Genomic DNA, 55,345 nt, shown 5'->3' with positions numbered 1-55,345 from the left:
TGGTCTTCGTGATCGCGGCCTTCGTCTTCCTCGCCGACGTGCGCCCGGCACTGCGCGGACTGCGCCGCCGCTGAGACGCGGCCGACACCCAAGGTGATCTGGTCCACCTTCTCGTCCTGAGCGCCTAGGCTGGGCGCTTACGGGGACGGGGATGTCCCATGCCTACAAACTTCAGGGTGGACATGACGATGACGGGTGAGTCCGAGCAGCGACCGTGGGGCGCGTGGTACGTGCTCGACGAGGGCGACGGCTTCAAGGTGAAGCGGATCGACGTCCAGCCGCACCAGCGGCTGTCCTACCAGACCCACGAGCACCGCGCCGAGCACTGGTTCATCGTGAGCGGCAAGGCCACCTGCGTGATCGACGGCGAGACCGTCATCGCCGGGCCGGGGCAGACCGTCGACGTGGCGATCGGCCAGGCGCACCGGATCACCAACGAGGAGGACGAGCTCCTCCAGATCGTCGAGATCCAGATGGGCCGCTACACCGGCGAGGACGACATCGTCCGTCTCGAGGACGACTACGGGCGTTCCCCGGAGTAGTCACACCACGCTACGTCGAAGCCCCCGTCCGGCACTGCCGGGCGGGGGCTTCGACGTTCAGGCCGGGCCGAGGTGCCGATCTTCGCTGGCCGGTTGACCGGCCTCAGCTGCATCGGTCGGACCGGCTAGGTGGACTCGGGTCACGCACCTACTCGCCGCGCCACTCGCGGATCTCGGCGACGAACCGCTCGTTGCTGAAGTGGCGAGCACGGACTCCGAGGTCTGAGTAGTCATCCGCCATCACCTTTTCGGCGTACTGGCGGACCTCAGTTGCATCGGAGAAGTCGACAGCGGCGCCACCATCCAACTTCTCCACGCTCTCCTTTGCGCCGCCTATGCGGTTCACCAGCGATGGAGTGCCGAGGGCAGCTGCTTCGACGGGCATGATCCCGAAGTCCTCGATTGGGGGGAACACGAAGAGGCTGGCGCTCTCCATGAGCGCGCGGAGCAGCTCGTCGGACGGCCTATGCACGAAGTGGATTGGAACGGATGCCTTCGATGCGACGTCCTCCAGGAATGCCTGGTCCTCGCCGCTGCCAGCAAGTACGACAGGGAGACCGAGGAGTTCGCCTACGCGGACGGCAAGGTCGAGTCGTTTGTACCGCACGAACCGTGACGCGCCGAGCACGAACCGATCGGGGAGGGCGGCCAACGTGCGTGTCTCTTCCCCTGTTACCTGCTCCGCCCATGGGCCGCTGCCTTGAATAGCGCTCACGTCTGCCGGCGGGTGGATCACTCGGGCTTCGCGACCCCACGCGGCCATGATGCGCTCGGCCACGAACTGCGAGTTCGCGGCGATCTCGGCCGTCTGGCTCGTCAGGCGGCGGTCCATTGAGCGCAGGGCTGCTCGTGCCGGTAGGAGCAGGGGCGAGTCCTTGCGGGCATCGAGCGAGGGTTCCCAGACGTACCGCGCGGGCGTGTGGACGTAGATGTGCGCCTTCGCGGGCGCCGTGGGGTTCGACGCGATCTGATGCGCGAAGGCGTGGGAGCTGACCAAGAGCGAGTCGTACTGGCTGAGATCCATGCGGCGCCACACGAGCGGCATGAACGGGAGAGCGAGGAACTTTCTTTGGCGCAGCGCTGGGCGCTTTGCCAACCAAGACTGCTGTACCCGACTGTCGGGGAACCGGGAGGGCTCGTCTTTCCAGAGGGCGGCGATGGGCTGATCTGGATACGCCGAGGCCATGACCTCGAGGACGTTCTCAGAACCACCATGTGTCGAGATCCACTCGTGCACCAGTAGGCCGGGCAAGATAATTCCTTCTGCAGTGTCGGACGAGGTGAGTCGAATTAGTAGGCGCCGCGGCTGCTGAAGACCGCGCTAACGGTGCGCGCCAGGATCGAGAGGTCCTGCACCATCGACCAGTTGTCGACGTAGTAGAGGTCGAGGCGGATGGCCTCCTCGGCGGTGAGGTCGTTGCGGCCCGAGACCTGCCACAGGCCCGTCATGCCGGGACGCACGTGCAGGCGCCGGCTCATCGCGTTGTCGTAGAGCGCGACCTCGCGGGCGACCTGCGGGCGCGGGCCGACCAGGCTCATGTCGCCCTTGAAGACGTTGAAGAGCTGGGGGAGCTCGTCGACCGAGAGACGGCGCATCCACTTGCCCGGCTTGGTGATCCGGGGGTCGTCCTTCATCTTGAAGAGAAGCGCGCTCTGCCCGACCTCTTGCTGGAGCTTCGCCACCATCGCCTCGGCGTTGACCACCATGGTGCGGAACTTGAAGCAGCCGAACTCGCTGCCGTCGCGGCCGATGCGGGTCTGGCGGAACAGCACGGGGCCCTTGTCGAAGAGCTTGATCTGCAGGGCGGCGATGGCGAAGATCGGGCTCAGCATCGCGATCAGGCACGCCGAGCCGATGACGTCGAAGGTGCGCTTCGCCCAGCGGGACGCGTCGCTCCAGGCCGGGGGGTCGATGTGCATGAGCGGCAGGCCTCCCACCGGGCGGACGTTGACCCGCTCGCTGGAGATGTCGGTGACGTGGGGCGCGACGACGACCTGCACATCGTGGTGCTCAAGGTCCCAGACCACCTGACGCATCTGGTTGGCGGAGCCGAGCGCCCCGCCGGCGAAGAAGATGACGTCGGCGCCGGACTCGAGCACCATCGACGTCGCCTCGTCGGAGTTGCCGAGCACGGGGACACCGAGTTCGGTCTCCTCGGACAGGTCGTAGGCCGGCGTCAGGCAGCCGACCACCTGGTAGCCGAGCCACGGCTCGCGGCGCAACACGTTGGCCACCTCGTCGACGTGGGACGGCGAGCCGGCGATCAGCACCCGGTGGCGCAGCGCGCCGCGGCGCCGGGCGCCGTGCAGCGCGCGCCGCAGCGCGAACCGGCCCAGGAGGAGGGCGGGGACGCCGAGGGCGAAGGCGAGCAGGAAGAACCCGCGGCTCAGGTCGAAGCGGGCCAGGTAGCAGCCGACCCCGAGGAGACCTCCGGTCGCGAGGGTGGCGTTGAGGACCCGCTTGTATTCGTCGGTCCCGGCGCCGAAGAGCGGCTTCTCGTAGCCGCCGGAGAGGGCGATCACCGCCACCCAGCCGATGACCATCACCGGGCCGACCACGGCCAGGCTCCCGGACACGTCGGCCGCGGTGTCGAAGATCCCCAGCCGCTCGCGGCCGAGAGCGGCCAGCGTGGTGACCGCCGCCACGATCACCAAGTCGATGGCCAGCGCGGTGGCCGGCAGGTAACGGAGCGCCCGGCTGGGCGAGGCGCTCACGACACGCGTCTTCTGCTGCTCGGACAAAACCGTCACTTAATGCTCCCGCTGGCGTTCCTCGAACGCCGTATCCCCGTTGGTGCCCCCGTCAGGCAAGTCCTCGGCCATTGTCACCGCTTTCACACGGGTACGCACAAATATCTCGTCAAGTGGGTGATGGATCACCTCAAGGTGGGAGATGTGCATGCCGATAGCGCCGACGTGGGCGCCGAGCGCTCAGCTGCCCTCCCAGGTGTCAAGGTCGGCGGCGACCAAGCGGGTGACGACGTCGTGGAACGTCGCGGTGGGGCACCAGCCGAGGGCCGCGCGGATCCGGGAGGAGTCGCCGACGAGGTCGGCGGCGTCGGTGGGGCGCACGAGCGCCTGGTCGACCTCGACGAACCGCTCCCAGTCGTCGATCCCGACGTGCGCGAACGCCACGGCCACCAGGTCGCGCACCGAGTGGCTCTCCCCCGTCGCCACGACGTAGTCGTCGGCGTGCCCGGCGCGCGCGCTGCGCACCATGGCGTCGACGTAGTCGGGGGCCCACCCCCAGTCGCGGCGGGCGGCCAGGTTGCCGAGCCGGAGCACGTCGGCGCGGCCCTGCGCGATCGCGGCGACGGTCGAGGTGATCTTGCGGGTCACGAACTGCACCGGGCGGCGCGGCGACTCATGGTTGTAGAGCACCAGGCCGGAGGCGTGCAGCCCGCGCTCGCGGTAGACCCCCACCAGGTGGTGGGCGTAGGCCTTGGCGGCGCCGTACGGGTTGACCGGGCGGATCGGCGTCGACTCGTCCTGGGGGGAACGGCACGGCGCGCCGAAGATCTCCGCGCTCGAGGCCTGGACGAACCGCACCGGGCGCCCGCTCGCCTCCTGGGCCAGCCACGCCGACTCCAGCAGCCCGGCGACCGCGAGTCCGTTCACCCGGGCCACCAGGTCCGGCTCGCTCCAGGATCGCGCCACCGAGCTGATCGCGGCGAGGTTGTAGAGCTCGTCGGGCACCAGGTCCCGCACCAGGGCGCGGGTGCGCGCGGTGTCGGCCACGTCGCAGGCGTGCAGGGTGACGCCGGGCCGCTCCGGGAGGGGTTCGTCGGGGTGCACCAGCGCGTGCACCTCCAGTCCCTCCGCGACCAAACGCTCGGCGAGGTAGCTGCCGTCCTGGCCGCCGACGCCGGTGATCAGCGCCCGCATCGCGGTCCGACCTGTCACTTCCACCCCTCGCGCGCGGCGGCGAGGTCGGCCTCCACCATCAGGGCGACCAGCTCGGGGAACGTGACGCTCGGCTTCCAGCCCAGCACCTCGTGGGCCTTGGCCGCGTCGCCGACCAGCGTGTCGACCTCGGCGGGGCGCATGAACCGCGGGTCCTGGCGCACGTAGGGCGTCCAGTCGGCGATACCGACGTGGGCGAAGGCGAGGTCGAGGAAGTCGCGGATCGAGTGGGTCTCCCCGGTCGCGATCACGTAGTCGTCGGCGACCTCCTGCTGGAGCATCAGCCACATCGCCTCGACGTAGTCGCCGGCGTAGCCCCAGTCGCGCTCGGCGTCGAGGTTGCCCATCACCAGCTCGTCCTGCATGCCGAGCTTGATCCGGGCCACCGCGCGGCTGATCTTGCGGGTGACGAACTCGGGGCCGCGGCGCGGGGACTCGTGGTTGAACAGGATCCCCGAGCTGGCGTGCATGCCGTAGGACTCGCGGTAGTTGATGGTCATGTAGTGCCCGAACACCTTGCTCACGCCGTACGGCGAGCGGGGCCACAGCAGGGTGCGCTCGTGCTGCGGGGTCTCCTGGACCTTGCCGAACATCTCCGAGCTCGAGGCCTGGTAGAAGCGGATGTGCGCCGGGTCGTCCCCGGTGTGCAGCCGCACCGCCTCGAGCATGTTGAGCACGCCCTTGGCGGTCACGTCGGTGGTCAGCTGCGCGTTCTCCCACGAGTAGGCCACGAACGACACCGCGCCGAGGTTGTAGACCTCGTCGGGCGCGGAGTCGCGCAGCGCGCGCAGCAGGCTCGAGGTGTCGGTGAGGTCGCCGTGGTGCAGGCGCACGTCCGGCAGCAGGCTCTCCACCAGCTCGCGCTTCGGGTTGTTCTGGCCGCGGATGACACCGTGGACGTCGTACCCCTTCGCGAGCAGCAGCTCGGCGAGGTAGAGGCCGTCCTGGCCGGTGATCCCGGTGATGAGCGCGGTGGGCATGGGCGGATCATGCCAGTTGGCGCGGACCTGCTCGGACGCTGTGCTCAGGCGGCGTGGAAGCGGCTGCGGCACTGGCACGCCCAGCCGTGGTCGGTCGGCTCCCCGCACGGCACCCGGGGCGGGCGGGCCCCCGGCAGCAGCCCGCGCAGTCGGTCGCCCGCCCCCAGCCGGTGTCGTACGTCGTGCCCGCAGCGTGTGCAGCGGTCTTGTCCCCCCATGTGGCCCTCCCGTGGCTCGCGCACAGGATGTGCCAGCCGGGACGGGCGTCGAGGGTTCTTGTCGAACCGACGCGGGATCTACCTCAATTGGGGTAGGCGTCGCCCGCCGCCTGGCGGGCCTCCCAGGCGCTGGCGACCATCGCCCGCAGGTCGTGGCGCATCACCCAGTCGAGGTCGCGCGCGGCGAGCTCGCCGGTCGCGACGATCCGGGCCGGGTCGCCGGGGCGGCGCGGCTGCACCTCGGGGGTGAAGTCGATGCCGGTGACGTCGCGGATCGCGTCCATGATCTCGCGCACCGACGCCCCGTGGCCGCTGCCCAGGTTGTAGACCCGCTCGACGGGCTCGCCGGCAGCGAGGCGGCGCGCGGCCGCGACGTGGGAGGTCGCCAGGTCCTGCACGTGCACGTAGTCGCGCACGCAGGTGCCGTCGGGGGTCGCGTAGTCGTCGCCGAAGATCTTCGGCGTGCGGCCGTGGAACAGCGCCTCGAAGACCAGCGGGAACAGGTTGTGGGGGCTGGTGTCGAAGAGCTCCGGGGAGCCCGAGCCGACCACGTTGAAGTAGCGCAGCGAGGTGTGGCGCAGTCCGTAGGCCCGCTCGGCGTCGCGCAGGATCCACTCGCCGATCAGCTTGGACTCGCCGTACGGCGACTCCGGGGCGGTCGGGGTCTGCTCGGTCACCAGGTCGACGTCGGGGGTGCCGAACGTCGCGGCGGAGGAGGAGAACACCATCTGCTCGACCCCGGCGGCCTCCATCGCCTGGAGCAGGTGCACCGTGCCGGTGACGTTCTGCTCGTAGGTGTGCAGCGGGCGGGTGACCGAGACACCGGCGTACTTGAAGCCGGCCAGGTGCACGACGCCCTCGACCTTGTGCTCGCGCAGGAAGGCGGTCACCGCCTCGGTGTCGAGGATCGAGGCGCGCAGGAACGGCACGTCGTCGGGGACGAACGAGGCCACCCCCGAGGACAGGTCGTCCACGACCACCGGCGCGATGCCGGCCTCGCGGAAGGCGCGCACGACGTGCGAGCCGATGTAGCCCGCACCCCCAGTGACCAGCCAGCTCATGTGTGTTCGTCCTCTCGATCGCGGACCGGTCACGATAGCGGCCGGATCGGGCGCCGCCCCGTCCGCCACCCCGCCCGCCACGTCGCTACCCTCGCCGGGTGAGCTGGTCCGCGCGCAACACCCACCGTTGGGACGAGTGGACGCTCCCCGCGCTGCTCGCCGCCAAGGGCGAGCAGCGGGTCAGCCTGGTCGTGCCGGCGCGCAACGAGGAGAAGACGGTGGGCGAGGTCGTCGCCCGGGTGCGCGACGCGCTGGTCGCCCCGCTCGGCGACACCGGCGCGCTCGTCGACGAGATCGTGGTCATCGACTCCGACTCCACCGACCACACCTTCGCCGTGGCCGCCGACGCCGGCGCGGCCGTGCACCGGGCCGCGGAGATCCGTCCCGACCTCGGCACCCGGCCCGGCAAGGGCGAGGCGATGTGGAAGTCGCTGTTCGTCACCACCGGCGACGTCCTCGTGTTCATGGACGCCGACCTGCTCGACTGGGACACCCACTTCGTGCCCGGCCTGCTCGGCCCGCTGCTCACCCGTCCGGAGGTGCAGCTGGTCAAGGGCTTCTACGCCCGCCCCGGCCTCGACGAGGCGACCGGCGCGTCCACGCCGTACGCCGGGGGCCGGGTGACCGAGCTCGTCGCCCGCCCGCTGATCGCGCTGCTGTTCCCGCCACTGGCCGGGCTGGTGCAGCCGCTGGCGGGGGAGTGGGCGGTGCGCCGCGACCACTTCGCCTCGCTGTCGGTGCCGACCGGCTATGCCGTCGAGCTGGCCGCGCTCATCGACACCTGGCGTACCCACGACCTCGACGCGATCGCCCAGGTCGACCTCGGCACCCGCTCGCACTCCCACCAGGGTCTGCACGACCTCGGTGCGATGGCCACCCAGATCCTCACCGCCGGCTGGGCCCGCTCCTCGCACAGCCACCACGCGGCGACGATCCCGCTCACCCAGTTCCTGCCCGGGGCGGTGCCGGCCGTGCGCGAGGTGCCGGTGACCGAGCGACCGCCCGCCGCCCCGCTGCTGGAGGCCCCGTGACCCTGCGACTACGACGCCACGACTTCACCGACGACGCCACCTTGATGATGGCGATCGTCAACCGCACCCCCGACTCCTTCTACGACCGCGGCGCCACCTGGGCCGAGGACAAGGCGTTCGAGCGGGTCGCGACGGTCGTCGCCCAAGGTGCCGAGATCGTCGACATCGGCGGCATCAAGGCCGCCCCCGGCGTGGAGATCGACGCCGCCGAGGAGCGCTCGCGCGTCGTCGACTTCGTGGCCCGGGTGCGCGAGGCCTACCCGTCGCTGGTCATCTCGGTGGACACCTGGCGCGCCTCGGTCGGCGACGCCGTCTGTGCCGCCGGCGCCGACGTGCTCAACGACGCCTGGGGTGGCGCGGACCCCGAGCTGGTCGACGTGGCCGCCCAGCACGGCGCGGCGATCATCTGCACCCACACCGGCGGCGCCCGCCCCCGCACCCGCCCGTTCCGGGTGGAGTACGACGACGTGGTGCGCGCCGCGATCGACGACACCTGCGCCTACGCCGAGCGCGCGCTGGCCGCCGGGGTGGCGCGGGAGTCGATCGTGATCGACCCCGCCCACGACTTCGGCAAGAACACCCGCCACTCCCTCGAGCTCACCCACCGGCTCGGCGAGATGGTCGCGACCGGCTGGCCGGTGCTGGTCTCGCTGTCCAACAAGGACTTCGTCGGCGAGACCCTCGACCTGCCGGTCGGCGAGCGGCTGGTCGGCACCCTCGCCGCGACCGCCGTCTGCGCCCTCGCCGGCGCCCGGATCTACCGCGTCCACGAGGTCGTGGAGACCCGGCAGACCGTCGACATGGTCTCCTCGATCGCCGGGCGCCGCCCGCCGGCGCGCGCCATCCGGGGGCTGGCATGACCACCCGGATCGTGCTGGTGCCCGGCACCCTCGCGCTGCTGCCCGAGCACGCCTCGCTCATCGACCCGGTGCCCGAGCTGCGCGCCGCCTGCCTGGCCGCGGTGGCCTGGCTGGGCGTGCCCGACGAGGTGCTGGCCGACGACCAGGGCCGGCGGGTCGCCGACGCGCTCCTCGCCGCCGCCGGGGTCACCGAGCGGGCCCCGGACGCCGACCGGACGGTGCTGGTCGTCGGCAACGGCAGCGCCACCCGCAGCGAGAAGGCCCCCGGCCACCTCGACGAGCGCGCGCTCGCCTTCGACGTGGCCCTCGGGGCCGCGCTGCTCCGCGGGGACCTGGGCGGACTGGACCTCTCCCTGGCCGACGAGCTCTGGGCGCGCCTGGGCGGGATCCCTGCGCTCGCCGGACTGCTCGAGCCGGGCGCCGAGGTCAGCGTCGACCACGACGCCGCGCCGTACGGCGTGCAGTGGTGGGTGATGAGGTGGACGTGCGGGTCCTGATCGGCGACCCGGACGCGTCGCTGGAGGAGCACTACGCCCCGCCGCGGCTGCCCTGGCTGCGCGCCAACATGGTGAGCAGCCTCGACGGCGCGGCCACCGGCGCCGACGGGCGCAGCGGCAGCATCAACAACGCCGCCGACAAGCTGGTCTTCGACCTGCTGCGCGACACCTGCGACGCGGTGCTGGTCGGCGCCGGCACCGCCCGCGCCGAGGGGTACGGCCCTGCCGCGGCACCGGTCGTGGTGGTCAGCCGCAGCGGCTCGGTGCCGCCGACCCTGCGCACAGCCGGGCCGGGGCGGGTGCTGCTGGCCACCGGCGCAGGGGCTCCCGGGCTGGACCAGGCGACGGCCCTGCTGGGGGCCGAGCAGGTGCTCGTCTGCGGGGACGACGAGGTGGATCTGGCCGCGGTGGTCGACGTCCTCCACGCCCGCGGGCTGCGCCACCTGCTCTGCGAGGGCGGCCCGCGCCTGCTGACGGACCTGCTGGCCGCAGGCCTGGTCGACGAGCTGGCCGCGACGTACGTCCCGCTGCTGGTGGGCGGGGCCGGCCCCCGGATCACCCAGGGCGCGCACGTGGGGCTGAGCGCGGTGCCGCGGCTGCTGCTCGAGCAGGACGGCACGCTGCTCGGGCGCTGGTGGCTGCGAGGCCCCGGCGACGACGCCCCGGCACCACGCCTCAAAAGTTAATCCCGGGTAACTAAGTGTTCCCCGGTATTAACGCTTGGTGTGATCTGCGTCAAATCGCGGGACGGATGTGCATCACATCCAAAAGGTGTGCTTAGGTCTGTAGTACGGACCTATTAGGCACACGCCCTCCAGTGCCATGAAAACCGGGGAGAACACATGAAGAAGCTCATCGCAGGCCTGTTCGCGGCCATCCTGACCACCGCCGGCCTGGTTGCGGTTTCCTCCGCTCCGGCTCAGGCCGCCAACTGCAAGCCTGGCACCTACGACTGCGTCAAGGTGAAGGTCCAGGCGAAGAAGCCGAAGGGGCCTGTCCGGGTCAACAAGCCGGTCAAGGTGAAGGTGCCGGTCAGCACCGTTGGCAACATCCAGGCCAAGGGCACGCTCAAGGTCACGATCACCGGACCCAAGGGCTTCAAGAAGACCATCACCGTCAAGGTCACCAAGTCCAAGGACTTCAACGTCAACCTTGGCAAGCTCAAGCGCGCCGGCACGTACACGGTGCGCGTGAGCTTCAAGGGTGCCAAGGGCTTCAGCAACGCCCAGGGCAAGACCAAGATCAACGTCAAGGCCAAGAAGAAGAACAAGAAGTAGTCCTCAGACTTCTCAGCAGGACCCCGCGGCGACGCCGCGGGGTCCTGCTGCATTTCGGGACCGGTGCGGAGGGGGCGCGAATGATGCATAGGGTGGCGGCCATGCGTTCTCGTCGGGCCTGGCTGTGGCCCCTGCTGACCGTGTTCCTGCTCATCGGGGCCTGGGGGGCGTGGAGCGCGTGGCAGGCCTGGCAGGTCTACGGCGACCTCGACGTCGCGGTCGAGAAGGTCGACGAGATCGAGGTGGCCGTCGAGGCCGGTGACTCCGCGCGCCTGGAGTCCGCCCTCGACGACCTGCGCGCGGCGGGCGACTCCGCGCGCGACCGCACCGACGGCTTCGGCTGGACGGCGCTGACCTGGCTCCCGGTCGTCGGCGACGACGCCAGCGGCGTCCGCGCCGTCGCGGAGGTCGTGAGCGACCTCGGCGCCGACGGGGTCGAGCCGATGGTCAGGGCCTCCGACGGCCTCGACCAGCTGGCCCCGCGCGACGCCCGCGTCGACGTGGCGGCGCTCCTCGAGCTGCGTGACCCGGTCAAGCGGGCCTCCGCGGCCCTGTCCGCCGCATCGGCGCGGCTCGCGGAGGAGGACCCCTCGGGCTACGTCGACCGGTTCAAGGTCAAGTACCGCGAGCTCGCGGCGGTCGTCCGCGACGCCGACCACGCGCTGTCCTCGGTCGACACCGCGCTCGAGGTGCTGCCGACGATGCTGGGTGCCGACGGTCCCCGCAACCACCTGCTGGTCTTCCAGAACAACGCCGAGATCCGCGCGACTGGCGGACTTCCCGGCGCGGTCACCCTGGCCACCGCCCGGGACGGCAGCATCGAGCTGGTCCGCCAGGTGGCGGCGAACTCGTTCCGCCAGCTGGACCGGCCGGTGCTGCCGCTGACGCCGGCCGAGCAGCAGCTCTACGGCCCGCTGCTCGGCACCTTCATGCTCAACGCGACCTCGACCCCCGACTTCCCGCGCGCCGCGGAGCTGATCAAGGCCCGCTGGGAGCGCGAGCAGCCCGAGACGATCGACAGCATCGTGTCCCTCGACCCGGTCGCGCTGTCCTACGTGCTCGAGGCGACCGGCCCGGTCACCGTGCGCGACGTCGAGCTCACGGCCGACAATGTGGTCGACGAGCTGCTGCACGAGGTCTACCTGCGCTACGAGGACCCCGCCGAGCAGGACGAGTTCTTCCGCGAGGTCGCGCGCACGACGTTCGACCTGATCTCCTCGGGCCGCGGCGACGTCCGCGCGCTGATGAGCGGCCTGGCCCGGGGCGCCGACGAGGGGCGGATCTACGTCCACTCCTTCGCCGAGGACGAGCAGCAGGCGCTGGCGGGCAGTGACGTGGCCGGGGAGTTCGTCACCGATGCCGCCGCCGACCCGCAGGTCACGGTCACCCTCAACGACCTGACGATGAGCAAGATGTCCTACTTCCTCGACTACGACGTGAGCGTCACCGCCACCCACTGCGGCGGCGGGCGCCAGGCCTACACCGGGCACATGCGGGTCTCCTCGAGCGCGCCGGACGACGCGGCGTCGCTGCCGGCGTACATCACCGGAGCGGGGTCGTCGCCCGCCGACCCCGGCACGCAGTTCCTGATGGTCCGGCTCTACTCGCCGGCCGGCGGCGAGGTCTCCGGCGTCAAGCTCGACGCGATGTCGATCGACGACGCGGCGATCGACCAGGACGGGCGCAGGATCGCCGAGCTCCAGCTGGCCCTCGAGCCCGGCCAGGAGAGCAACATCCGCTGGACGATGAAGTCGGGCGCCGACCAGACCGGGGACACCGAGATCCAGGTGACCCCGGGCGTGCAGTCCGGCGCGAAGTCGTCGGTGGCGCGCAGCGCCTGCTGAGTCGCGGCGAACCTCGGGGTTTGCGGCGCCGCTGAGCGGTCATAGTGAGGCTCCCACCGAAACCACGTCCGGGGTCGGTAGCCGTGGGAGGTACTGCGATGACCGACGACGCCACGATGATCGAGGTGGAGACCGACGAGGCCTCCGACTCCTGGGGGTTCGTCGGGGTGGTGCGCCTGGGGGGCATCGAGGCGTACCGGACCGTCCGCCGCTATCCCTCGCCGAGCGTCGCGCGCGCCGCCGTCATGCAGCTGCTCGTGGGCAGCCTGGGCATCCTGCTCGCCGGTCAGGAGTGGCGGGCTGCGGCCGACGAGTTCGGTCATCCGCCGCTGCGCGTCGAGCTCGGGTTCGGGCTCGGCCTGGACCGGCAGCCGCGCGGGGACGAGCCGTCAGCGGGCGACGTGGTCGGTGTCGTCCACGACCCGTGAGCCCGCGCGCAGCCACCAGGCGGCGTTGTGGCGGACCAACTCGGGGTGGGTCTCGTCGGCGACGATGTCGCGCAGGCGGGGGTCGCCGGCCAGCCCCAGGCCCTGAAGGGCGGCGTTGGCGCCGGCGAGGTCGCCGCGCAGCGCACGCTCGGTGTGGGGCTCCGGGAGCTTCTCCCCGGCCGCGCCCAGCAGGATCATCCCGACCTCGCGGTGCTGGGGGTTCTCGTGGTCGACCCAGCCACGCGCCGCGCGCGGGATCGACCCGAGGCGGGAGCCCGAGAGTCGGGCGCGGGCCCGCAGCACGACGCCCGGGTCGTGGTGGTGGGTGGCGATCTCGGCGATCTGCTCGTGCAGCGGCACCGTGATCGTCGGCAGCCCCGAGAGCAGCGCGAAGGTCGCATACGCGCGCACGTCGTACGGGCCGAACGCCGCGTCGAACAGCAGCCGGGCGAGCATCGGCTGATAGGCGATCCCGACCTCGCGGCAGACCCGTCGGGCACGCTCGACGCACTCCTGCCAGACCCCGCTCTCGGGCTCCGAGGCCGAGCGCAGCGTCTCGATCCCGAGCGGCGCCGGCGGATGCGGGGGCTGCCAGTCGCCCAGCCGCCGGCGGTCCTCCGGCGGGATCAGCCGCATCAGGTGGGAGAGGCACTCCCAGTGCGGGGTGCCCGGCTCGGTGCTCTCGTACGCCGCGGCGATGAGGTCCACCAGTGGCACCCAGAAGTCCGGGTCGGGGCTGATCAGCGCCATCTTCTCCAGCGCGATCGTCGCGCTGACGAAGAGCTGCATGCGCGGCACGTGCAGCTGCTGGGCCAGCCAGAGGGCGGCCTCGGGGCTCGCATCCTCGGCGAGCACGCTCAGGACGCCGGTGACCATCTGGGCGTGCGGGTCGCTGACGATCTCCTGCACCGCCTCGAGGACCACCGGCCCGTAGCCGCTGCGGCGCAGCAGCGCGAGCGCCTCGTGCCGGATCGGGTAGGCGCGCCCCTGGGACCGGCCCAGCTCGCGCGCCAGCCGGCCGACCAGGGGCACCGCGAGGCGGTGGGGGAGGCCCAGCGCGAACGGCTGCGACATCGCGCGGGCCCAGGTCAGCCACTCGCTGCCGTCGGGCTCCCCGTCGAGCACCAGGTCGGTGAGCGCGGAGAGCCCCGCGGCGGTGTCGACGACCTGTCCGGGGTCCCGGTCGACCGGTCCGTTGCCGAAGTGGCGGCACATGACGTCGGTCGGTGCGCGCAGCGCCCCGGCGGGCAGCCCGAGCGCCCGCTCATAGGCGTCGACGACCACGCCGCGCCGGGCCTGGCCGGTCTCGATGCGGTGCAGCGCGGTCACGTTGGTCTCCACGACCGCCGCCATGTCCTCGAGCCGGTCGAAGCGGCCCTCGCCGGCGACCAGGCGCGCCATCCGCAGCATCCAGCCGATCCGCATCCCGGTGTCGATCGTGGGCCCGAGGAGCGGCGTCTTGTCCACGAGGACGGTGAGCGGCGCGGCCATGCGGAGCGGTCGATTCCCCCTGAGTTGTGGCGACATACGTCGCACGATGTCGCCGGCGGTGGTCCGCGCGTCCCGAATGGCCGAGATTTTACGTAGCACGCGCCGCCTGGTTCCTTTCATCCCCCCAAAGGGTGGCTCCTGGGCAGTCCGTCGCGGTCGGCCGACGGGCGCCGGAGCCGGGCGGAGTCGGCCCGGTACGCTCGCCGACGTGAGCGACGAGCTGCTGATCGAGCGGGGCGACGGCGTCGTCACCGTCACCTTCCACCGGCCCGAGCGCCGCAACGCCTTCACCCGGGCGATGTACGCCGAGCTGCGCGAGCTGTGCGCGCAGCTGCAGGACGCCGACGACGTACGCGCGCTGGTGCTGCGCGGCGCCGGCGGCAAGGCGTTCGCGGCCGGCAACGAGATCAGCGACTTCCTCGACACCGACGCGGTGGCCTACGAGAACTGGATCCGCGAGCTCCTCGAGGCCCTGCACGCGCTCCCGCAGGTCACGATCGCGGCCGTGGACGGCGTCTGCGTGGGCGGCGGGCTCGCGGTCGCCACCCACTGCGACCTGCGGATCGCGACCCCGGCGTCCCGCTTCGGCTACCCGATCGCCCGCACCTTGGGCAACGCGCTGTCCGCCTCGGTGGTCTACCGCTGTGCTGCGGTCTTCGGGGAGTCCCTGACCCGCGAGATGCTGCTGACCTCGCGGCTGCTCGCCGCCGACCGTGCGTACGCCGTGGGCGCGCTGCTCGCGGTGACCGACGACCTCGACGCCGAGGTGGACACGGTCCTCGACGGGCTCCGGGCCGCCTCCGGGGTGACCCTGCGCGCCACCAAGGCCCAGCTGCTCGCCCGCGCCCGGGTCGCCGAGGCGTCCCCGCGCGAGGACGACGTGCTGCTGCGCGAGGTCTACACCGGGCCGGACTTCGCCGAGGGCGTGCGCGCGTTCCTCGCCAAGGAGAAGCCGGCCTTCCGATGAGCGACGCCTCCCGCGCCCGCGCCCTGCTGGCCACCCTCGAGCGTGGCTGGGACCACCTGCGCGACCGGCGCCGCGGCGAGGAGACCCCCGCGCACTTCCGGATCGTGGCCTACATCGGCCACGGCAGCGCCGGCCGGGTGATCCTGCGCGGGCGGGTGCTCGACAACCCCGCCCCGGCCGAGACCATCGAGGGCGAGGCGGTGTGGGCCGCCGTACGCCGCACCGCCGCGGGGTTCCTCACCCGCGAGCTGCCCGGCGTGCCGCTGCGGCTGCGGATCGGCGCCGCGGAGACCGCCACCGCGACCGACCGCGACGGCTACTTCGAGGCCGAGCTCGAGGCCAGTGACCTGGTCGCCCCCTGGACCGACGCGCGGGTGTCGCTCGCCGCGCCGTACCGCGGCATCGAGGCGGCGGGCGCCGTCATGCAGGTGCGGGTGGCCGGGCCGCAGGTGCGCCTCGGGATCATCTCCGACGTCGACGACACGATCCTGCAGACCGGGGTGCAGCGCACCTGGTCGATGGTGCGCCAGACCCTCACCGGCTCCGCGCTGACCCGCACGCCGTTCGCGGGCGCCGCCGAGCTCTACCGGGCGCTGGAGGGACCGGGCAACCCGTTCTTCTACGTCTCCTCGAGCCCGTGGAACCTCCACGACTTCCTGCTCGACTTCCTCGACCACCGCGGCTTCCCGGCCGGGCCGCTGCTGCTGCGCGACCTCGTCGGCGACGGGCGCATCGGCTCGCGCGGGCACAAGCTGGCCCGGATCGAGGAGGTGCTGCGCCTGCACCCGCGGCTGCGCTTCGTGCTCGTGGGCGACTCCGGTGAGCACGACCCGGAGATCTACGCCGAGGTGGTGCGCCGCCACCCCGGGCGGATCGCGGCCGTCTACATCCGAGAGGTGCGCATGGACCCCGAGGACGGGCGTGTCGAGCAGGTGACCGACGGCTGGGCGCACGACGTGCCGTTCGTGGTCGCCGCCGACTCCGCGGCGGTCGCCCACCACGCCGCCGGGCTCGGGCTGCTCGACGCCTCCGAGGTGCGCGCGGTCGAGGCCGCGGTGCGCGGCGGCGGCTGAGGACTCCGGCTCGACTACGGGCGCGCCAGCGAGGCGTGCGCGGCGATCAGCGAGGGGCCGTACCAGGTGAGCAGCCGGCCGCTGACCAGCTCGGTCGGCAGCGCCAGCGCCTCGGGGCCGTCCTCGGCGGTGAAGAGGTAGGGCTCGTCGGGCAGCAGCACCACGTCGGCCCCGCAGGCGTCGAGCTCGCCCGGCTCGACGCGCGGGTAGCGGTCGGGGTGCCCCTCGAAGACGTTGGCCAGGCCCAGGCGGCGGGCCAGGTCGCCGGTGAAGGTGCGCGAGCCGACCACCATCCACGGGTCGCGCCAGATCGCGATCGCCACGCGGCGGGACACCTCCGGCGGCGGACCGGCCCACAGATCGCGGGCCTCCTCGAGCCAGTCCGGGCGCGGCCAGCCGAGCACGTCGTCGAAGAGCTCGTCGTACGCCGTGAACGCCGCGGGCACGCTCTCGATCTCGCTGACCCAGACGTCGACGCCGGCGTCGCGCAGCCGGCGTACGTCGAGCTCGCGGTTCTCCTCCTTGTTGGCCACCACCACGTCGGGGGCCAGCGCGAGGATCGCGGCGAGGTCGGGGTTCTTGGTGCCGCGGACCCGGGCGACGTCGAGGTCGGCGGGGTGGGTGCACCAGTCGGTCGCCCCCACCAACGACTCGGGCCGCGTCGCCGCCAGTGCCTCGGTGATCGAGGGCACCAGCGAGACGACGCGGCCCGCAGTCACGTCCGGCTCGTGTCCGGGTGGTGTCAGCGCAGGCCGATGACGCCGGAGAGCTCCGGCTTCCAGGACAGGGCGTCGGTCTCGGCGATGCGGGCGTCGATCTTCTCGGCGACCTCGGCCGGCCACGGGGCGGTCTTGCGGGTGGCCATGTCGATGCGCAGGAAGACCTCCTCCTGCTGGTAGGCGACGCGCTGGTTGGTCTCGTCGACCAGGTAGATCACCGCGTGCACGGCGCGCTCGGAGCGGCCCAGCAGGCGCACGCGCACGGTGATGTTGTCGCCGGTGTGCAGCTCGGTGAAGTAGGTCAGGTGGTGCTCGGCGGAGAACACCGCCAGCTGGGTGTGGCGCCAGTCGGTCGCCACGCCGACCTCGACGAGCGACTCGTCGAGGCCCTCGCTCGCGATCCCGATGTAGTGGCGGATGTTGAGGTGGCCGTTGATGTCCTCGAAGGCCACGGGGATCCGCTGGGCGGCATAGGCGGTCAGGCTGGTGATCTCGTCATAGGACGGCACAGTGGTCACGAGGGGTCAGGGTACCGACGTGTCTGCCGGGGGAGTGGGGAGGGTCCCGATCCGGGCCCCCGTCGAGTAGTCCGACACACAGGGGTCGTGAATCGGGCGATCGACGACCCCTGTGTGTCGGACTATCGGCCCGGGGCCCCGGCGTACGACCCGGGAGCCCCGGCTCACACGTTGCGCCGGTACTGCCCGCCCACCTCGAAGAACGCCTCGGTCACCTGGCCCAGGGTGCACACCCGGGCGGCGTCCATGAGTACGGCGAACACGTTGTCGCCGGTGACGGCGGCCTCCTTGAGGCGGGCCAGCGCGGCGTCGGCCTCCTCGCGGTGTGCGGCCTGGAACTCCTGCACCCGGCGCAGCTGGGACTCCTTCTCCGCGGAGGTCGCGCGGGCCAGCTCGACATGCACCGGGGTGCCGCCGTCGGCGTCGGGCTTGCGGAAGGTGTTGACGCCGATGATCGGCAGCGAGCCGTCGTGCTTGCGGTGCTCGTAGAGCATCGACTCGTCCTGGATCCGACCGCGCTGGTAGCCGGTCTCCATCGCGCCGAGTACGCCGCCGCGCTCGTTGATCCGGTCGAACTCCGCGAGCACCGCGGCCTCCACCAGGTCGGTGAGCTCGTCGATGATGAAGGAGCCCTGGAGCGGGTTCTCGTTCATCGCCAGGCCCCACTCGCGGTTGATGATCATCTGGATCGCCAGTGCGCGGCGTACCGAGTCCTCGGTGGGGGTGGTGACCGCCTCGTCGTAGGCGTTGGTGTGCAGGCTGTTGGCGTTGTCGTAGATCGCGATCAGCGCCTGGAGCGTGGTGCGGATGTCGTTGAAGTCCATCTCCTGGGCGTGCAGGGAGCGCCCGGACGTCTGCACGTGGTACTTCAGCTTCTGCGAGCGCTCGCCGGCGCCGTACCTCTCCTTCATCGCGACCGCCCAGATGCGGCGCGCGACCCGGCCGATCACGGAGTACTCCGGGTCCATGCCGTTGGAGAAGAAGAAGGAGAGGTTGGGCGCGAAGTCGTCGATGTCCATGCCACGCGCGAGGTAGGCCTCGACGTAGGTGAAGCCGTTGGCGAGGGTGAAGGCGAGCTGGCTGATGGGGTTCGCCCCGGCCTCGGCGATGTGGTAGCCGGAGATCGACACCGAGTAGAAGTTGCGGACCTCCTGCTCGATGAACCACTCCTGGATGTCGGCCATCATCCGCAGCGAGAACTCGGTGGAGAACAGGCAGGTGTTCTGGCCCTGGTCCTCCTTGAGGATGTCGGCCTGCACGGTGCCGCGGACGGTCTGCAGCGCGGTCGCCGCATCGATGCCGGCCTCGGCGGCCTGGTCGAGGACGGTGTTGAGGAAGAACGCCAGCACCGTCGGCGCCGGGCCGTTGATGGTCATGGAGACGCTGGTGGTCGGCGCGAGCAGGTCGAAGCCGGCGTAGAGGTCCTTCATGTCCTGCAGCGTGGCCACCGAGACCCCGGAGGTGCCGACCTTGCCGTAGATGTCGGGGCGCTCGTCGGGGTCGCGGCCGTAGAGCGTCACCGAGTCGAACGCCGTGGACAGCCGAGTCGCGGGCTGGCCCTCGGAGAGGATCTTGAAGCGCCGGTTGGTGCGCGCCGGGTCGCCCTCGCCGGCGAACATCCGGGCCGGGTCCTCGTTGTCGCGCTTGAACGGGAAGACGCCGGCGGTGAACGGGAAGAACCCGGGCAGGTTCTCCCGGCGCCAGAACCGCACCAGCTCGCCGTGGTCGCGGTACGCCGGCAGCGCGACGCGCGGGATCTTGTTGCCGCTCAGCGACTCCTTGGTCAGTCGGGTGGTGAGCTCCTTGTCGCGGACCCTCACCACCTGCTCGTCGCCGGAGTACGCCGCCACGACGTCCGGCCACGCGGCGATCTGGTCGGCCACCTCGTGCGGGAGCTGCTTGCGGGCGTCGTCCAACAGGGCGGGTACGCCGCCCTGGGCGTCGTCGGCCAGCTCGGCGGCCACCAGCTCGAGGCGTTGGAGGCGGCTGGCCGCCGCGGCGTACTCCTCGGTGCGGGCGTGGTAGTCGCGCACGGTCTCGGTGATCTCGGCGAGGTAGCGCACCCGCTCGGGCGGCACCACCTGGCGGATGCCGGAGGAGTGGCGCACGTCGACGCGCGGCAGGGTGCCCTCGGTGACCGCGAGGCCGGCGGCGGCGAGCAGCTCGCGCAGGTGCTGGTAGAGCGCGGTGACGCCGTCGTCGTTGAAGGTGGCCGCGCTGGTGCCGAAGACCGGCATCTGGTCCGGGGACTTGTCGAAGGCCTCGCGGTTGCGCATCACCTGGCGGGCCACGTCGCGCAGCGCGTCGTGGGCGCCGCGGCGCTCGAACTTGTTGATCGCCACGACGTTGGCGAAGTCGAGCATGTCGATCTTCTCCAGCTGCGAGGCGGCGCCGAACTCGGGCGTCATGACATACATCGCCAGGTCCACGAACGGCACGATCGCGGCGTCGCCCTGGCCGATGCCGGGGGTCTCCACGATGACCAGGTCGAAGCCGGCCGCCTTCATCACGTCGATGACGTCGGGCAGGTGCTCGGGCACCTCGTGGGCGCCGCGGGTGGCGAGGCTGCGGAAGAAGATCCGGTCCCCATCCAGGGAGTTCGCGCGGATCCGGTCGCCGAGCAGCGCGCCGCCGCCCCTGCGCCGGGTCGGGTCGACGGCGATCACCGCGATCCGCAGCTTGTCCTCCTGGTCGACGCGGAAGCGGCGCACGATCTCGTCGGTGAGGCTGGACTTGCCCGAGCCGCCGGTGCCGGTGATGCCGACGACGGGTACGACGCGGGCCCGGGCGGCCGCGCGGATCTGCTCGAGGTCGGCCTCGGGGAGCCGGCCGAGCTCGGCGCCGGTGATCGCCCGGGCGATCGCGAACCGGTCGCCGGTCTGCACCTCGGCCGCGGTGACCGGGCGGGTCTCCCACAGATCGATGTCGCAGTCGGCGACGACCGAGCCGATCATCCCGACCAGGCCCATCCGCTGGCCGTCCTCGGGGGAGAAGATGGTGACCCCGGACTCGCGCAGCCGCGCGATCTCGTCGGCCACGATCACCCCGCCGCCCCCGCCGACGACTCGGACGTGCTCGGCGCCGCGCTCGCGCAGGGACTGCACGAGGTATTCGAAGTACTCCACGTGGCCGCCCTGGTACGACGACACCGCGACCCCCTGGGCGTCCTCCTCCAGGGCGGCGTCCACGACCTCCTGCACCGACCGGTTGTGGCCCAGGTGGATCACCTCGCAGCCCTGGCTCTGCAGGATCCGCCGCATGATGTTGATCGAGGCGTCGTGGCCGTCGAACAGGGCGCTCGCCGTGACGAGGCGGACCGGGTTGCGCGGCGGCTGGTGCTGTTCGGCCATCAGGGGATCCTCGCTCGGGGTTTGTTGGACGTCCTAGGAATCGATGCTAGGACATCCAACCAAGTGGGGGGAAGGGGTGCGCTCGGCCCCGATCCCGGTGGCTGGGATGTGACGTGGGACGCGGGGGACTACCCGCCGACCTCGTCGCCCAGCTCCGCGCGCAGCGCGCCGAGCAGGTCGGTGAGGCGGGCGACGTCGGGGCCGGGGAGGCCGGGCGCCTCGAAGACGTCGGCGTTGAGGCCGGCGGTGGCCCGCTCGACCACCTCGCGCCCGGCGTCGGTGATGGAGGCGAGGACCACGCGGCGGTCGCCCTCGCGGCGCAGGCGCTCGACGTACCCCTGCTTGACCAGCCGTTCCACCGCGCTGGTGACGCTGGTGGGGTGCACCTGGAGCAGCGAGCCGAGGCGGGTCATCGGCATCGCGCCGTGCTGCACGAACGACAGCAGCCGCAACACCTCATAGCGCGCGAAGGTCAGGCCCAGCGGGCGCAGCACGCCCTCGATGCGCTCCATCAGCAGCTGCTGGACCCGTACCACCGAGGTCACCATCGCCATCCCGTCGGCGGCGGCCTCCCAGCCGTGGCGGCGCCACTGCGCGTGGGCCTCGCGGATGGGATCGCGCTCGGGGGTCACGGCGACAGGCTACGGCCTCGAAGTTGGACGTCCTAGGATCCGGGCCATGAGCCAAGAGAAGATCGTCCTCGTCGACGGCGCCCGCACCCCGGTGGGCAGCTTCGGCGGGGTGTTCAAGGACGTCCCTGCCCACGAGCTCGGCGCCACCGCGGCCCGGGCCGCGCTCGAGCGGTCGGGGGTGGCCCCCGAGGACGTGCGCGAGGTGGTCATGGGCTGCATCGGCCAGGTCGGCCCGGACGCCTACAACGCGCGCCGCGTCGCCGTCGCCGCCGGCCTGCCGACCAACGTCCCGGCGTACACCGTCAACCGGCTGTGCGGCTCCGGCCTCCAGGCGATCTGGTCGGCCGCGATGGAGATGCGCTGGAACGACCTCGACATCACCCTCGCCGGCGGCGACGAGTCGATGACGCGGATGCCGTTCTACGACTTCGGCGCGCGCAACGGCTACCGCCTCGGCGACCGCTCGCTGGTCGACGGCACCGTGATGATGCTGACCGACCCGTTCCACGGCATCCACATGGGCGTGACCGCGGAGAACGTCGCGAGCAAGTACGGCGTCTCGCGGCTCGAGCAGGACGAGTTCGCGCTGGAGTCCCAGCGCCGCGCGGCCACCGCCGAGGCGAAGGCGGCCTTCGCCGAGGAGATCGCGCCGGTCGAGGTCGGCGGGCGTCGCCCGTTCACGGTCTCCGAGGACCAGCACCCCAAGCCCGACACCACCCTGGAGACGCTGGCCGGGCTGCGCGCGGCGTTCACCAAGGACGGCACCGTCACCGCCGGCAACGCCTCCGGCATCAACGACGGCGGCGCGGCGGTCGTGCTCGCCACCGAGACCGCGGCCCGCGAGCGCGGCCTGACCCCGCTGGTCTCCCTGGAGGCGGTCACCACCGCCGCGATGGAGCCCGAGCTCATGGGCTACGCGCCCGTGCTGGCGCTGCAGGCGCTGTTCGAGAAGACCGGGCTCAGCCCCGCCGACATCGACACCATCGAGCTCAACGAGGCCTTCGCCTCCCAGGCGGTCGCGGTGATCCGCGACGCCAAGCTCGACCCCGCCAAGGTCAACCCGTACGGCGGCGCGATCGCGCTCGGCCACCCCGTCGGCGCGACCGGCGCGATCCTGTCGGTGCGCGTGGCCAAGGACCTGGTGCGCCGCGACCTCGAGACCGGCATCGTCACCATGTGCATCGGTGGCGGCCAGGCGCTCGCCGCGCTGTTCCGGAGGATCTGATGGGCACCGTCAGCTACGCCGTCGCCGACGGGGTCGCCGAGATCCGGCTGGACCGGCCCGAGGCCTCCAACGCCGTCGACCTGCCCACCGCGCACGCGCTGGCCTCGGCGGTCGCGCGGGCGGGTGCCGACCCGGAGGTGGGCGCGGTGCTGGTCACCGGGGCCGGCAAGCGGTTCTGCGCCGGCGGCGACGTGGCCACGATGGTGGCCGCCTCCGACCGCGCGGCGTACCTCCTCGAGCTGGCCGACGCCCTCGACGGGGCGCTGCAGGCGCTGGCCGCGCTGGACAAGCCGGTCATCGGGGCGGTGCAGGGCGCGGTCGCCGGTGCCGGGATCGGCGTGATGCTGAGCTGCGACGTGGTCGTGGCCGAGGCGGCGACCAAGGTCGTCTTCGCCTACCCGGGCGTCGGGCTCACCCCCGACTGCGGGGTCTCCTGGCTGCTGCCCCGCGCGGTCGGCCAGCAGCGCGCCCTCGAGCTCGCGCTCACCGGCCGGGTGCTGTCGGGCACCGAGGCGCGCGAGTGGGGGATGGTGACCGAGGTCGTGGAGGCCGACGCCGCCGCCCGCGCCCGCGAGCTCGCCGTCGGCATCGCCGCCGGCCCCGCCCACGCCCTCGGCCAGGCCCGCCGGCTGATCCGCGGCTCCTGGGCCCAGACCCGCGCCGAGACCGGCGCCGAGGAGTCCCGCACCATCGCGGCCGCGGTCACCACGCCGTACGCCGAGGGTGCGCTGGCGGGGTTCGGCAAGAAGTAGGGCTGCCCGGGGCGGGCGCCGCGGCTCCCGCCCCGAGCCGATAGTCCGCCACATGAGGGTCGTCGAACGCGGTTTTCACGACCCTCATGTGGCGGACTATCCGGATCGCCGCCGGACTCGATGGAACATCCCCGGCCCGTCGGAGGTTGAGGACCACCATGCGCGGTGACGACTCCCGCCGGGTGGCGTTGCTGCTCGGCCTCCTCTTCGGCCTGGCCGGCATGGGGTCGTCCTCCGCGTCGGTGGCGGTACCGCTGCTCGGCCCGGACCTCGGGGTCGGCACCGGCGTGGCCACCTGGACGATCACCGTCTATGCGCTGACCCTCGCGGTGACGACCGCGGTCTACGGACGGGTCTCGGACCTGGTCGGGGTGCGGATCCCGCTGCTCGTCGGTATCGGTCTGATGACCGCCGGCGCGCTGCTGGCCGCCGCCGCGCCCAGCTTCGAGCTGCTGGTGGTCGCCCGCGCCTTCCAGGGCGCCGGTGCCGCGGCGATCCCGACGCTCGGCGTGGCCGCGGTGAGCGCGCGGTACGACGGCCCGATCCGCGGCCTCGCGCTCGGCCGGCTGGCCGGGATGGCCGGCGCGGTCAGCTGCCTCGGCCCGCTCGCCGGCGGCCTGGTCGAGCACGCCTTCGGCTGGCGCGCGGTGATGGCGCTGCCGGTGCTGGGCGTGCTGGTGCTGCCGTTCCTGTGGCGCGCGCTGGCCGGCGGCGGCAGCGGGGCCAGCCTCGACATCCTCGGCGCGGTGCTGGTCGCCGGCACCGCCTCCGGGCTGGTGCTGATGGTGCAGTCGCCCTCCACCGGCTGGCTGATCGCGGTGGTCGGCCTGGTCCTGCTGGCGCTCGGCGCCCCCGCGGTCGCGCTGCAGGTGCGGCGCCGACCGCACGGGTTCCTGCCGCTCTCGGTGGTGCGCAACGGCTCCGTCGTACGCAGCGCGCTGGCGGCGGCCGCCGTACCCGCCGCGTGGTTCGCGCAGCTGGTCGGCGTCCCCGCGCTGCTGATCGCGGAGGGCTGGACGGCCTGGCAGGTCGGGCTGCTGCTGGTGCCGAGCGCGCTGATCTCGCTGATGGCGCCCAAGCTGGTCGGGCCGGTGCTCAACCGGATCGGCCCGCCGCGCGCGCTGGCGATCGCCGGGGTCGGGGCGAGCGCCGCGCTGGTGCTCGGCGCGCTCGGCGCCGGCGGCGCGTCCGGGGTGCTGCTCGGGCTCTCGATCGCGGCGGTGACGGTGGCGTTCAGCTTCGGCCAGCCGGCGTTGATGGCGGCGGTCGGCGCCGCGGTGGACCCGGCGGTGCGTGGCGTCGCGCTCGGCGTGGCCACCCTGTTCTTCCTGGTCGGCGGCTCGGTCGGCTCCGCGGTGGTCGGCGGCCTCGGCGACGTGATCGGGATCGGCGCCAGCTTCGCGCTGCTCGCGGTGCTCCCGCTGCTCGGGGTGGCGCTGCTGGCCCCCGACCTGCGGCGTACGCCTGCGCGCGCCTCCGTCTGAGGCCACGATGGGCGCCATGCAGATCGGCATGACGCTCCCGGTGATGGAGCCGGACCTCTGGCAGCACGGCGCGCGCACCCTCGAGGAGTGGACGCGGGCGGTGGACGAGGGGCCGTTCTCGACCGTGTGCTTCGGGGAGCGGATGGCCTTCGACAACCCCGAGACGATCGCGCTGCTCGGCGCGGTGGCGGCGTGGACCTCGCGGGTCCAGGTGGCCACGACGGTGCTGGTGACCCAGCTGCACGACCCGGTGCTGCTCGCGAAGTCGCTGGCCACCGCCGACCAGCTCACCGGCGGCCGGCTCAGCGTCGGGGTCGGGGTCGGCGGGCGCGAGGAGGACTACCGCGCGGCTGGTGCCGATCCGGCCACCCAGACCATGCAGCAGATGGCCGACCGGGTCGCGGTGATGCGCCGGGTGTGGGCCGGCGAGGACGTCACCGGCGCGCGCCGCCCGGTGGGCCCGCCGGTCGTGCGCCCGGGCGGGCCGGAGGTGCTCGTCGGCACGATGGGTCGCCGTACCGTCCGGCACGCCGCGGGCTGGGCCGACGGCCTCGCCGGCGTCACCCTCGACCTCGACCTGGCCGCGGTCGGGCGGCTCTTCGACCTGGCTCGTACGGCGTGGGCCGAGGCCGGACGGGGTACGCCGCGGCTGACCACGTCGTTCTGGTTCGCCCTCGACGAGGAGGCCGGCGGGGCGAGCGAGGCGCGTGCCCAGGTGCACCGCCACCTGCGCCACTACATGAACTGGCTGCCGCCCGGGCTGGTCGACGCGATGGCGCCCACCACCGGCTTCGCCGGCACCACCGCCCAGCTCGCCGACGTGCTGCGCGCCTTCGCCGACCTGGGCACCGACGAGGTGCAGCTGATCCCCACCGGCTCGGCGGTCTCGCAGGTGGAGCGAGTGGCCGAGGTGGTGGGAACTACCCCCTCCGTCTAGCCCTCCGCGCCGATAGTCCGACACATGAGGGTCGTCGAACGCGGGTTTCACGACCCTCATGTGTCGGACTATCCGGACCGTCCCCGGATCATCCCGCCAGCGCGCGCGTCAGCTCCCGCACCTGCTCGAGGGGTGCGTCGTAACCCGGGAAGTAGCCGCACACCCGGTCCGCCACGTCGCCGAAGCGGCGGTGCAGCTCGGCGGCGCACTCCTCCGGAGTCCCTCGTACGCCGAGGCGCGCGACCATCTCGTCGCTGACCAGCGCCATCATGGCCTCGACGTCCCCGCGCTTGGACAGCTCGTTGAGCTCCGGCTGGGCGTCGCCCCAGCCCTCGATGTCGAGCACCGAGCGATAGGCGGGGGTGGAGCCGTAGAAGGCCAGCAGCGCGCGCACCCCGTCGGTGGCGGCGGCCAGCTCGGCGGGGGTGCGGCCCATCGCGAGGATCGCCTGCGGGTGGACCTCGAAGCCGGCCGGGTCGCGACCGGCGAGCGCGAGGCCCTCCGCGACGGCGGGCAGGGTGCGGTCGCGGATGTGGCGGTGGCTGTGGAACGGCATCACCAGCAGCCCGTCGGCGACCTCGGCGGCGGTGCGCGTCATCAGCGGCCCGAGCGCGCCGAGCAGCACCGGCGGCGGCCCCCACGGCAGCGACCCGGGCACGAAGGTGGGCGGCATCAGGGTGTGCTGGGTGTGCTCGCCGCGGAAGTCCAGCGGGGTGCCGTCCTGCCAGGAGGTGAGGATCGCCTTGACCGCGCCCACGATCTCGCGCATCCGGGCCGCGGGCGGCGACCAGGTCGCGCCGTACCGCTTCTCGATGTGGGGGCGGATCTGCGAGCCGAGGCCGAGGCGGAAGCGGCCGCCCGACATCAGCTGCAGGTCCCAGGCGGCGTGCGCGAGGTGCATGGGGGAGCGGGGCATCGCGATCGCGACGTTGGTCATCAGGTCGACCTCGCCGCCCACGCCCTCGGTCGCCGCGGCGACGCCGAGCGGCAGGAACACGTCGTGCGGGCCCTCGAAGGTGAACAGCCCGGCCACCCCGCACCCGGCGAGCTCACGGGCGCGGGTGGCCACCTGGTCGGGGCGGGCATCGAGCTGGACGTCGAGCAGCATGGCCGCAGCGTAGGGGAGTGGGTTGCCCAGAAGCCTCGATTCGACCGGTCAGGAGTCTCGACTCAACCGGGTGAAACCCTCGACTCGACCGTCAGAAGTCTCGATTCAACCCGTCAGACGGGCGCCCGGCGGTCCAGGCGCCAGGCGGCGAGGGCGGCGAGCACCCAGATCACCGCCATCACCAGCAGCGCGCCGCGGAAGCCGGTGTCGCCGACGCCGCCGAGCAGGTGCATGAGGGTCACCGAGAGGGCGCTGCCGACGGTGAAGCCGAGGGTGCGCAGCACCTGGTTGAAGGCCAGCGCGCTGCCGGTCTCGCCGGCCGGCAGGTGCGGCACCATCAGCGTCGCGAGCGAGGAGAAGGTGAGCCCGCTGCCGAGGCCGCCGACGCCCATCGCGACCAGTACGTCGGCGAGCGTGTCGTGGCGGAACGCCAGCAGCAGCGTGGCCACGAGGAAGACCAGGCACCCGCTGGGCAGCAGCACCGCGGGGCCGAGACGGCGCGAGAGCAGCTGCGCGACCCGGCTGCCGGCCACGCTGAGCAGCGAGTACGGCACCAGCACCCACCCCGCGACCGCCACCGAGCGTCCCAGGCCCCAGCCGGGTCCGGGGGTGCCGGACTGCACGAGCACCACGGCCAGGGTGAGCATCGCGTACATCCCGACGCCCGCCACCACGGCCACCAGGTTGGGTGCCGCCAGCCCGGGCCGGACCGCGAGCCGCAGGTCGACCAGCGGGTGGGCGACGCGCAGCGCGCGGCGTACGAACGCGGCGAGCAGGGCCACGCCCAGCACCGCGGGCACCAGCGTCAGGCCCGAGGACCAGCCCCACACCTCGCCGCGGCTGACCGCGAGCAGCACGCCGAGCAGGCCGACCGCGGCGAGCGGCACGCCCGGCCAGTCGACCGGCGCCGCCGGCCGCGAGCTGTCCGCCGGCACCAGCGCGACCGCGAGCACCAGCGTCGTCCCGGTCAGCGCGGCGCCCAGCCAGAACGCCGCGTCCAGGCCCCAGGCGCCGGCGACCATCGAGGTGAGCGGGTAGCCGAGCCCGGCGCCGGCGACGGTGGTCACCGACAGGATCGCGACCACGCCGCCGAGGCGTCGCACCGGTACGACGTCGCGCGCCACCGCCAGCCCCAGCGGGACCAGCGCCAGCCCGACGCCCTGCAGCGCGCGGGCGGCGACGAGCGTGCCCAGCGACGGCGCCAGCGCGGCCAGCACGCAGCCGAGCGTGACCACGGTCAGCCCGCCGAGCACCACCGGGCGCCGCCGGGGACCGCTGCCCAGCCGGCCGAGCACCGGCGTGCTCACCACCCCGGCGAGCAGGGTGGCGGTGAGCGCCCACTGCGCGTCCTCGAGGGGGACGTCGAGGTCGCGCGCGAGCGCCGGCACCAGGGGCGCGCCGAGGCTGCTGACCACCGCGGTCACGGTGGTCAGCAGCGCGAGCGTGACCAGCAGCAGCCGCAGCCGCACCGGTCCGAGGGGAGCGGTCAGCGCGGGGACATCCGCAGCGCGCCGTCCATCCGCATGACCTCGCCGTTGAGGTAGTCGTGGTGGACCAGGAACAGCGCGAGGTCGGCGTACTCCTCGGGGCGGCCGAGGCGCTGCGGGAACGGGATCCCGGCGGCGAGGCCGGCGCGGAACTCCTCCGAGACCGTCGCCAGCATCGGGGTCTCCACGATGCCGGGGGCGATGGTGTTGACCCGGATGCCGTACTGCGCGAGGTCACGGGCGGCGGGCAGGTTGAGCCCGACGATGCCGCCCTTGGAGGAGGCGTACGCCGCCTGGCCGACCTGGCCCTCGTAGGCCGCGACCGAGGCGGTGTTGATGACGACGCCGCGCTGGCCGTCCTCGAGGGGCTCGGTGGCGGCGATCTTCTCCGCGGCCAGCGCCATCACGTTGAACGAGCCGATCAGGTTGACCTGGACGACACGGGCGTAGAAGGCGAGGTCGTGCACGCCCTTCTTGCCCAGGATCCGCATCGAGGGGCCGATGCCGGCGCAGTTGACGACCGTGCGCAGCGGGACCCCGGCGGAGGCGGCGGTGTCGACCGCGGCCTGCACCTGCTCGGGGTCGGTGACGTCGACGGCGACATAGGTCACGCCGTCGACGGCGGGTGCCGCCTCGATCGCGCCGGGCAGGTCGAAGCCGAAGACGCGGGCGCCCTCGGCGGCCAGCGCGGCGGCGGTCGCGGCACCGAGGCCGGAGGCGGCCCCGGTGACGATGGCGGCGGTGTCTCGGATCTGCATTCAGCTCTCCTGCGGGGTGGCGGGGTGGGCGGGCGTGGGAGGAGGCGTGATGGTCCCGCCCGGCTGGGCGAGGGCCTGGAGCTGCGGCAGCAGCTCCTCCAGCGACCGGCGGGTGCGCAGGACGACCACGGCGGTCTCCAGACTTTCACCCTGCTCGCCGCCCGCGCCCGCCGCGTCCCGGCCCTGCTCGCCGAAGATGGCGACGGCCTCGGCCATCGCCCGGTCGAAGTCGGCCTCGGCCTGCTCGGCGGTGGCGCTCTCGTCGCGCAGCCAGGCGCGCAGCACGTGGTTGTGGGCGGTCACCACGACGTTGGCCATCAGCTCCGCGCGCAGCGCGGTCTCCGGCGTACCGCCCATCCAGGCGTGCAGGTGGGTGCGGAAGGTGCGCTGGTACTGCAGCTGCCCGGCAATCTCGCGGGCGCGCAGCGCGGGCACGCTGCGGGTCAGCCGGTAGCGGATCCGGGCGCGCGAGCCCTCGGCCAGGTAGTGCTGGAGCACGATCCGCGACGCCTCGGTGACCGCCACCAGCGCGGTGGCGGCGGTGCCGGTGGTGAGCCGGTCCGCGACCGCCGCGACCATCCGGGTGTGGTCGGGGAAGATCACGTCCTCCTTGGAGCCGAAGGCCCGGAAGAACGTCGTACGGCCGACGCCGGCGCGCTCGGCCACCGCGTCGACGGTGGTCTCCTCGAAGCCGCGCTCCTCGAAGAGCGCGAACGCCGCCTCGACGATCCGGTCCCGGGTGCTGGTCATTCGGCTCCCTCATGAGGCGGGTTGGTCGTAGTCTGCGGAACTGAGTACCGTGTAGAAGGTATCCAGTATCAAACAGGAGGACCAGTCAGTGGAGAACATCGGCGTCATCGGATGCGGGTTGATGGGTGCGGGCATCGCGGAGGTCTCGGCGCGCTCGGGTCACGACGTGATCGTGGTGGAGTCCAGCGACGCCGCCGCGGCCGCCGGTCGCTCCCGGCTGGAGAAGTCCCTGGCCCGTGCGGAGGCCAAGGGCAAGATCGAGTCGGCCGCCGCCGTGCTCGACCGGATCCGCGTGGTCACCTCGCTGGAGGAGCTGGTCGACCGCGACATCGTGATCGAGGCGATCGTCGAGGACGAGGACGCCAAGGTCGCGCTGTTCCGCGAGCTGGACCGCATCGTGGCCTCGCCGGACGCGATCCTGGCCTCCAACACCTCCTCGATCCCGATCATGAAGCTCGGCGTGGTCACCACCCGCCCGCAGAACGTGATGGGCATCCACTTCTTCAACCCGGTGCCGGTGCTCAAGCTCGTCGAGCTGGTGCCCTCGCTGCTCACCGCGCCCGAGGTCACCGAGCGCGCCCGGGTCTTCGTCGAGGGCAGCCTCGGCAAGGAGGCCATCGACTGCCAGGACCGCGCCGGCTTCATCGTCAACGCGCTGCTGATCCCGTTCGTGCTCTCCGCGATCCGGATGTTCGAGTCCGGCTTCGCCAGCGCCGAGGACATCGACCGCGGCCTGGTGCTGGGTGCCGCGCACCCGCAGGGCCCGCTCGCGCTCGCCGACCTGATCGGCCTGGACACCACCAAGGCGGTGGCCGAGTCGCTCTACGAGGAGTTCAAGGAGCCGCTGTACGCCGCCCCGCCGCTGCTCAACCGGATGGTCGACGCCGGTCTGCTCGGGCGCAAGACCGGCCGCGGCTTCTACACCTACTGATCACTCCCACTCCCGAGGAACCCCGATGAACCCCGACTTCGACATCTACCGGCTCTCCGAGGACCACGAGGCGATCCGCGAGGCCGTCCGCGACATCTGCGACGCCAAGATCGCGCCGTACGCCGCCGAGGTGGACGACAAGGCCCGCTACCCCCAGGAGGCGCACGACGCGCTGGTGGCCTCCGACTTCTTCGCCCCGCACGTGGCCGAGGAGTACGAGGGCGTGGGCGCCGACGCCCTCGCGACCTGCATCGTCATCGAGGAGGTGGCGCGTGCCTGCGCCTCGTCCTCGCTGATCCCGGCGGTCAACAAGCTCGGCTCGATGCCGCTGATCCTGGGTGGCAGCGAGGAGCTCAAGCGCAAGTACCTCGTCCCGATGGCGCAGGGCAGGACCGGCTTCTCCTACGGCCTCTCCGAGCGCGACGCCGGCTCCGACACCGCCTCGATGAAGACCCGCGCGGTGCGCGACGGCGACGACTGGGTCATCAACGGCCAGAAGTCGTGGATCACCAACGCCGGGGTCTCGGAGTTCTACACCGTCCTCGCGGTCACCGACCCCGAGGGCGCCCGCGGGCGCAACGTCTCGGCGTTCATCGTGGAGAAGTCCGACGAGGGGTTCACCTTCGGGGAGAAGGAGCGCAAGCTCGGCATCAAGGGCTCCCCGACCCGCGAGCTGCTCTTCGACAACGTCCGGATCCCCGGCGACCGGATGATCGGCGAGCCCGGCACCGGCCTCAAGCTGGCGCTGCGCACCCTCGACCACACCCGCGTCACCATCGGCGCGCAGGCCATCGGCATCGCCCAGGGCGCGCTCGACTTCGCGGTCGGGTACGTCAAGGAGCGCAAGCAGTTCGGCAAGAACATCGCCGACTTCCAGGGCATCCAGTTCATGCTCGCCGACATGGCGATGAAGCTCGAGGCCGCCCGCCAGATGGTCTACGTCGCCGCGGCCAAGTCCGAGCGCGACGACGCCGACCTGGGCTTCTTCGGTGCCGCGGCCAAGTGCTTCGCCTCCGACGTCGCCATGGAGATCACCACCGACGCGGTGCAGCTGCTGGGCGGCTACGGCTACACCCAGGACTTCCCGGTCGAGCGGATGATGCGCGACGCCAAGATCACCCAGATCTACGAGGGCACCAACCAGGTCCAGCGGATCGTGATGGCGCGCTCGGTGCTGAAGGGCTGACACGCTCGCGTCGTCGTACGGCGTGACTTTCGGATAGTCCGACACACCACGGTCGTGAAATTGCGGTTTCACGACCCTGGTGTGTCGGACTACCGCGTTCCGGGGGTCGGGGCGGGTGCTTTCCGCCGGCGAACGGGGTTGACCTGACACCGGTGACAGGTCCGACCATCAGGGATGACGAACATCCCCCGGATCAAGCAGCTGCGCCTCGTCGTCGAGGCGGCCGACTACGACCAGGCCCTGGCCTTCTACCGCGACGTGCTCGGCATGACGGAGGTCGTGGCGTTCGCGGAGGGAGGCGACGACCGCGTCGCCATCCTCGACGCCGGCCGCGCGACGCTGGAGATCGCCAGCCCCGCGCACAAGCGGTTGGTCGACCGGGTCGAGACCGACGGCCTCGTGGGGTCCCCGGTGCGGGTCGCCCTCGAGGTCGAGGACGCCGTGGCCGTCACCGACGCCGCCGCGTCGAACGGCGCGGAGGTCCTGGCCGCGCCGGTGGAGACGCCATGGCGCTCGCTCAACTCCCGGCTGCGCGCGCCGGCGTCTCTCGAGATCACCTTCTTCCAGGAGCTCGACGACGCCAGCGAGCGCGAGTCCCGGCCGGGGTTCGGCACCGATGACGAGCGCTCGTGAGACACGCCGCCGCGCCCCGCGGGAACTTCCACCGGACTGTTGACGCTTCGCACGCCGTACACCACGTGTGAAGCGACGATAACCCCGCGTTACATGCGGATCCGGGGCCGAACCGACCTACCCCACCGGCGGCAGCTCGGGGAACACCGGCCCGCCGCCGAACATCAACCGCGGGGAGACCGGGCGCCCGCCGTCGGGCTCGACGACGCCGTACTCCTCGGCGAGCTCGGCGCTGATCAGCGCCGAGCCGGTACGGCGGTGCAGGTGCGGGTCGGCGGCGAGGGCGGCGAGGACGCGGCCCTGCAGCTCGGGGGTCTCGGCGTCGGTCACCGGTACGCCGGCGATGTCGCGCACCCCGCTGGCGAGCAGCTGCTCGGTGCGGACCAGGCCCGGCCACAGCGACAGCACGGTGACCCCCTCGCCGCGCAGCTCGAGGGCGGCGTCGTGGGTCATCTTGTCGAGCGCGGCCTTCGACATCCCGTAGAGCGTGGAGTGCAGGTAGGCGCGGGCGCCGACCGAGGAGATGTTCACGACCAGGCCGCTGCCCTGCGCGACCATCACCGGGGCGGCGGCGCGCATCGCGACGAAGTGGGCGCGCAGCCCGACCCCGATCAGGGTGTCCCAGTCCGAGAGCGGGCGCTCCCAGAACCGCTCCGGGCGCACGTGGTTCATCGCCGGCCCGGCCCAGGCGTTGTTGACCAGGAGGTCGAGGCGTCCGCCGTCCGCGGCGACCTCGGCGACCAGCCGCTCCACGTCGGCGTCGTCGGTGTGCTCGCAGCGCCAGGCGCGCCCGCGGCCGCCGGCCTGCTCGACCCGCTCGACCGTGGTCGCGAGGCGCGACTCGTCGCGCCCGGACACGTGCACGGTCCAGCCGGCCTCGGCCAGCCCGACCGCGATGCCCTGCCCGACGCCCTTGCTGCCGCCGGTCACCAGCGCGACGCGCGGCCCGCTCACGACAGGGTCTCCATGATCTCGGCGCCCTCGGGCAGCGGCGTCGACAGCGACCAGAGCATCCGCACGTGGCACGAGCGGATCCGCCACGCGCCGTCCTCGACCTCATAGCGGTCGTCGTACTCGATCGCGCTCACCCGCTCGGTGCGCGCGACCCGGTCGACCTGCCGGAAGCGCAGCGTCCACGCCCCGCGCGCCTCGGTCTCGGAGAGGATCTCGATGTCCGGGTGCAGCGCGTGGTGCATGTCGAGCACGACGTAGTCCCCGTCGTGGCGGGCCAGCGCGAGCCGCCGGTAGACCTCCGCGATCCCGTCGGCGTCGTCGAACTTGCCCAGCGCCGGGCCGTAGTCGATCGAGGCGCCGCGCGCCACGAAGCACTCCCGGAAGACCTCGGGCTGCTTGAGGTCGCAGGCCCGCAGGTAGCGGTGCTTCAGCGCCTTGATGGACTCGATCGCCTCGAGGCGGGCGAGTCGCTGCTCCACGGTGAGCTCCACGGTGGTTCCTCTCGGGTGGGGGCGGTACGACGAGGTCAGCGGACGGCGATGCCGGGCGCCGCGGGCACGGTCTCGACGAGGTGGCAGGCGACCCGGCCGCCGTCGGCCAGCGGCAGCAGCTCGGGCATCTCGACGTGGCACACGTCGACGGCCGCAGGACAGCGGGTGCTGAACACGCAGCCCGCGGGCGGGTTGCTCGGGTCGGGCAGCTCGCCCTCCAGACGCATACGCCGCCGGGTGCGCTGCACCCGCGGGTCCGCGACCAGCGCCGCGGACAGCAGCGCCTGGGTGTAGGGGTGCTGGGGGCTGCTGAACAGCTCCTCGGTGGGCTGCTGCTCGACCAACCGGCCGAGGTACATCACCGCGACCCGGTCGGCGATGCTGCGGACGACCGCGAGGTCGTGGGTGATGAACAGGCAGGCGATGCCGAGCTCGGCGATCAGGCTCTGGAGCAGCTGGAGGACCTGGTTCTGGCTGGACACGTCCAGGGCGCTGACCGCCTCGTCGGCGATCACCAGCCGGGGGCGCAGCACCAGCGCGCGGGCGATCGCGATCCGCTGGCGCTGCCCGCCGGAGAACTCGTGCGGGTAGCGGTCGGCGTGCTCGCGGCGCAGCCCGACCAGCTCGAGCATCTCCACCACGCTGGCGCGCCGCTGCTTGCGGTCCTGGTCGGTGTGCACCATCAGCGGCTCGGCGATGATCTCGGCCACCGTCATCGCGGGGTCCAGGGAGGAGAACGGGTCCTGGAAGACCATCTGCATGTCGCGGCGCGCGCGGCGCAGCTCCTTGCGGCCCATCGTGGTGAGGTCCTGGCCGTCGAAGCGGACCTCGCCGCCGGCGGGGCGGATGAGCTGCATGATGCCGCGCACCGCGCTGGACTTGCCGGAGCCGGACTCACCGACCAGCGCGACCACCTCGCCGGGGGCGACCTGGAGGTCGACGTTGCGGACCGCAGCGACCGTACGCCGCCCGCGCGAGCGGTACTCGACGCGCAGGTCGCGTACGTCGAGGAGCGGGGCGTCGAGGAGCGGGGCGCCGGGGACCGCGGGGGTGGTGCTCATGCGCGCCTCCCGGCGGGGGTCAGGTCGAGCTCGTCGGCGCGCCGGCAGCGGTCGGTGCCGCCGGTGGGGCGCGGGGTCAGCGGGATCGGGCCGGCATGGCAGGCCGGCTCGGCGAAGCGGCACCGGGGTCCGAACCGGCACCCGGTGGGGAAGGCCGTGGGCAGCGGAGGGGATCCCGGGATGACCTCCATGCCACCCACGCCGTCCACGCGCGGCAGCGAGTGCATCAGCCCGGAGGTGTAGGGGTGCCGCGGCCGGTCGAAGAGGTCGAACAGCTCGGCGTGCTCGACGACCTGCCCGGCGTACATCACCACGACGTCGTCGCAGGCCTCGGCCACCACGCCCAGGTCGTGGGTGACCAGCAGGACGCCCATGTCCAGGTCGCGGGCGAAGCCGCGGACCAGGTCGAGGACCTGGGCCTGGATGGTGACGTCGAGCGCGGTGGTCGGCTCGTCGGCGATCAGCAGCTTCGGCTCGGTGGCCAGCGCCATCGCGATCATCACCCGCTGGCGCATGCCGCCGGAGAACTGGTGCGGGTAGTCGTCGAGCCGCGACGCGGCGCGCGGGATGCCGACCAGGTCGAGCACCTCGGCGGCGCGGCGGCGGGCCCCGGCCCGGTCGGCGCCGCGGTGGCGGCGTACGACCTCGGCGATCTGGGACCCGACGGTGTACGCCGGGTTCAGGCTGGTCATCGGCTCCTGGAAGATCATCGCGACCTCGTTGCCGCGGACGTCGGCCATCTCGCGCTCGCCGAGGGTGAGCAGGTCGCGGCCGTTGAGGAGCACCTCGCCGGAGCTGATCCGCCCGTTCTGGGAGTCGATCAGGCGCAGCGTGGAGAAGCAGGTCACGGACTTGCCGGAGCCGGACTCGCCGACGAGGGCGACGACCTGCCCGGCGCCGACGTCGAAGGAGACATCGCTGACCACGGCGTTCCACTCGCCGCGGACGGCGAACTCCACGGTCAGGTCGCGCACCGAGAGCAGGGGCGGGGTCCCCGGCGTCGGGGGTGCGGCCGGGGTCGGCTGGGGGGTCTGGGTCGGGTGGGTCATCTCAGGCCCTGGTCCTCTCGCGGCCGACGGAGTCGGCCATCGAATCGCCGAGCACGTTGCAGGCCAGCACGCAGGCCACCACGGCCGTGGCGGGCACGATGATCGGCCACGGGGTGTAGAACCACGCCGCGCGGCCCTCGGACAGCATGCTTCCCCAGCTCGCCTCGGGCGCCTGGACGCCGAGGCCCAGGAAGCTCAGCGAGGACTCCGCGAGGATCGCGAAGCCGAGCGCGAGGCTGATCTGCACCGCGAGCGGCGAGACCACGTTGGGCAGCACGTGGCGGCGCAGCACCCACGAGGTGGGCGTGCCGATGCTGCGCGAGGCCTCGATGAAGGTCTCCTCGCGCACCGCCAGCGTGGCCGCGCGGACCACCCGGAAGAAGCGCGGGATGAACACGATGCCGATCGCGAGCATCGCGTTGGTGAGGTTGGGGCCCATCACGCCGACGATCGCGAGCGCCAGCAGCAGCGGCGGGAAGCTCAGCAGGGCGTCGGCGATGCGGGAGAAGACCGCGTCCCACGGCCCGCGCAGCAGCCCGGCGAGCAGCGCCGGCGGTACGCCGAACGTGAGGCCGACGAGCACGGAGATGGCCGCCGCCTGGGCGGCGACGCGCGCGCCGTACATCAGTCGGGAGAGGGTGTCGCGCCCCAGGCTGTCGGTGCCGAGCAGGTGGTCCGGGGACAGCGGCGGCAGGCGGCGTGCGGTGAGGTCCTGCACGACCGGGTCGTGCGGAGCCAGCCAGGTGGCGGTGACCGCGACGAACAGCCACACGGCGACGACCAGCAGCGCAGCGCGCGAGGTCCACGGGCCGGTGAAGCGGCGCAGGAACCGGCGCCGCGGCGACTCGTGGCGCGGGGCCCCGGGCTCGGTCGGGTCGGGACCGGCGACGTCGACGACGGGCGGGATCTCGGGGGTGGGCACGAGCGACATCAGTGTGCCTCTCCGCGGGGGTTGAGGTAGCCGTAGGTGATGTCGACGACGAGGCTGGCCAGCACGGTGATGGCGACCGCGAAGACGACCATCCCCTGGATCGCGGGCAGGTCGCCGGCGAGCACGGACTGCACGGCGAAGTCGCCGAGACCCTTGATGCCGAAGACGGTCTCGACCACCGCGGTGCCGCCGAGCAGGTAGCCGATCTGGATGCCGATCACGGTGATCACCGGCATCATGGCGTTCTTGAGGGCGTGCTTCCACACGACGGTGCGCGGGAGCATCCCCTTCGCGACGGCGGTGCGGACGTAGTCCTGGCGCAGCACGTCGGACAGCGAGGCCCGCAGCTGGCGCGCGATCTCGGCGGCGGCGACGACGCCGAGGGCGATGCCGGGCAGCAGCAGGTGCTGCAGCCAGGGCCACAGGCCCTCGGACAGCGGCGTGTAGCCGGTGGCCGGCAGCCAGGCCAGGTTGACCCCGATCACCAGCGCCAGCAGCAGCCCGAGCACGAAGTTCGGGGTCGCGAGGCCGACGGTGCTGGACACCGTGACCACGCGGTCCTGCCAGCGCCCGGCGCGGCGCCCGGCCAGCACGCCGGCCGGGATGCCGATGAGCAGCGCGAAGACCATCGCCACCGCGGTCAGCGAGACCGTGACCGGCATCCGGGTCAGGATCATGTCCAGCACCGGGGTGCTGAAGGTGTAGCTGGTGCCCAGGTCGCCCTGGAGGAGACCGCCGACGAACGAGAGGAACTGCTCGTACGCCGGGCGGTCCAGCCCCAGGTTGGCGCGGACGGCCGCGATCTGTTCGGGGCTCGCCCCCTCCCCGGCGATCCGGTGGGCCGGGTCGCCGGGGATCAGGAAGACCAGGCTGAACGTCGCCAGGGTGACGATGCCCATCAGCGGGATCAGCAGGAGCAGACGCCGCCCCACCAGGGGCAGCACCCGCGCGGTCGCGGCACTCGCCGTGCCCATGTGAGCTCCTATGTCGAGAGGTGCGGGAGGGGGAGGGTCAGCGGGTGATGCCGACTCCGCGGAACTCGCTGTTGCCGATGAGCGGCGCCTCGTAGCCGACGACGTCCTCGCTGCACACGGTGCCGACGGCGTTGAAGGTGATCGGGGCGACGGCGCCGTGCTCGAGCACGGTCAGCTGCACCTGGTCGAGGAGCTCGCCGCGGGCCTCGGTGTCCTCCTCGGCGTTGGCGGCCGCGAGGGCCTCGGCGAAGCCCTCGGGCTCGACCTTCGAGACGTTCTGCGGGGCCGCCTCGGAGAAGTAGTTCGTCAGGAGCATGGAGGGGTCGGGGCGACCGGTCCAGCCGGAGATGACCGCGTCGCTGTCACCGTTGAGGAAGCTGACCCCGGCGTCGGCCGGCGGCAGCGCCTTGATCGTCATCTCGATCCCGACGGCGGCGAGCTGCTCCTTGATGATCTCCGCGGTGGTGACGAACTGCGGGATGGTCAGGGTGATCGCGGTGAAGGAGAAGCCGTCCTCGAGGCCGGCCTCGGCGAGCAGCTCCTTGGCGCGGTCGGGGTCGTAGGCCATCAGGTCGGACACCGCGTCGTTCGGGACGAAGTAGTCGTCGGGGAACAGGCCCTTCGAGGCCTCGCCGTGGCCCTCCTGGGCAGCCGCGAGGACGGCCTCGCGGTCGATCGCGTGGTTGAGCGCCTGGCGCACCCGGACGTCGCCGAACTCGCTCTTGGTCTGGTTGGGGAACAGCACCGTCTGGGTGAGCACCGTGCGGGTCTCGACGTTCGCGCCGGGGATCTGGCTGGCGGGGTCGATCATCGCGGGGGAGACCAGGGCGCAGTCGAACTGGTCGGAGCCCACGCCGTTCAGCACGGTCTGCGGGTCGGTGATGACCTGGAGGTCGAACCCGGCGAGCTTGAGGCCGTCCTCGTCCCAGTAGTTCTCGCTGGCCTCGAACTGGTAGCGGGCGCCGGGCTGGGAGTCGGCGAGCGTGAAGCGGCCGATGCCGTCGGGGGCGAGCGCGAGGGCCTTCGGGTCGTCGAACGCCGAGGGGGTCACCATCATCCCGCCCAGGTCGGAGAGGCTGAGGACGAGGTGGACGGCGGGCCCGCCGAGCGCGAGCTCGACGGTGGCCTCGTCGACGACGCGGACGCTGTCCACGGCGCCGAGCTGGGCGGCGGTGATGGAGTCGTCCTGCATCGCCCGGTCCAGGTTGGCCTTGACCGCCTTGGCGTCGAACGGGGTGCCGTCGGGGAACTCCACGCCCTGGCGCAGGTGCAGCGTCAGGGTCGACATGTCCTCGGCGAACTCCCACGACTCGGCCAAGCCGGGCACCGGCTGGCCCTCGGAGTCGACGTGCACGAGGCGGTCGTAGGCGTAGCTGAGGACCAGGAAGTCCGAGCTGGACACCGTCTTGTGCGGGTCGAACGACGTCGCGCCGCCCGAGGCGGCGTAGCGCAGGGTCGCGCTGGTGTCGACGTCGCCGGAGCCGGCGTTGTCGGAGCCGCCGTCGCCGCCTCCGCAGGCGCTCAGCAGGACCAGGCAGGCCGCGGCGGCCAGGGTGGGGATGCGCTTCATGTTTCTTGTTCTCCTCGGTGCCCGCACGGCCGGGACGGTGTCTGGCGGGCAGCCTGTTGTGCTGCCCGTCACAAGGTCTCGATCCTTGCCATGGCCAGGTCTGGACCATGGGTCGATCCCGTTCATCGGGACGTTTATTTGGTTCGGCACGACTCGGCTCCTGCGGTTGTGCGAGTCGGCGCCAATGGCGCGCCGAGTCGGCGCGAATGGTTGCCGGGCGTCGGTGACAATGGTCGACGGTCCGGCGGCGCCCCGCCGGATCGACGACCTCGCCCCGAAGAAGCCCTCCGTGAGCCGCACCGCACCGACGCCTGCCCCCGTCCCGCCCGTCCCGTCCGTCCCGCCAGCCCACCTCGCCGAACCCTCCGTGCGTACGGCGCTGCGCTCGCCGCGCCTGCTGCGCACCGAGGTGCTGGCGGGCCTGGTGACGGCGTTCGCGCTGATCCCCGAGGCGATCTCGTTCTCGATCCTGGCGGGGGTGGACCCGCAGGTCGGGCTGTTCGCGTCGTTCACGATGGCGGTCTCGATCGCGTTCCTGGGCGGGCGGCCGGCGATGGTGTCGGCGGCCGCGGGCGCGGTCGCGCTGGTGCTCGCGCCGTTGGTCGACTCCCACGGCACCGACTACCTGATCGCCGCGGTCGTGCTCGGCGGCCTGATGCAGGTGCTGCTCGGCGTGGTCGGGGTGGCGAGGCTGATGCGGTTCATCCCGCGCCAGGTGATGGTCGGCTTCGTCAACAGCCTCGCGGTGCTGATCTTCCTGGCCCAGGTGCCGCACCTCATCGACGTCCCGTGGCCGGTCTACCCGCTGGTCGCGCTCGGGATCCTGGTGATCGTCGGGCTGCCGCGGCTGACCACCGCCGTACCCTCCCCGCTGGTCGCGATCGCACTGCTCACCGCGCTGGCGCTCGCCGGCGGGCTGCACCTGCCCGACGTCGGCGACGAGGGCGACCTGCCCGACGGGCTGCCCTCGCTGCTGATCCCTGACGTGCCGTGGACGCTGGAGACGCTCGAGGTCATCGCGCCGTACGCGCTCGCGATGGCGCTGGTCGGCCTGCTGGAGTCGCTGCTGACCGCCAAGCTCGTCGACGACATCACCGACACCCGCTCGGACAAGACCCGCGAGGCGTGGGGCCAGGGCGCGGCCAACGTCGTCACGGGGTTCTTCGGCGGCATCGGCGGCTGCGCGATGATCGGCCAGACGATGGTCAACGTGAAGGTCGCCGGCGCGCGCACCCGGATCTCGACGTTCCTCGCCGGCGTCTTCGTGCTGGTGCTGACCGTCGGCCTCGGCGACCTCGTCGGCCAGATCCCGATGGCCGCGCTGGTCGCGGTGATGATCATGGTCTCGGTGACCACCTTCGACTGGCACTCGGTCGCGCCCGGCACGCTGCGTCGGATGCCGCTCTCGGAGACCGCGGTCATGCTGGCCACCGCGGTCGTGGTGGTGGTGACCCACAACCTCGCCATCGGCGTCGTCGCCGGGACGCTGGTCGCGATGACCCTCTTCGCGCGCCGGGTCGCGCACTTCACCGACGTACGCCGCCGCGTGGTCGCCGACGAGGCGGGGGAGCGGGCGGTCTACACGGTCACCGGCGAGCTCTTCTTCGCCTCGAGCAACGACCTCTACACCCAGTTCGCGTACGCCGAGGACCCCGAGCGCGTCGTCATCGACCTCGCCGGCACCCATGTGTGGGACGCGTCCACCGTCGCCTCGCTGGACGCGATCACCGCGAAGTACGCTCGCAAGGGCAAGCAGGTCGAGATCGTCGGCCTCGACGAGGTGAGCGCGGCTCGGCACGCCCGTCTGAGCGGGAGCCTCGCGCAGCACTGAGGCGACGCTGCGCCGCGTGGTTGAGCGGACCGAGGTCCCGCGCCCTGCGGACCTTGGCCCCTCGCAGGTGAGCCGCCGTGGCACGAGGCTGGGCACGCCGGCACCGGTCGGCAGTCCGCCCGACCCCCACAGGAGCGCGCCATGAACGCCGTGACCGACATCGTCGTCGTCGCCAACGAGATGAACCCCGGAAGCTTCGAGTTCGGCCCGACCTGGTGGGCCGTCTTCATCGCCGCCGCCGCGTTCAGCGTGTTCGCGATCATGGGGGTCTTCCTGTGGCAGGCCGTCAAGGAGCCCGCCGCCAAGCCCGCCCCGGCGACTCGGCGTACCCCTCCGCCCAGCCCGTTCGCCTGACGGCGCGACGCCTCAGGCGCTCGCCCCGCGCGCCAGGTCGGCGTGCTCCTGACGCAGGGTCCGCTTGACGATCTTGCCCGAGGGGTTCTTGGGCAGCGCCTCGGCGATCACGACGTACTTGGGCGCCTTGAAGTGCGCCAGCACCGACCGGCTGTGCTCCAGGACCTGCTCGGCGGTGAGCTCCGCTCCCGGCTTGGGTACGACGACCGCCGCGACCGCCTCGACCCAGTGCGGGTGCTCGACGCCGAAGACGGCCACCTCGGCGACCCCGTCGAGGGTGTAGATCGCCTCCTCGACCTCCCGGCTGGCGACGTTCTCCCCGCCGGACTTGATCATGTCCTTCTTGCGGTCCACGACGTAGAGATGGCCGGTGTCGTCGACGTACCCGAGGTCGCCGGAGTGGAACCAGCCGCCGCGGAACGCCTCGGCGGTCTTGGCCTCGTCGTCGTGGTAGCCCAGCGTGGCGTGCGGGGAGCGGTGCACGATCTCCCCGACCGTCCCGGCCGGGACCGGTACGCCGCGGTCGTCGACGATGCGGGTCTCGACGTTGAGCGCCGCGCGGCCGGCGGATCCGGCGTACGCGATCTGCTCCTCGGGTCCGAGGATCGTGGCCAGCGGTGACATCTCGGTCTGGCCGTAGAAGTTCCACAGCGCCACCCCGGGCAGCCGCTCCTGGATCTCCTTGAGCACCTCGACCGGCATCGGCGAGGCGCCGTAGTAGCCCTTGCGCAGCGAGCCGAGGTCGGTGGAGTCGAAGTCGGGATGGCGCAGCAGCGAGATCCATACCGTGGGCGGGGCGAAGAACTTGGTGACCCGCCGCTCGGCGATCGTGCGCAGGATCGCCGCCGGGTCCGGGCCGGGCAGGATGATGCTGGTCGCGCCGAGGTAGACGTCCGGGCCGAGGAAGCAGTCCAGCTGCGCGCAGTGGTAGAGCGGCAGCGTGTGCAGGTCGACGTCGTCGGAGGTCATCCCGCCGTCGAGGGCGCACGAGACGTACTGCCACATCAGGGAACGGCTGCTCAGCTGCGCGCCCTTCGGCCGCGACTCGGTGCCGGAGGTGTACATCAGCCGCACCGGGTCGTCGTCGTGCACGGCCACCGCCGGGGGCGTGCCGTCGTGGTCGAACCACTCCTGCGCATCGGCCCACCCGTCGGGGACCGCCGCCCCACCCAGTCCTACGACGGCCCGCACCGCGACCTCGCCCTGCGCGGCGTCCAGCGCCTCGAGCGCCACCGGCACCAGCGCGTCCTCGACCACGAACCCGCGCGCGCCCGCGTGGTCGAGGATGTAGGCGACCTCGGCGCCGCCGAGCATGAAGTTGACCGGGACCAGCACCACGCCCACCCGGGCGGCGGCGAAGTCGAGCACCGCGAACTGCCAGCAGTTGTGGCACAGCAGCGCCAGCCGGTCGCCCTTCTCGAACCCGGCCGCGGCCAGCGCGGCCGCCGTACGGTCGACCACCGCGTCGAGCTCGGCGAAGGTGAGCTCGACGGCCCCGTCGATGATCGCCGGCTTGTCGGGGAAGCGCTGGGCGGTGCGGCGCGGCAGGTCGCCGAGTGCGTGCTGGCGCGCATGCTGGACCAGGTCGGAGGTGGCGGATGCGGTCGTCATCGGGCGGCTCCTGGCACACGGTCATCCGGGGCCTGTGTGACCCGGCTCACCGACACCGTACGGCGCACCCCCGACACCCGCACACCCTCGCCGAGTCGGCGCTCATAGTGCGCCAACTCTCGACTCAACCGTCAGAAGTCTCGACTCGACCGTCACAAGTCTCGACTCAACCCCCGGCACCCCGCCCGGGGTCAGTCCTCGGGGACCAGGATGTTGCTCAGCACCACCCGGTCGCCGGCGTGGGTGTGGAAGCTGGCGGAGATGACCTGGTCGTCGGCGTCGAGGTGGCGCCGGCCGATCACGAGGGCGGGGGAGTCGGCGGTGGCGCCGAGCGCCGCGGCGTACCGCCCGGGCAGGGCGACGGCGCGCACCGTCTGCTCGATACGGTGCGGCGGCATCGCGGCGGTGTGGCTGGCCGCGAGGTCGGGATCGTACGGCGGGTCCTCGGGCGGGAGGTACTGCTCGGTCCAGCACAGCGGTGGCCCGGCGGGGTCGCGGCGGGCACGGCGCACCCCCTCGAGCACGGTCCACTCCGAGCCCTCCGGCAGCCCGGTGTGCGCCGCCAGCCCGGCGTCCACCCGCACGTGCCGGGTGTCCGGGCGGACCACCCCGGTGTCGCGGTACAGCGCGATCAGCTGGTCGCGGTTGGTCACCAGCGGCAGGTACTCCTCCGCCGGCTGCCGCGAGATCACCGTGGTCCCCGCGCCCGGGCGCCGGGTGATCAGCCCCTGGTCCTCGAGGGTCCGCAGCGCGACGCGCACCGTCCCGCGGCTCAGCCCATGGCTCTCGCACAGCACCGACTCGGTCGGCAACCGCCCGCCCACCGGATAGGTGCCGTCGAGGATCGCCTCGCGCAGCTCGCTCGCGAGCCGCCCGTGCTGCGTCCGCCCGCTCCGCTCCATGCGCCCGGCGCGCCGGTCCCCGGACGCCGCGCCCGCCTCAGGTTGTCCCGCCACGACCCCGATCCTGTCAGGCCGGCGCCGCCGCCCGGTCCAGGTGCTCCTGGCGCAGCAGCCGGGTCTGCACCTTGCCGGTGGCCAGCCGGGGTACGTCGCGGAACTCCACCACGCGCGGCACCTTGAAGCCGGCCAGGTGCGCGCGCACGTGGTCGCGCAGCGCCTGGGCCAGCTCGGGGCCGGCGGCCGCGGGGTCGGCGGGCTCGACCACCGCGTGGACGTACTCGCCCATCTCCTCGTCGGGCAGCCCGAAGACCACCACGTCGAGGACGTCGGGGTGCACCACCAGGCAGGCCTCGATCTCGGCGGGGTAGATGTTCACCCCGCCGGAGATGATCGTGAACGCCAGGCGGTCGGTCAGGTAGAGGAACCCCTCCTCGTCGAGGTAGCCGAGGTCGCCGATCGCCGACCAGTTGGGGTGCTCGGGGTGCCGCGAGCCTCGGGTCTTCTCCTCGGCGTTGTGGTACTCGAAGGGCGTCTTGTCGCGCTCGAAGTACACGACGCCGGGCTCGCCGGTCGGCAGCTTCCGGCCCGCCTCGTCGCAGATGTGGATCGAGCCGAGCACGGGGCGCCCGACCGAGCCCGGGTGCGCCAGCCACCGGGTGCTGTCGATGAAGGTCATCCCGTTGCCCTCGCTGCCGCCGTAGTACTCATCGACGATCGGGCCCAGCCACTCGATGGCACGGCGCTTGACCTCCGGCGGGCACGGCGCCGCGGCGTGCAGGAACGAGCGCAGGCTGGAGGTGTCGTGGCGCAGCCGCACCTCGTCGGGCAGCTTGAGCATCCGCACCATCATCGTCGGCACCACCTGGGTGTGGGTGACGCGGTGCTCCTCGACCAGGCGCAGGAAGCGCTCGGCGTCGAACTTCTCCATCACCACCACCGTCCCGCCGAGCTCCTGGGTCGCGACCGAGAACTGCAGCGCTGCGGCGTGGTAGAGCGGCGCCGGCATCAGGTAGACCGAGTCGCCCGCCATGCCGAGCAGCGGTCCGGTGATCGCGGAGGTGCGGGTCGCCGCCGGGTCGTCGACCCGCAGGCCCGACAGCGGCCGCCGGATGCCCTTCGGGTGCCCGGTCGTGCCGGAGGAGTAGAGCATCACCTCGCCGCGCGGCTCCTCCGCCAGCGGCTCCGCGGACTCCGCGGCCAGCGCCTCCTCGTAGGACTCGTAGCCCGCCACCGGCCCGTCGAAGGCCAGCCAGGTGGTGCACGCCGACGCCCGGTCGCGTACCCCGACGGCGCGCTCGGCCATCGCCGCCGAGGTGATCAGGGCGCGGGTGTCGGAGTCGGTGAGGATGTACGCCGCCTCCTCGGGCGTCGCGTGCCGGTTGATCCCGGTGACGTAGAGCCCCGAGCGCATCGCCGCCCAGTAGACCTCGTAGTAGCGCGGGTGGTTCTCGGCCCAGATCGACACCTGGTCGCCCGGGCGCAGCCCACGGGCGCGCAGCAGCCGGGCCAGCCGGGTGGAGCGGTCCTCGAGCTCGGCATAGCTGACGACCTCGCCGGTCTCCATCACCACCGCCGGCTTGTCCGGGTGGGCCAGGGCGTGGGTGCGGGGGTACATCGGGCTCCTCGTCGGTCACGGTCGGTGCGCGCGGGGGGGCATTGACATTCGCCCCCGGTGCCTGCATGTTGTCTGCGTCACACCACTTTGTCTAGTCAAAGTCGCGAAACGATCCGAGTGGGTCGGGTCGCGTCACCGCACCCGAGGAGCCCCGCGCATGTCCCCTGCCCCCGCCGCTGCCGCCACCGACAGCGACGTCGAGACGCTGCTGCGGACCCGGGTCGACGCCCTGGTCCGCGAGCACGGCGTCGACGCCCCCGACCTGCTCGGTGCTCGGTACGACGCGGGGCTGGCCTTCGTGCACCACCCGGAGGGCTTGGGCGGGCTGGGCATCCCCGCGACCCACCAGGCCCGCCTCGAGGAGCTGCTGGTCGCGGCCGGGGTGCCGGCCCCCGCGCCGTACCGCAACCCGCTGGGGACCGGCACCGCGGTGCCGACGCTGCTGGCCCACGGCAGCCGCGCCCTGCAGGAGCGCCACTTCCGCCCCGCCTGGACCGCCGAGGAGATCTGGTGCCAGCTGTTCAGCGAGCCGGGCGCCGGCTCCGACCTGGCCGGGCTGGCCACCCGCGCCGTGCTCGACGGCGACACCTGGGTGGTCAACGGCCAGAAGGTCTGGACCTCCTACGCCCACCGGGCCCGCTGGGGCCTGCTGCTGGCCCGCACCGACCCCGAGCTGCCCAAGCACCAGGGGATGACGATGTTCGTCGTCGACATGCACCACCCCGGCGTCGAGGTGCGCCCGCTGCGCCAGGCCACCGGCGGCCAGGAGTTCAACGAGGTCTTCTTCACCGACGTCGAGATCCCCGACGCAGCGCGCCTGGACGCGCGCGGCAGCGGCTGGGCCGTCGCCCGCACCACCCTGCTCCACGAGCGCTCCGCCCTCGGGGCGCGGCCGGCGCCGCGCGAGGACGGCCACATCGGCTGGCTCGCCGACCTGTGGCGCGACCGCCCGGATCTGCGCACCCCGCAGCTGCACGCCCGCGTGGTCGACGCGTGGATCCGCGCCGAGGCGGTCCGGCTGACCAACGAGCGGATCCGCCAGCTCGCGGCGAGCGGGCGCCCCGGCCTCGAGGGGTCCGCCGCGAAGGTGCAGCACGCCGAGACCACCCAGCTCATCGCGCGAGTGCGCGCCGAGCTCGACCCGGAGGCGGCGCTGCGCTACGACGAGTGGGACCCCGACCTCGCCCCGCCCCGCGAGGAGCGGGTCGCGGGCTACCACTACCTGCGCTCGCGCCCGATGAGCGTCGAGGGCGGCGCCACCCAGATCCTGCTCAGCCAGATCGCCGACCGGGTGCTCGGCCTGCCCCGCGAACCCGCCCTGCCCAAGGAGACCCCGTGGTCGGAGATCCCCCGATGAGCACGCTGTCGCTGCTCGAGAGCGAGGACGCCACCGCGCTCGCCGCCCAGGTCCGCGCCGTCGCCCGGGACTGGACGCCCGGCGCCAGCGCCCCGGACGCGTGGGCGCGGATCGGCGTACGCCTCGGCGTCGCCGGGCTGCTCGTGCCCGCGGCGTACGGCGGCGCCGGTGCGGGCATGCGCGAGGCGGCCGCGGTCGCCCAGGCGCTCGGCCGTGACCTGGTGACGGTGCCGTTCCTGACCAGTGCCGTCACCGTCACCCACCTGCTGGCGGCGGTCGCCGACGACGCGCCGCCCGCCGGGGAGGTCCTGGGCGAGCTCGCGGACGGGTCCGCGGTCGCGGCCCTGGTGCTGCCGGCGACCAGCTCGCCGGGCAGCGGCACCGGCCTGGGCGTCACGGACATCGGCGCGGTCGGCGGCGACCTGGTCCTGCACGGACGGGTCACCGGCGTCCTCGGCGCGGTCGAGGCGGACCGCTTCGTCGTCCCCGTCCTCGACCCCCGCGGCGGGTACGCCGTCGCGCTGGTCACCGGCACCACGGGTGTCACTGTCACCCCCGAGACCAGCCTCGACGAGACCCGCCCGGTGAGCATCGTCGACCTCGACGGCGCGCGGGGGGTCGTGATCGCCAGCGGCGGCCCGGCCCGGTCGGCCGTGCGCGCCGCGCTCCGGGCGGCCGTCGTCGCCATCGCCGCCGAGCAGGTGGGCGCGATGGAGTGGGCCGTCGAGGCGAGCACCGCCCACCTCGGCGTACGACGGCAGTTCGGGCGCGAGCTCGGGAGCTACCAGTCGCTGCGCCACCTCGTCGCCCGGATGTGGATCGACCTCCAGCAGGCCCGCGCGGTCACGCTGTACGCCGCCGCCGCCCTCGACGCCGACGGACCGGCCGGCGACCTGCCCGAGGGCGAGGTCGACCTGGCCGTCAGCCTGGCCTCGGTGCACGCGCGCAGCCGCGCGCTGGCCTGCTTGGAGGACACCCTGCAGGTGCACGGCGGCATCGGGTTCACCTGGGAGCATCCGCTGCACCGCTACCTCAAGCGCTCCTTCAGCCTCACCGCCGTGCACGGCACCCCCGACCGGCACCGCGACCAGGTGGCCCGGCTGGCCGACCTGCCGGCCCCCGGAGACCGCGATGTCTGACGTCCTGGTCGAGGAGGTCGAGCCCGGCCACGTGCTGGTGACCCTGAACCGGCCGCAGACGCGCAACGCGCTGGCGCCCAGCCTGGTCGCCGAGCTCCACGACGTCCTGAGCGAGCTCAACGGCTCCCCGAGCGTGCGCACGGTGGTCCTGACCGGGGCGGGGACGGGCTTCTGCTCGGGGGCGGAGATCAAGCCCGCCGACGACGCCCGACGCGTGCACCCGCGCCCGGACCAGAACCCGGTCTCCCACCTGCTGGGCCAGCAGGAGGCGATCGTGCGGGTCCACGAGCTGGTGCACCGGATGCGGGTGCCGGTGATCGCGGCGGTCAACGGCGCGGCCGTCGGCGGCGGCTTCTCGCTGACGCTGGCCTGCGACATCCGGGTGGCCGCGCGCAGCGCCCGGTTCGGGGCGGTGTTCATCCGGCACGGGATCTCCAACGCCGACATGGGCACCAGCTACTTCCTGCCCCGGCTGGTCGGGGCCTCGCGCGCGGCCGAGCTGATGCTCACCGGGCGGGTCTTCGACGCCGAGGAGGCGCGCGACCTGGGCCTGGTGGTCGACGTGGTCGACGACGGCATCGTGGTCGACCGGGCGCTGGCGACCGCGCGCCAGATCGCGGAGAACTCGGCGCTGGGGGTCTGGATGACCAAGGAGACGATGTGGCAGACCATCGACGCCCCGTCCCTGCGGCACGCCCTCGACCTGGAGAACCGCACGCAGATCATGTGCGCCGGCAGCGGCGAGCTGGAGCGCGCCTTCGCCGCCTTCGGGCAGGGCGGCCGCCCGGAGTGGTCACGCCTGTGACCGCCCGCGACGTCGACGACGGACCGCGCGCGCGGGCAGCCCGCGCGCGCCACGGAGATGGGACGCAGATGGGACGACGCACGAGCACCCTCCTGGCCGGGCTGGTGGTCGCCAGCCTGGCGCTGGCCGGCTGCGGCGAGAGCGGCAGCGAGGAGAAGAAGGACGGGGGAACGGCGACGCCGGGGTTCGCCAACGGCTTCGTCGTGGAGCCCGACGACTCCGGGGACCCCACGCCGGGCGGCCAGCTCGAGGTGGTCACCTACTCCGAGGCCCGGGTCCTCGACCCGGTGCAGACGATCGCGAACGGCAGCAGCGGCGGCACCGAGATGGCCGCGGTCTTCGACCTGCTGGTGCGCTACGACCAGGAGTCGGAGTCCTACGTGCCGCAGCTGGCCGAGGCGCTGGAGCCCAACGCGGCGCAGGACGAGTGGACCCTGACCCTGCGCGACGGCGTCACCTTCAGCGACGGCACGCCCCTCGACGCCGACGCCGTGGTGTGGAGCCTGGACCGCTACGTGGAGAAGGGCGGCGGCCAGGTCTCCTTCCTGACCCACGCCGTACGCCGCTGGACGGCGACCGACGCGCGCACCGTGGTCTTCGAGCTGACCCGCCCGTGGTCGGACTTCGGCTACCTGCTCTCGACCGGCCCCGGGATGGTCGTGGCGAAGGGCTCCGACAAGGGCGGCACGTTCACGCCGATCGGCGCCGGCCCCTATGAGCTGGAGCGCTACACGCCGCAGGAGGACCTGGTCCTCCGCGCCCGCGACGACTACTGGGGCGGCCGCCCCGCGCTCGACGCGCTGCGGTTCTTCCCGATCTCCGCGGAGTCCGGCCGGCTCGACGTACTGCGCAACGGCGAGGCCGACATGGGCTACCTGCGCGAGGCGCCGACCGCCCAGGAGGCGCTGGAGGATGGGTTCGGCGGGTTCATGGAGATCGGCAGCATCTCCCGCGGCCTGCTGCTCAACCACCGCGAGGGCAGCGCGACCGCCGACGTACGCATCCGTCAGGCGCTCATGCACGCGCTCGACGTCGACGTGATCAACCAGCGCACCGCCGAGGGCAAGGGCCTGGTGTCCACCGGCATCCTCAACGACCTCTCCCAGTGGGACCTCGAGGCCGAGCCGCTGGCCTACGACGTCGAGGCGGCCAAGGAGCTGGTCGAGGCCGCGAAGGCCGACGGCTTCGACGGCACGATCAGCTTCAAGGGCGTCGCCAAGGTCTCGGAGGCGATGGGCGTGACGCTCCAGGGGCTGCTCAGCGAGATCGGCCTCGAGGTCTCCCTCGACTACGTGCCGTCGGTGACCGACCTGGTCAACGACATCTACGTCACCCGCGACTTCGACATGGTGATCTGGAGCTTCGGCATGCCGGACCGTGCGGTCTACCCCGAGCTCTACGAGAAGGTGCACAGCACTGCTCGCGGCAACTCCGGCGGGTCCGCCGACCCCGAGCTGGACAGGCTGATCGAGGAGCTCGGCGCGGCCACCACCCCCGAGGAGCAGCAGGGGGTGCTGGAGCAGATCCAGCTGCAGTGGAACGAGACGGTGCCCTACGTGCCGCTTGGCGCCACCCCGGAGTGGAACGCCTGGGGCGAGGACGTCCACGGCGTGGTCCCGAGCATCGACAGCATCATGCTGCTCGACGGCGCCTGGAAGGACTGACCGGATGCTGCTCGACGACAAGGTGGCACTGGTGACCGGGGCCGGCAGCGGGCTGGGGCGGGCGTTCGCGCTCTCCCTGGCCCGGGCCGGGGCGGCGGTCGCGGTGGGCGGACGGCGCCGGGCGCCCCTCGAGGAGGTGGTCGCCGAGATCGAGGCGGCCGGCGGGCGGGCGCTGGCGCTCGAGGTCGACGTACGCGACCCGGCGGCGATCGTGGCCGCGGTCGACCGCACCGAGGAGGTGCTGGGCGGGCTGGACATCGTGGTCAACAACGCCGGCATCCCGGACGCCCGCCGGGCGCACAAGATGCCGCTGGAGCTGGTCGACGCGGTGCTGGAGACCAACCTGCGCGGGCCCTGGCTGCTCGCGACCGAGGCCGGGCGGCGCTGGATCGCGACCGGGCGCCCGGGCCGGATCGTCAACGTCTCCTCGATGTCCGGCTACTACACCGCCGGCAACGCCGCCGCGCTCTACTCGGTGACCAAGGCCGGGCTGAACCGGATGACCGAGGCGCTGGCGATGGAGTGGGCGGCGTACCCGATCAACGTCAACGGCATCGCGCCCGGCTCCTTCCACTCCGAGATGATGGACGGGCTGATCGCGCGGGTGGGGGAGATGTCGGAGTCCTTTCCGCGCAAGCGGATGGGCCACGGCGCCGACCTCGAGGGCACGCTGCTCTACCTGGTCTCCGACGCCTCGGACTTCGTCACCGGCACCGTCATCAAGGTCGACGACGGCCAGCTCCCCCGCTGATCCCTCCCCGGGCCGGCGCTTGTGGTTGCGCGGGCAGGGTCATCGACGGACCGCGAGGACGACCTTGCCCACCGCGGCGCGGGTCTCCAGTGCCCGGTGCGCGGCGGCCGCGTCGGCGAGCGGGAACACGGAACCGACGTACGGCACCCGGGAGCCGTCGGCGGCGGCGTCCAGCGCGGCTCGCTCGAACTCCGCGAGCCGGCTCATGATCGGCGGGCCGAGGATGTCGATCACCGCACGGGAGGGGTCGTCGTAGGTGTTCTGCACTCCGGAGGCCCAGCCGTACCGGATCAGGCGACCTCCGGGACCCAGCCGGTCGTAGAGCGCCTGGCCCACCTCGCCGCCGACGCCGTCGAACACCGCGGTGATCGGTCCGAGGCCGTCGAGTCCGCGCTGCCAGCCCTCGACGCGGTAGTCGATCACCGTGCTCGCCCCGAACCGGGGGAGCAGGGCGGTCTTCCCACTGCCCCCGGCGAGGCCGATCGCGGTAGCGCCGGCGTTCCGGGCCGCCTGGAGGAGCAGCAGCCCCAGGCCGCCGGCCGCGGACGGTACGGCGATCAGGTCGTCGGGCCCGATCGGGGCGAACTCGATGATCGCGGCCGCGGTCCGCCCGGTCCCGATGGTCGCGACGGCGCTCGGCGCGTCGAGGCCATCGGGGATGAGGTAGGCCCGGTTCGCGTCGACGACTGCCTGCTCGGCGTACCCGTTGCCGGCCGGACCTAGGTGCGCGACGACTCGCTGGCCCAGCCAGCTGTCGTCGGCGCCCGCGCCGACCCGGTCGACGACCCCGGCCACCTCCCGCCCCGGGATGGCGGGAAGTGCGGGCGGGGCCCCCAGTCCGAAGGACGCGCCGGCGCGGATCGAGGTGTCGAGGAGGTGGACCCCGGCCGCCTCGACGGCGATCCGGAGCTGCCCGGGTGCCGGGACGAGGTCGGGCAGCTCCTCGAGTCGCAGGACGTCGGAGGGGCCGAAGCTGTGGTGTCGTATTGCGCGCATGACACGATCTGACAACCTCAACTAGGGTTCAGGTCAATGAGTGAGGTCAACGACGAGATCCGCACCCACGACCTGCTCCCCGGTGAGGTCGCGCGCCGCTCGGGGGTGGCGATCTCGGCGCTGCACTTCTACGAGCGCGAGGGCCTGGTCAGCAGCGTGCGCAGCGCGGGCAACCAGCGGCGCTACCACCGCGACGTGCTGCGGCGCCTCGCCTTCATCCGGGTCTCCCAGGGGGTGGGCGTGTCGCTGGCGGAGATCCGCGAGGCCCTGGCGCGGCTGCCCGAGGGGCGTACGCCGACCAGGGCCGACTGGTCCCGCCTCTCGCGAAGCTGGCGCAGCGATCTGGACGCGCGGATCTCGCGCCTGGAGCGGCTGCGAGACACCCTCGACGACTGCATCGGATGTGGATGCCTGTCGATGAGGTCGTGCCGGCTCGCCAATCCCGGTGACGCGCTCGCCGAGTACGGCGACGGCCCGATCCGACTGCTGGGTCGCGCCTCCGACCGCTGACCCGTCCCGAGTCGGCGCTTGTGGCGCCAAAACTCTCGACTCAACCGGCGAAAACTCTCGATTCGACCGTCACAAGTCTCGACTCGACAGTCGGGGCGGGCTACGCGCTCGCCCGGCGGACCAGAGCGGGCGGGAAGAGCACGCGCATGGCCCGGCCGGGGCGGCCGTCCTCGAGCTGGTCGAGCACCAGGCGGGTGGCCTGCTCGGCCATCTCGCCGATCGGGTTGCGCATCGTCGTCAGCGCGGGGGTGGTGCGCTCCGCGACGCCGAGGTCGTCGTAGCCGACCACCGCGACGTCCTCGGGCACCCGCAGCCCGCGGGCGGCGAGCACCGTCAGCGCACCGGCCGCCATCAGGTCCGAGGCGACGACCAGCCCGTCGAGGTCGGGGTGGCGCTCCAGCAGCGCGGTGGCCGCGGCGGCGCCGCCGGCCTCGGTGAAGTCGCCGTGCTCGACGGCGTCGGTCGGCTGCCCCGCGGTGCGCAGCGCGGCGCACCAGCCCTCGAGGCGGTCCACGCCCACGGTCATGTCGGCCGGCCCGGCGATGGTGGCGATCCGGCGACAGCCGCGCTCCAGCAGCACCTCGGTGGCCACCCGGCCGCCGGCGACGTTGTCGGTGTCGACGTAGGCGACCTTGTCCGCGCTCGTCCACGGCCGGCCCACGAACGCGCACGGCAGGTCGAGCGCGGCCAGGTGGTCGGCGAGGCTGTCGCTGCGGTGGTGGGAGACCACGATCGCGCCGTCGAGGTGGCGGTTGCGCAGGTAGCGCAGCATCCGCTGCTCCTCATCGCCCGGTCGCGCCAGCAGCAGCACCAGCTGCAGGTCGCGCTCGGCCAGCACCGCGCTGACCGCGCGCAGCGTGCGCGGGAAGAACGGGTCGGAGAACAGCCGGTCGTCGGGCTCCGGGACCACCAGCCCGACCGAGTCGGTACGCCGGGTGACCAGGCTGCGCGCTGCCGGGTTCGGCGTGTACCCCAGGCTGCGCACCGCGGCGTCGACGGCCGCGCGCGCGGTCGGGCTGACCCGGTTGCCGCCGTTGATGGCGCGGGAGGCGGTGGCGCGGGACACCCCGGCCAGCCGGGCGACCTCGTCGAGGGTGGGGGAGCCGCCGGGGCCCGGCCCGGGGCTCGCACCGTTCACGCGCGCCAACCTACCGGCCACCGATCCGGCCGGACGCGGCGATCTCCGCGTAGGTGAGCGCGCTCGTCTTCGGGGTGCGCCGCTGGGTGGCGTAGTCGACGTGCACCAGCCCGAAGCGCTTGTCGTAGCCGTAGGCCCACTCGAAGTTGTCCAGCAGCGACCAGGCGAAGTAGCCCCGCACGTCGGCACCCTGCTCGATGGCCGCGTGGATGGCGCGCAGGTGCTCCTCCAGGTAGGCGGTCCGCTCCGGGTCGTGCACCTCGCCGTCCGGGCCGACCACGTCGGTGTAGGCCGAGCCGTTCTCGGTGACCACCAGCGGCGGCGCGTCGTACTCGGTGCTGAGCCGCACCAGCAGCCGGGTCAGCCCCTCGGGCTGCACCTCCCAGCCCATCGCGGTCACCGGCAGCCCCCGGCTGGGGAAGCTGACGTCCTCGCAGCCCACGAACGGGGTGCTCGTCGGCCGCTCCGCCGGGCCGGCGTGCGGCGTCGGGCCGTCGGGGTCGCGCCGCGCGGCGACCGCGTCGCCCTTGTAGTAGTTGACCCCGAGCACGTCGAGCGGGGTGGCGATCAGCGCCAGGTCGCCGTCCTCGACGAACGCCTGCCAGCCGCGGTCGCGCCAGCGCAGGTGCTCGGTGTCGCCCAGCAGGTCGGCGGGGTAGCGGCCGGTGAGCAGCGGGTCGAGGAACGCCCGGTTGTGCAGCGCGTCGATGCGCCGCGCGGCGTCGACGTCGCGCGGGTCGCCCGGGTCGGCCGGGTCGGCGACGGTGAGGTTGACGGTGATCCCCAGCTCGGTGCCGACAGCGCCGTCCGCGCCGACCCCGCGCCGGCGCAGCTCGTCGGCGGCCAGGCCGTGCCCGAGCAGCAGGTGGTGCGTGGCCACCAGCCCGGCGACCCCCTCCTGCCGGCCGGGCGCGTGCTGGCCGCCGGTGTAGCCGAGGAACGCCGAGCACCACGGCTCGTTGAGCGTCGTCCACGCCGGCACCCGGTCACCCAGCGCGTC

At 72.8% G+C, this 55,345-nt stretch carries 53 protein-coding genes (2 of these 53 cut by a window edge); 26 read left to right on the top strand and 27 right to left on the bottom strand.

The window, feature by feature from the left end; translation table 11 throughout:
• Together HBO46_RS18260 and HBO46_RS18255 are read left to right on the top strand one after the other, a co-directional pair.
• On the top strand, positions 1-74 hold the final stretch of the coding sequence (locus HBO46_RS18260) for a DUF2516 family protein (protein ID WP_224769517.1). The gene continues 208 nt to the left of window position 1, outside the view; 74 of the gene's 282 nt are visible here — the last part of the coding sequence; its start codon lies beyond the left edge, outside the window; it ends in the stop codon at positions 72-74.
• A 108-nt stretch (positions 75-182) separates the two neighbouring features.
• Entirely contained in the window at positions 183-542 is a 360-nt protein-coding gene (locus HBO46_RS18255) for a phosphomannose isomerase type II C-terminal cupin domain (RefSeq protein WP_224769229.1), read from the top strand.
• 148 nt (positions 543-690) lie between these two features.
• Here HBO46_RS18255 and HBO46_RS18250 read toward each other — a convergent pair whose 3' ends face one another.
• The 5 genes from HBO46_RS18250 to galE all read right to left on the bottom strand — a co-directional run bounded on the left by HBO46_RS18250 (position 691) and on the right by galE (position 6,704).
• A complete protein-coding gene (locus tag HBO46_RS18250) occupies positions 691-1,794 on the bottom strand; it encodes a glycosyltransferase (protein WP_191480171.1) in 1,104 nt (367 codons plus the stop codon).
• 38 nt (positions 1,795-1,832) lie between these two features.
• The gene (locus tag HBO46_RS18245; protein ID WP_166134244.1) at positions 1,833-3,257 is read right to left on the bottom strand and encodes a sugar transferase; all 1,425 of its coding nucleotides are present in this window, start codon (positions 3,255-3,257) and stop codon (positions 1,833-1,835) included.
• A gap of 216 nt (positions 3,258-3,473) precedes the next feature.
• On the bottom strand, positions 3,474-4,445 hold the full coding sequence (locus tag HBO46_RS18240; RefSeq protein ID WP_224769228.1) for a GDP-mannose 4,6-dehydratase: 972 nt from the start codon (positions 4,443-4,445) through the stop codon (positions 3,474-3,476).
• Positions 4,442-5,425, bottom strand: coding sequence for a GDP-mannose 4,6-dehydratase (gene gmd / locus HBO46_RS18235; protein WP_166134242.1), 984 nt, complete (start codon positions 5,423-5,425; stop codon positions 4,442-4,444). Before gmd ends, HBO46_RS18240 begins: the two co-directional genes overlap by 4 nt.
• A gap of 301 nt (positions 5,426-5,726) precedes the next feature.
• Positions 5,727-6,704 carry a UDP-glucose 4-epimerase GalE gene (galE, locus tag HBO46_RS18230; protein ID WP_166134240.1) on the bottom strand — a complete coding sequence of 326 codons (978 nt, stop codon included), beginning with the start codon at positions 6,702-6,704 and terminating at the stop codon, positions 5,727-5,729.
• A gap of 98 nt (positions 6,705-6,802) precedes the next feature.
• Between galE and HBO46_RS18225 the strand changes: the two genes are divergently transcribed.
• The 7 genes from HBO46_RS18225 (at position 6,803) to HBO46_RS18195 (ending at position 12,641) form a co-directional block, all read left to right on the top strand.
• Positions 6,803-7,735, top strand: coding sequence for a glucosyl-3-phosphoglycerate synthase (locus HBO46_RS18225; RefSeq protein ID WP_166134238.1), 933 nt, complete (start codon positions 6,803-6,805; stop codon positions 7,733-7,735).
• Positions 7,732-8,595: a dihydropteroate synthase gene (folP, locus tag HBO46_RS18220; RefSeq protein ID WP_224769227.1), complete on the top strand. Its 864-nt coding sequence runs from the start codon at positions 7,732-7,734 to the stop codon at positions 8,593-8,595. Before HBO46_RS18225 ends, folP begins: the two co-directional genes overlap by 4 nt.
• Complete coding sequence (locus HBO46_RS18215) at positions 8,592-9,092, top strand: class III extradiol ring-cleavage dioxygenase family protein (RefSeq protein WP_166134235.1); 501 nt, start codon at positions 8,592-8,594, stop codon at positions 9,090-9,092. The genes folP and HBO46_RS18215 overlap by 4 nt, the downstream gene beginning before the upstream one ends.
• The gene (locus HBO46_RS18210; protein WP_166134233.1) at positions 9,080-9,778 is read left to right on the top strand and encodes a dihydrofolate reductase family protein; all 699 of its coding nucleotides are present in this window, start codon (positions 9,080-9,082) and stop codon (positions 9,776-9,778) included. The genes HBO46_RS18215 and HBO46_RS18210 overlap by 13 nt, the downstream gene beginning before the upstream one ends.
• 156 nt (positions 9,779-9,934) lie before the next feature.
• Positions 9,935-10,369 carry a hypothetical protein gene (locus HBO46_RS18205; protein ID WP_166134231.1) on the top strand — a complete coding sequence of 145 codons (435 nt, stop codon included), beginning with the start codon at positions 9,935-9,937 and terminating at the stop codon, positions 10,367-10,369.
• Positions 10,370-10,470: 101 nt separating this feature from the next.
• Positions 10,471-12,213, top strand: coding sequence for a DUF4012 domain-containing protein (locus HBO46_RS18200; protein ID WP_166134229.1), 1,743 nt, complete (start codon positions 10,471-10,473; stop codon positions 12,211-12,213).
• A 98-nt stretch (positions 12,214-12,311) separates the two neighbouring features.
• Positions 12,312-12,641 carry a hypothetical protein gene (locus HBO46_RS18195; RefSeq protein ID WP_166134227.1) on the top strand — a complete coding sequence of 110 codons (330 nt, stop codon included), beginning with the start codon at positions 12,312-12,314 and terminating at the stop codon, positions 12,639-12,641.
• Here HBO46_RS18195 and HBO46_RS18190 read toward each other — a convergent pair.
• A complete protein-coding gene (locus HBO46_RS18190) occupies positions 12,603-14,132 on the bottom strand; it encodes a hypothetical protein (RefSeq protein WP_166134225.1) in 1,530 nt (509 codons plus the stop codon). The genes HBO46_RS18195 and HBO46_RS18190 overlap by 39 nt on opposite strands.
• Positions 14,133-14,340: 208 nt before the next feature.
• Between HBO46_RS18190 and HBO46_RS18185 the strand changes: the two genes are divergently transcribed.
• Both HBO46_RS18185 and HBO46_RS18180 read left to right on the top strand, forming a co-directional pair.
• Positions 14,341-15,099 (top strand): enoyl-CoA hydratase-related protein, encoded by a 759-nt coding sequence (locus HBO46_RS18185; protein WP_166134223.1) that lies wholly within the window; start codon positions 14,341-14,343, stop codon positions 15,097-15,099.
• Entirely contained in the window at positions 15,096-16,172 is a 1,077-nt protein-coding gene (locus tag HBO46_RS18180; RefSeq protein ID WP_166134221.1) for an App1 family protein, read from the top strand. Before HBO46_RS18185 ends, HBO46_RS18180 begins: the two co-directional genes overlap by 4 nt.
• Before the next feature lie 14 nt (positions 16,173-16,186).
• On the opposite strand, the gene HBO46_RS18175 is transcribed toward HBO46_RS18180, so the two are convergent.
• The 4 genes from HBO46_RS18175 to HBO46_RS18160 form a co-directional block, all read right to left on the bottom strand.
• Complete coding sequence (locus tag HBO46_RS18175; protein WP_224769226.1) at positions 16,187-16,891, bottom strand: helical backbone metal receptor; 705 nt, start codon at positions 16,889-16,891, stop codon at positions 16,187-16,189.
• Positions 16,892-16,914: 23 nt separating this feature from the next.
• Positions 16,915-17,409: a thioesterase family protein gene (locus HBO46_RS18170; protein ID WP_166134219.1), complete on the bottom strand. Its 495-nt coding sequence runs from the start codon at positions 17,407-17,409 to the stop codon at positions 16,915-16,917.
• A 164-nt stretch (positions 17,410-17,573) separates the two neighbouring features.
• A complete protein-coding gene (gene icmF, locus HBO46_RS18165) occupies positions 17,574-20,759 on the bottom strand; it encodes a fused isobutyryl-CoA mutase/GTPase IcmF (RefSeq protein ID WP_166134217.1) in 3,186 nt (1,061 codons plus the stop codon).
• A 128-nt stretch (positions 20,760-20,887) separates the two neighbouring features.
• Positions 20,888-21,391 carry a MarR family winged helix-turn-helix transcriptional regulator gene (locus HBO46_RS18160; RefSeq protein ID WP_224769225.1) on the bottom strand — a complete coding sequence of 168 codons (504 nt, stop codon included), beginning with the start codon at positions 21,389-21,391 and terminating at the stop codon, positions 20,888-20,890.
• Between the two features lie 46 nt (positions 21,392-21,437).
• On the opposite strand from HBO46_RS18160, the gene HBO46_RS18155 reads away from it, so the two are divergent.
• The 4 genes from HBO46_RS18155 to HBO46_RS18140 all read left to right on the top strand — a co-directional run bounded on the left by HBO46_RS18155 (position 21,438) and on the right by HBO46_RS18140 (position 25,789).
• On the top strand, positions 21,438-22,616 hold the full coding sequence (locus HBO46_RS18155) for a thiolase family protein (protein ID WP_166134215.1): 1,179 nt from the start codon (positions 21,438-21,440) through the stop codon (positions 22,614-22,616).
• Positions 22,616-23,368: an enoyl-CoA hydratase/isomerase family protein gene (locus HBO46_RS18150; protein WP_166134213.1), complete on the top strand. Its 753-nt coding sequence runs from the start codon at positions 22,616-22,618 to the stop codon at positions 23,366-23,368. Before HBO46_RS18155 ends, HBO46_RS18150 begins: the two co-directional genes overlap by 1 nt.
• Before the next feature lie 158 nt (positions 23,369-23,526).
• Positions 23,527-24,852, top strand: a complete 1,326-nt coding sequence (locus tag HBO46_RS18145; protein WP_166134211.1) for an MFS transporter — start codon at positions 23,527-23,529, stop codon at positions 24,850-24,852.
• A gap of 16 nt (positions 24,853-24,868) precedes the next feature.
• Complete coding sequence (locus HBO46_RS18140) at positions 24,869-25,789, top strand: LLM class flavin-dependent oxidoreductase (protein ID WP_207950230.1); 921 nt, start codon at positions 24,869-24,871, stop codon at positions 25,787-25,789.
• 88 nt (positions 25,790-25,877) lie between these two features.
• Here HBO46_RS18140 and HBO46_RS18135 read toward each other — a convergent pair whose 3' ends face one another.
• The 4 genes from HBO46_RS18135 to HBO46_RS18120 all read right to left on the bottom strand — a co-directional run bounded on the left by HBO46_RS18135 (position 25,878) and on the right by HBO46_RS18120 (position 29,892).
• The gene (locus tag HBO46_RS18135; protein WP_166134209.1) at positions 25,878-26,897 is read right to left on the bottom strand and encodes a TIGR03617 family F420-dependent LLM class oxidoreductase; all 1,020 of its coding nucleotides are present in this window, start codon (positions 26,895-26,897) and stop codon (positions 25,878-25,880) included.
• Positions 26,898-27,010: 113 nt separating this feature from the next.
• Positions 27,011-28,366: an MFS transporter gene (locus HBO46_RS18130; RefSeq protein ID WP_166134207.1), complete on the bottom strand. Its 1,356-nt coding sequence runs from the start codon at positions 28,364-28,366 to the stop codon at positions 27,011-27,013.
• Between the two features lie 17 nt (positions 28,367-28,383).
• A complete protein-coding gene (locus HBO46_RS18125) occupies positions 28,384-29,142 on the bottom strand; it encodes an SDR family oxidoreductase (RefSeq protein WP_166134205.1) in 759 nt (252 codons plus the stop codon).
• Positions 29,143-29,892, bottom strand: coding sequence for a TetR family transcriptional regulator (locus HBO46_RS18120; protein WP_166134203.1), 750 nt, complete (start codon positions 29,890-29,892; stop codon positions 29,143-29,145). It lies immediately after the preceding gene.
• Positions 29,893-29,980: 88 nt separating this feature from the next.
• Between HBO46_RS18120 and HBO46_RS18115 the strand changes: the two genes are divergently transcribed.
• The 3 genes from HBO46_RS18115 to HBO46_RS18105 all read left to right on the top strand — a co-directional run bounded on the left by HBO46_RS18115 (position 29,981) and on the right by HBO46_RS18105 (position 32,642).
• Complete coding sequence (locus HBO46_RS18115) at positions 29,981-30,823, top strand: 3-hydroxybutyryl-CoA dehydrogenase (RefSeq protein ID WP_166134201.1); 843 nt, start codon at positions 29,981-29,983, stop codon at positions 30,821-30,823.
• A 25-nt stretch (positions 30,824-30,848) separates the two neighbouring features.
• Positions 30,849-32,009: an acyl-CoA dehydrogenase family protein gene (locus tag HBO46_RS18110; protein ID WP_166134199.1), complete on the top strand. Its 1,161-nt coding sequence runs from the start codon at positions 30,849-30,851 to the stop codon at positions 32,007-32,009.
• A gap of 174 nt (positions 32,010-32,183) precedes the next feature.
• The gene (locus HBO46_RS18105) at positions 32,184-32,642 is read left to right on the top strand and encodes a VOC family protein (protein ID WP_166134197.1); all 459 of its coding nucleotides are present in this window, start codon (positions 32,184-32,186) and stop codon (positions 32,640-32,642) included.
• Positions 32,643-32,759: 117 nt separating this feature from the next.
• Here HBO46_RS18105 and HBO46_RS18100 read toward each other — a convergent pair whose 3' ends face one another.
• Genes HBO46_RS18100 through HBO46_RS18070 form a run of 7 tightly spaced genes read right to left on the bottom strand, consistent with a single transcriptional unit; the run spans position 32,760 to position 39,672 of the window.
• The gene (locus HBO46_RS18100; RefSeq protein WP_166134196.1) at positions 32,760-33,596 is read right to left on the bottom strand and encodes an SDR family NAD(P)-dependent oxidoreductase; all 837 of its coding nucleotides are present in this window, start codon (positions 33,594-33,596) and stop codon (positions 32,760-32,762) included.
• Positions 33,593-34,087: a nuclear transport factor 2 family protein gene (locus tag HBO46_RS18095; protein ID WP_166134195.1), complete on the bottom strand. Its 495-nt coding sequence runs from the start codon at positions 34,085-34,087 to the stop codon at positions 33,593-33,595. The genes HBO46_RS18100 and HBO46_RS18095 overlap by 4 nt, the downstream gene beginning before the upstream one ends.
• A gap of 35 nt (positions 34,088-34,122) precedes the next feature.
• Entirely contained in the window at positions 34,123-35,148 is a 1,026-nt protein-coding gene (locus HBO46_RS18090) for an ABC transporter ATP-binding protein (protein WP_166134194.1), read from the bottom strand.
• Complete coding sequence (locus HBO46_RS18085; protein WP_166134193.1) at positions 35,145-36,197, bottom strand: ABC transporter ATP-binding protein; 1,053 nt, start codon at positions 36,195-36,197, stop codon at positions 35,145-35,147. Before HBO46_RS18085 ends, HBO46_RS18090 begins: the two co-directional genes overlap by 4 nt.
• A 1-nt stretch (position 36,198) precedes the next feature.
• The gene (locus HBO46_RS18080; RefSeq protein ID WP_166134192.1) at positions 36,199-37,128 is read right to left on the bottom strand and encodes an ABC transporter permease; all 930 of its coding nucleotides are present in this window, start codon (positions 37,126-37,128) and stop codon (positions 36,199-36,201) included.
• A complete protein-coding gene (locus tag HBO46_RS18075) occupies positions 37,128-38,102 on the bottom strand; it encodes an ABC transporter permease (RefSeq protein ID WP_207950229.1) in 975 nt (324 codons plus the stop codon). The genes HBO46_RS18080 and HBO46_RS18075 overlap by 1 nt, the downstream gene beginning before the upstream one ends.
• A gap of 37 nt (positions 38,103-38,139) precedes the next feature.
• Complete coding sequence (locus HBO46_RS18070; RefSeq protein ID WP_166134191.1) at positions 38,140-39,672, bottom strand: ABC transporter substrate-binding protein; 1,533 nt, start codon at positions 39,670-39,672, stop codon at positions 38,140-38,142.
• 289 nt (positions 39,673-39,961) lie between these two features.
• Between HBO46_RS18070 and HBO46_RS18065 the strand changes: the two genes are divergently transcribed.
• Together HBO46_RS18065 and HBO46_RS18060 are read left to right on the top strand one after the other, a co-directional pair.
• The gene (locus tag HBO46_RS18065) at positions 39,962-41,503 is read left to right on the top strand and encodes a SulP family inorganic anion transporter (protein WP_224769224.1); all 1,542 of its coding nucleotides are present in this window, start codon (positions 39,962-39,964) and stop codon (positions 41,501-41,503) included.
• Positions 41,504-41,644: 141 nt separating this feature from the next.
• Positions 41,645-41,857 carry a hypothetical protein gene (locus HBO46_RS18060; RefSeq protein ID WP_166134188.1) on the top strand — a complete coding sequence of 71 codons (213 nt, stop codon included), beginning with the start codon at positions 41,645-41,647 and terminating at the stop codon, positions 41,855-41,857.
• Positions 41,858-41,869: 12 nt separating this feature from the next.
• Here the strand turns inward: HBO46_RS18060 and HBO46_RS18055 are convergent, their stop codons facing one another.
• From HBO46_RS18055 to HBO46_RS18045, 3 genes are all read right to left on the bottom strand, one after another.
• Positions 41,870-43,468, bottom strand: coding sequence for a fatty acyl-CoA synthetase (locus HBO46_RS18055; RefSeq protein WP_166134186.1), 1,599 nt, complete (start codon positions 43,466-43,468; stop codon positions 41,870-41,872).
• Between the two features lie 191 nt (positions 43,469-43,659).
• Entirely contained in the window at positions 43,660-44,424 is a 765-nt protein-coding gene (locus HBO46_RS18050; protein ID WP_166134184.1) for a GntR family transcriptional regulator, read from the bottom strand.
• Positions 44,425-44,437: 13 nt separating this feature from the next.
• Positions 44,438-45,985 carry an acyl-CoA synthetase gene (locus HBO46_RS18045; protein WP_166134182.1) on the bottom strand — a complete coding sequence of 516 codons (1,548 nt, stop codon included), beginning with the start codon at positions 45,983-45,985 and terminating at the stop codon, positions 44,438-44,440.
• Positions 45,986-46,142: 157 nt separating this feature from the next.
• Here HBO46_RS18045 and HBO46_RS18040 point away from each other — a divergent pair, with 157 nt between their 5' ends.
• The 5 genes from HBO46_RS18040 to HBO46_RS18020 all read left to right on the top strand — a co-directional run bounded on the left by HBO46_RS18040 (position 46,143) and on the right by HBO46_RS18020 (position 51,701).
• A complete protein-coding gene (locus HBO46_RS18040; RefSeq protein WP_166134180.1) occupies positions 46,143-47,342 on the top strand; it encodes an acyl-CoA dehydrogenase family protein in 1,200 nt (399 codons plus the stop codon).
• Complete coding sequence (locus HBO46_RS18035; RefSeq protein WP_166134178.1) at positions 47,339-48,481, top strand: acyl-CoA dehydrogenase family protein; 1,143 nt, start codon at positions 47,339-47,341, stop codon at positions 48,479-48,481. Before HBO46_RS18040 ends, HBO46_RS18035 begins: the two co-directional genes overlap by 4 nt.
• On the top strand, positions 48,474-49,286 hold the full coding sequence (locus HBO46_RS18030) for an enoyl-CoA hydratase/isomerase family protein (protein WP_166134176.1): 813 nt from the start codon (positions 48,474-48,476) through the stop codon (positions 49,284-49,286). Before HBO46_RS18035 ends, HBO46_RS18030 begins: the two co-directional genes overlap by 8 nt.
• Before the next feature lie 68 nt (positions 49,287-49,354).
• Entirely contained in the window at positions 49,355-50,950 is a 1,596-nt protein-coding gene (locus HBO46_RS18025) for an ABC transporter substrate-binding protein (RefSeq protein ID WP_166134174.1), read from the top strand.
• A 4-nt stretch (positions 50,951-50,954) separates the two neighbouring features.
• The gene (locus tag HBO46_RS18020) at positions 50,955-51,701 is read left to right on the top strand and encodes an SDR family NAD(P)-dependent oxidoreductase (RefSeq protein WP_166134172.1); all 747 of its coding nucleotides are present in this window, start codon (positions 50,955-50,957) and stop codon (positions 51,699-51,701) included.
• 39 nt (positions 51,702-51,740) lie between these two features.
• Here HBO46_RS18020 and HBO46_RS18015 read toward each other — a convergent pair whose 3' ends face one another.
• Positions 51,741-52,697 (bottom strand): zinc-binding dehydrogenase, encoded by a 957-nt coding sequence (locus tag HBO46_RS18015; RefSeq protein WP_166134170.1) that lies wholly within the window; start codon positions 52,695-52,697, stop codon positions 51,741-51,743.
• Between the two features lie 36 nt (positions 52,698-52,733).
• On the opposite strand from HBO46_RS18015, the gene soxR reads away from it, so the two are divergent.
• A complete protein-coding gene (soxR, locus tag HBO46_RS18010) occupies positions 52,734-53,207 on the top strand; it encodes a redox-sensitive transcriptional activator SoxR (protein ID WP_166134168.1) in 474 nt (157 codons plus the stop codon).
• 100 nt (positions 53,208-53,307) lie between these two features.
• Here soxR and HBO46_RS18005 read toward each other — a convergent pair whose 3' ends face one another.
• Both HBO46_RS18005 and HBO46_RS18000 read right to left on the bottom strand, forming a co-directional pair.
• Positions 53,308-54,345 carry a LacI family DNA-binding transcriptional regulator gene (locus HBO46_RS18005; protein WP_166134166.1) on the bottom strand — a complete coding sequence of 346 codons (1,038 nt, stop codon included), beginning with the start codon at positions 54,343-54,345 and terminating at the stop codon, positions 53,308-53,310.
• Between the two features lie 10 nt (positions 54,346-54,355).
• Positions 54,356-55,345: the 3' portion of a GH1 family beta-glucosidase gene (locus tag HBO46_RS18000; protein WP_166134164.1), read on the bottom strand. It continues 474 nt past the right edge of the window; the window shows 990 of its 1,464 coding nt (coding positions 475-1,464); its start codon lies beyond the right edge, outside the window; it ends in the stop codon at positions 54,356-54,358.

Origin of the sequence: Nocardioides ochotonae, assembly GCF_011420305.2 — a bacterium.
GTDB lineage: Bacteria > Actinomycetota > Actinomycetes > Propionibacteriales > Nocardioidaceae > Nocardioides > Nocardioides ochotonae.
The sequence above is the reverse complement of the archived record's forward strand: the minus strand, read 5'-3'. Positions and strand labels throughout refer to the sequence as shown.

What these genes read in the sequence shown, in the direction of transcription:
- HBO46_RS18255 (WP_224769229.1), top strand. Translation starts at nt 183, where the DNA reads ATGACGATGACGGGTGAGTCCGAGCAGCGACCGTGGGGCGCGTGGTAC.
- gmd (WP_166134242.1), bottom strand. Translation starts at nt 5,425, where the DNA reads ATGCCCACCGCGCTCATCACCGGGATCACCGGCCAGGACGGCCTCTAC.
- galE (WP_166134240.1), bottom strand. Translation starts at nt 6,704, where the DNA reads ATGAGCTGGCTGGTCACTGGGGGTGCGGGCTACATCGGCTCGCACGTC.
- HBO46_RS18215 (WP_166134235.1), top strand. Translation starts at nt 8,592, where the DNA reads ATGACCACCCGGATCGTGCTGGTGCCCGGCACCCTCGCGCTGCTGCCC.
- HBO46_RS18205 (WP_166134231.1), top strand. Translation starts at nt 9,935, where the DNA reads ATGAAGAAGCTCATCGCAGGCCTGTTCGCGGCCATCCTGACCACCGCC.
- HBO46_RS18200 (WP_166134229.1), top strand. Translation starts at nt 10,471, where the DNA reads ATGCGTTCTCGTCGGGCCTGGCTGTGGCCCCTGCTGACCGTGTTCCTG.
- HBO46_RS18195 (WP_166134227.1), top strand. Translation starts at nt 12,312, where the DNA reads ATGACCGACGACGCCACGATGATCGAGGTGGAGACCGACGAGGCCTCC.
- HBO46_RS18190 (WP_166134225.1), bottom strand. Translation starts at nt 14,132, where the DNA reads ATGGCCGCGCCGCTCACCGTCCTCGTGGACAAGACGCCGCTCCTCGGG.
- HBO46_RS18180 (WP_166134221.1), top strand. Translation starts at nt 15,096, where the DNA reads ATGAGCGACGCCTCCCGCGCCCGCGCCCTGCTGGCCACCCTCGAGCGT.
- icmF (WP_166134217.1), bottom strand. Translation starts at nt 20,759, where the DNA reads ATGGCCGAACAGCACCAGCCGCCGCGCAACCCGGTCCGCCTCGTCACG.
- HBO46_RS18155 (WP_166134215.1), top strand. Translation starts at nt 21,438, where the DNA reads ATGAGCCAAGAGAAGATCGTCCTCGTCGACGGCGCCCGCACCCCGGTG.
- HBO46_RS18150 (WP_166134213.1), top strand. Translation starts at nt 22,616, where the DNA reads ATGGGCACCGTCAGCTACGCCGTCGCCGACGGGGTCGCCGAGATCCGG.
- HBO46_RS18145 (WP_166134211.1), top strand. Translation starts at nt 23,527, where the DNA reads ATGCGCGGTGACGACTCCCGCCGGGTGGCGTTGCTGCTCGGCCTCCTC.
- HBO46_RS18140 (WP_207950230.1), top strand. Translation starts at nt 24,869, where the DNA reads ATGCAGATCGGCATGACGCTCCCGGTGATGGAGCCGGACCTCTGGCAG.
- HBO46_RS18135 (WP_166134209.1), bottom strand. Translation starts at nt 26,897, where the DNA reads ATGCTGCTCGACGTCCAGCTCGATGCCCGCCCCGACCAGGTGGCCACC.
- HBO46_RS18125 (WP_166134205.1), bottom strand. Translation starts at nt 29,142, where the DNA reads ATGCAGATCCGAGACACCGCCGCCATCGTCACCGGGGCCGCCTCCGGC.
- HBO46_RS18120 (WP_166134203.1), bottom strand. Translation starts at nt 29,892, where the DNA reads ATGACCAGCACCCGGGACCGGATCGTCGAGGCGGCGTTCGCGCTCTTC.
- HBO46_RS18110 (WP_166134199.1), top strand. Translation starts at nt 30,849, where the DNA reads ATGAACCCCGACTTCGACATCTACCGGCTCTCCGAGGACCACGAGGCG.
- HBO46_RS18105 (WP_166134197.1), top strand. Translation starts at nt 32,184, where the DNA reads ATGACGAACATCCCCCGGATCAAGCAGCTGCGCCTCGTCGTCGAGGCG.
- HBO46_RS18090 (WP_166134194.1), bottom strand. Translation starts at nt 35,148, where the DNA reads ATGAGCACCACCCCCGCGGTCCCCGGCGCCCCGCTCCTCGACGCCCCG.
- HBO46_RS18085 (WP_166134193.1), bottom strand. Translation starts at nt 36,197, where the DNA reads ATGACCCACCCGACCCAGACCCCCCAGCCGACCCCGGCCGCACCCCCG.
- HBO46_RS18080 (WP_166134192.1), bottom strand. Translation starts at nt 37,128, where the DNA reads ATGTCGCTCGTGCCCACCCCCGAGATCCCGCCCGTCGTCGACGTCGCC.
- HBO46_RS18075 (WP_207950229.1), bottom strand. Translation starts at nt 38,102, where the DNA reads ATGGGCACGGCGAGTGCCGCGACCGCGCGGGTGCTGCCCCTGGTGGGG.
- HBO46_RS18070 (WP_166134191.1), bottom strand. Translation starts at nt 39,672, where the DNA reads ATGAAGCGCATCCCCACCCTGGCCGCCGCGGCCTGCCTGGTCCTGCTG.
- HBO46_RS18060 (WP_166134188.1), top strand. Translation starts at nt 41,645, where the DNA reads ATGAACGCCGTGACCGACATCGTCGTCGTCGCCAACGAGATGAACCCC.
- HBO46_RS18055 (WP_166134186.1), bottom strand. Translation starts at nt 43,468, where the DNA reads ATGACGACCGCATCCGCCACCTCCGACCTGGTCCAGCATGCGCGCCAG.
- HBO46_RS18045 (WP_166134182.1), bottom strand. Translation starts at nt 45,985, where the DNA reads ATGTACCCCCGCACCCACGCCCTGGCCCACCCGGACAAGCCGGCGGTG.
- HBO46_RS18040 (WP_166134180.1), top strand. Translation starts at nt 46,143, where the DNA reads ATGTCCCCTGCCCCCGCCGCTGCCGCCACCGACAGCGACGTCGAGACG.
- HBO46_RS18035 (WP_166134178.1), top strand. Translation starts at nt 47,339, where the DNA reads ATGAGCACGCTGTCGCTGCTCGAGAGCGAGGACGCCACCGCGCTCGCC.
- HBO46_RS18030 (WP_166134176.1), top strand. Translation starts at nt 48,474, where the DNA reads ATGTCTGACGTCCTGGTCGAGGAGGTCGAGCCCGGCCACGTGCTGGTG.
- HBO46_RS18025 (WP_166134174.1), top strand. Translation starts at nt 49,355, where the DNA reads ATGGGACGACGCACGAGCACCCTCCTGGCCGGGCTGGTGGTCGCCAGC.
- HBO46_RS18020 (WP_166134172.1), top strand. Translation starts at nt 50,955, where the DNA reads ATGCTGCTCGACGACAAGGTGGCACTGGTGACCGGGGCCGGCAGCGGG.
- HBO46_RS18015 (WP_166134170.1), bottom strand. Translation starts at nt 52,697, where the DNA reads ATGCGCGCAATACGACACCACAGCTTCGGCCCCTCCGACGTCCTGCGA.
- soxR (WP_166134168.1), top strand. Translation starts at nt 52,734, where the DNA reads ATGAGTGAGGTCAACGACGAGATCCGCACCCACGACCTGCTCCCCGGT.